At 44.8% G+C, this 57,671-nt stretch carries 45 protein-coding genes, 2 pseudogenes and 1 riboswitch (2 of these 48 running past the window's edge); of the genes and pseudogenes, 15 read left to right on the forward strand and 32 right to left on the reverse strand.

The genetic code is table 11. The features are described from left to right. The 7 genes from NSS67_RS29820 to NSS67_RS29850 all read right to left on the reverse strand — a co-directional run. Positions 1–1,095, reverse strand: partial view of a DUF6449 domain-containing protein gene (locus NSS67_RS29820; protein WP_339317395.1) — the 5' portion only. It extends 933 nt beyond the left edge of the window; 1,095 of the gene's 2,028 nt are visible here — the first part of the coding sequence; the start codon lies at positions 1,093–1,095; the stop codon falls past the left edge of the window. Continuing rightward, the gene (locus NSS67_RS29825) at positions 1,061–1,963 is read right to left on the reverse strand and encodes an ABC transporter ATP-binding protein (protein WP_339317396.1); all 903 of its coding nucleotides are present in this window, start codon (positions 1,961–1,963) and stop codon (positions 1,061–1,063) included. The genes NSS67_RS29820 and NSS67_RS29825 overlap by 35 nt, the downstream gene beginning before the upstream one ends. Then, a complete protein-coding gene (locus NSS67_RS29830; protein ID WP_339317397.1) occupies positions 1,956–2,345 on the reverse strand; it encodes a GntR family transcriptional regulator in 390 nt (129 codons plus the stop codon). The genes NSS67_RS29825 and NSS67_RS29830 overlap by 8 nt, the downstream gene beginning before the upstream one ends. Before the next feature lie 729 nt (positions 2,346–3,074). Next, a complete protein-coding gene (locus NSS67_RS29835) occupies positions 3,075–3,818 on the reverse strand; it encodes an amino acid ABC transporter ATP-binding protein (protein WP_339317398.1) in 744 nt (247 codons plus the stop codon). A gap of 15 nt (positions 3,819–3,833) precedes the next feature. Then, a complete protein-coding gene (locus tag NSS67_RS29840) occupies positions 3,834–4,493 on the reverse strand; it encodes an amino acid ABC transporter permease (protein WP_339317399.1) in 660 nt (219 codons plus the stop codon). A gap of 29 nt (positions 4,494–4,522) precedes the next feature. After that, positions 4,523–5,293 (reverse strand): amino acid ABC transporter substrate-binding protein, encoded by a 771-nt coding sequence (locus NSS67_RS29845; RefSeq protein WP_339317400.1) that lies wholly within the window; start codon positions 5,291–5,293, stop codon positions 4,523–4,525. 221 nt (positions 5,294–5,514) lie between these two features. Beyond that, positions 5,515–6,633, reverse strand: a complete 1,119-nt coding sequence (locus NSS67_RS29850; RefSeq protein WP_339317402.1) for a polysaccharide deacetylase family protein — start codon at positions 6,631–6,633, stop codon at positions 5,515–5,517. A 485-nt stretch (positions 6,634–7,118) separates the two neighbouring features. Between NSS67_RS29850 and qoxA the strand changes: the two genes are divergently transcribed. Genes qoxA through qoxD form a run of 4 tightly spaced genes read left to right on the forward strand, consistent with a single transcriptional unit; the run spans position 7,119 to position 10,984 of the window. Further along, entirely contained in the window at positions 7,119–8,114 is a 996-nt protein-coding gene (gene qoxA, locus NSS67_RS29855) for a cytochrome aa3 quinol oxidase subunit II (protein WP_339317404.1), read from the forward strand. Positions 8,115–8,152: 38 nt separating this feature from the next. Then, positions 8,153–10,096 carry a cytochrome aa3 quinol oxidase subunit I gene (gene qoxB, locus NSS67_RS29860; RefSeq protein WP_339317405.1) on the forward strand — a complete coding sequence of 648 codons (1,944 nt, stop codon included), beginning with the start codon at positions 8,153–8,155 and terminating at the stop codon, positions 10,094–10,096. Then, positions 10,093–10,689 carry a cytochrome aa3 quinol oxidase subunit III gene (gene qoxC, locus NSS67_RS29865; RefSeq protein WP_339317406.1) on the forward strand — a complete coding sequence of 199 codons (597 nt, stop codon included), beginning with the start codon at positions 10,093–10,095 and terminating at the stop codon, positions 10,687–10,689. Before qoxB ends, qoxC begins: the two co-directional genes overlap by 4 nt. A 4-nt stretch (positions 10,690–10,693) precedes the next feature. Next, positions 10,694–10,984, forward strand: a complete 291-nt coding sequence (qoxD, locus tag NSS67_RS29870) for a cytochrome aa3 quinol oxidase subunit IV (protein WP_036680878.1) — start codon at positions 10,694–10,696, stop codon at positions 10,982–10,984. Positions 10,985–11,059: 75 nt separating this feature from the next. Here the strand turns inward: qoxD and NSS67_RS29875 are convergent, their stop codons facing one another. From NSS67_RS29875 to NSS67_RS29915, 9 genes are all read right to left on the reverse strand, one after another. Further along, entirely contained in the window at positions 11,060–12,766 is a 1,707-nt protein-coding gene (locus NSS67_RS29875; RefSeq protein ID WP_339317407.1) for a methyl-accepting chemotaxis protein, read from the reverse strand. Between the two features lie 209 nt (positions 12,767–12,975). Beyond that, positions 12,976–15,555: a DUF4430 domain-containing protein gene (locus NSS67_RS29880; protein WP_339317408.1), complete on the reverse strand. Its 2,580-nt coding sequence runs from the start codon at positions 15,553–15,555 to the stop codon at positions 12,976–12,978. A 175-nt stretch (positions 15,556–15,730) separates the two neighbouring features. Beyond that, a riboswitch (cobalamin riboswitch) is annotated at positions 15,731–15,933 on the reverse strand. A gap of 121 nt (positions 15,934–16,054) precedes the next feature. Continuing rightward, a complete protein-coding gene (locus NSS67_RS29885) occupies positions 16,055–19,045 on the reverse strand; it encodes a glycosyltransferase (protein WP_339317409.1) in 2,991 nt (996 codons plus the stop codon). Further along, the gene (locus NSS67_RS29890) at positions 19,042–20,304 is read right to left on the reverse strand and encodes a hypothetical protein (RefSeq protein ID WP_042124368.1); all 1,263 of its coding nucleotides are present in this window, start codon (positions 20,302–20,304) and stop codon (positions 19,042–19,044) included. Before NSS67_RS29890 ends, NSS67_RS29885 begins: the two co-directional genes overlap by 4 nt. Before the next feature lie 83 nt (positions 20,305–20,387). After that, the gene (locus tag NSS67_RS29895; protein ID WP_339317410.1) at positions 20,388–21,029 is read right to left on the reverse strand and encodes a beta-mannanase; all 642 of its coding nucleotides are present in this window, start codon (positions 21,027–21,029) and stop codon (positions 20,388–20,390) included. Between the two features lie 22 nt (positions 21,030–21,051). Further along, positions 21,052–22,323 carry a VWA domain-containing protein gene (locus tag NSS67_RS29900; RefSeq protein ID WP_339317412.1) on the reverse strand — a complete coding sequence of 424 codons (1,272 nt, stop codon included), beginning with the start codon at positions 22,321–22,323 and terminating at the stop codon, positions 21,052–21,054. A gap of 296 nt (positions 22,324–22,619) precedes the next feature. Further along, a complete protein-coding gene (locus NSS67_RS29905; protein WP_339317413.1) occupies positions 22,620–25,022 on the reverse strand; it encodes a transcription initiation factor TFIID in 2,403 nt (800 codons plus the stop codon). 4 nt (positions 25,023–25,026) lie between these two features. Next, positions 25,027–28,416 carry a tubulin-like doman-containing protein gene (locus NSS67_RS29910; RefSeq protein ID WP_339317414.1) on the reverse strand — a complete coding sequence of 1,130 codons (3,390 nt, stop codon included), beginning with the start codon at positions 28,414–28,416 and terminating at the stop codon, positions 25,027–25,029. A gap of 60 nt (positions 28,417–28,476) precedes the next feature. Next, positions 28,477–30,294 carry a vWA domain-containing protein gene (locus NSS67_RS29915; RefSeq protein ID WP_339317415.1) on the reverse strand — a complete coding sequence of 606 codons (1,818 nt, stop codon included), beginning with the start codon at positions 30,292–30,294 and terminating at the stop codon, positions 28,477–28,479. Positions 30,295–30,499: 205 nt separating this feature from the next. Here NSS67_RS29915 and NSS67_RS29920 point away from each other — a divergent pair, with 205 nt between their 5' ends. From NSS67_RS29920 to NSS67_RS29930, 3 genes are all read left to right on the forward strand, one after another. Beyond that, a complete protein-coding gene (locus tag NSS67_RS29920) occupies positions 30,500–30,652 on the forward strand; it encodes a hypothetical protein (RefSeq protein WP_339317416.1) in 153 nt (50 codons plus the stop codon). Then, positions 30,645–31,571 (forward strand): hypothetical protein, encoded by a 927-nt coding sequence (locus tag NSS67_RS29925; protein WP_339317417.1) that lies wholly within the window; start codon positions 30,645–30,647, stop codon positions 31,569–31,571. Before NSS67_RS29920 ends, NSS67_RS29925 begins: the two co-directional genes overlap by 8 nt. A gap of 237 nt (positions 31,572–31,808) precedes the next feature. Beyond that, positions 31,809–33,587 (forward strand): hypothetical protein, encoded by a 1,779-nt coding sequence (locus tag NSS67_RS29930; RefSeq protein ID WP_339317418.1) that lies wholly within the window; start codon positions 31,809–31,811, stop codon positions 33,585–33,587. 244 nt (positions 33,588–33,831) lie between these two features. Here the strand turns inward: NSS67_RS29930 and NSS67_RS29935 are convergent, their stop codons facing one another. After that, entirely contained in the window at positions 33,832–34,386 is a 555-nt protein-coding gene (locus NSS67_RS29935) for a pyridoxamine 5'-phosphate oxidase family protein (RefSeq protein ID WP_339317419.1), read from the reverse strand. 1,245 nt (positions 34,387–35,631) lie between these two features. Further along, the gene (locus NSS67_RS29940; RefSeq protein ID WP_339317421.1) at positions 35,632–36,117 is read right to left on the reverse strand and encodes a GyrI-like domain-containing protein; all 486 of its coding nucleotides are present in this window, start codon (positions 36,115–36,117) and stop codon (positions 35,632–35,634) included. Positions 36,118–36,270: 153 nt separating this feature from the next. Between NSS67_RS29940 and wrbA the strand changes: the two genes are divergently transcribed. Beyond that, positions 36,271–36,897, forward strand: coding sequence for an NAD(P)H:quinone oxidoreductase type IV (gene wrbA, locus NSS67_RS29945; RefSeq protein ID WP_339317422.1), 627 nt, complete (start codon positions 36,271–36,273; stop codon positions 36,895–36,897). A gap of 90 nt (positions 36,898–36,987) precedes the next feature. Here the strand turns inward: wrbA and NSS67_RS29950 are convergent, their stop codons facing one another. The 4 genes from NSS67_RS29950 to NSS67_RS29965 form a co-directional block, all read right to left on the reverse strand. Next, positions 36,988–37,986 carry a Gfo/Idh/MocA family oxidoreductase gene (locus tag NSS67_RS29950; RefSeq protein ID WP_339317423.1) on the reverse strand — a complete coding sequence of 333 codons (999 nt, stop codon included), beginning with the start codon at positions 37,984–37,986 and terminating at the stop codon, positions 36,988–36,990. Between the two features lie 88 nt (positions 37,987–38,074). After that, positions 38,075–38,401: a nucleoside triphosphate pyrophosphohydrolase gene (locus NSS67_RS29955; RefSeq protein ID WP_339317424.1), complete on the reverse strand. Its 327-nt coding sequence runs from the start codon at positions 38,399–38,401 to the stop codon at positions 38,075–38,077. 46 nt (positions 38,402–38,447) lie between these two features. Further along, positions 38,448–38,870 (reverse strand): 8-oxo-dGTP diphosphatase MutT, encoded by a 423-nt coding sequence (mutT, locus tag NSS67_RS29960; RefSeq protein WP_339317426.1) that lies wholly within the window; start codon positions 38,868–38,870, stop codon positions 38,448–38,450. 132 nt (positions 38,871–39,002) lie between these two features. Continuing rightward, positions 39,003–39,719, reverse strand: a complete 717-nt coding sequence (locus tag NSS67_RS29965) for a YceI family protein (protein ID WP_339317427.1) — start codon at positions 39,717–39,719, stop codon at positions 39,003–39,005. A gap of 157 nt (positions 39,720–39,876) precedes the next feature. Here NSS67_RS29965 and NSS67_RS29970 point away from each other — a divergent pair, with 157 nt between their 5' ends. The 3 genes from NSS67_RS29970 to NSS67_RS29980 all read left to right on the forward strand — a co-directional run bounded on the left by NSS67_RS29970 (position 39,877) and on the right by NSS67_RS29980 (position 42,522). Next, entirely contained in the window at positions 39,877–40,557 is a 681-nt protein-coding gene (locus tag NSS67_RS29970) for a response regulator transcription factor (protein ID WP_339320747.1), read from the forward strand. Continuing rightward, entirely contained in the window at positions 40,545–41,960 is a 1,416-nt protein-coding gene (locus NSS67_RS29975) for a HAMP domain-containing sensor histidine kinase (protein ID WP_339317428.1), read from the forward strand. The genes NSS67_RS29970 and NSS67_RS29975 overlap by 13 nt, the downstream gene beginning before the upstream one ends. A 70-nt stretch (positions 41,961–42,030) precedes the next feature. Beyond that, a complete protein-coding gene (locus tag NSS67_RS29980) occupies positions 42,031–42,522 on the forward strand; it encodes a hypothetical protein (RefSeq protein ID WP_339317429.1) in 492 nt (163 codons plus the stop codon). Between the two features lie 113 nt (positions 42,523–42,635). Here NSS67_RS29980 and NSS67_RS29985 read toward each other — a convergent pair whose 3' ends face one another. From NSS67_RS29985 to tnpA, 3 genes and pseudogenes are all read right to left on the reverse strand, one after another. Continuing rightward, positions 42,636–43,763 (reverse strand): copper amine oxidase N-terminal domain-containing protein, encoded by a 1,128-nt coding sequence (locus NSS67_RS29985; RefSeq protein ID WP_339317431.1) that lies wholly within the window; start codon positions 43,761–43,763, stop codon positions 42,636–42,638. 158 nt (positions 43,764–43,921) lie between these two features. Continuing rightward, a pseudogene (gene tnpB, locus NSS67_RS29990) lies at positions 43,922–45,025 on the reverse strand (IS200/IS605 family element RNA-guided endonuclease TnpB). A gap of 4 nt (positions 45,026–45,029) precedes the next feature. Continuing rightward, positions 45,030–45,269, reverse strand: a pseudogene (gene tnpA / locus NSS67_RS29995) (IS200/IS605 family transposase); the annotation flags it as partial. 283 nt (positions 45,270–45,552) lie between these two features. Here tnpA and NSS67_RS30000 point away from each other — a divergent pair. Continuing rightward, positions 45,553–47,010, forward strand: a complete 1,458-nt coding sequence (locus tag NSS67_RS30000) for an amidase family protein (protein ID WP_339317432.1) — start codon at positions 45,553–45,555, stop codon at positions 47,008–47,010. A 93-nt stretch (positions 47,011–47,103) separates the two neighbouring features. On the opposite strand, the gene NSS67_RS30005 is transcribed toward NSS67_RS30000, so the two are convergent. Beyond that, positions 47,104–47,661, reverse strand: a complete 558-nt coding sequence (locus tag NSS67_RS30005; protein ID WP_339317433.1) for a DUF1273 domain-containing protein — start codon at positions 47,659–47,661, stop codon at positions 47,104–47,106. 289 nt (positions 47,662–47,950) lie between these two features. On the opposite strand from NSS67_RS30005, the gene NSS67_RS30010 reads away from it, so the two are divergent. Next, on the forward strand, positions 47,951–48,628 hold the full coding sequence (locus NSS67_RS30010) for a hypothetical protein (RefSeq protein WP_339317434.1): 678 nt from the start codon (positions 47,951–47,953) through the stop codon (positions 48,626–48,628). Between the two features lie 75 nt (positions 48,629–48,703). Here the strand turns inward: NSS67_RS30010 and NSS67_RS30015 are convergent, their stop codons facing one another. After that, entirely contained in the window at positions 48,704–50,734 is a 2,031-nt protein-coding gene (locus NSS67_RS30015; RefSeq protein WP_339317435.1) for a beta-galactosidase, read from the reverse strand. Between the two features lie 119 nt (positions 50,735–50,853). Here NSS67_RS30015 and NSS67_RS30020 point away from each other — a divergent pair, with 119 nt between their 5' ends. Continuing rightward, positions 50,854–51,687, forward strand: coding sequence for an AraC family transcriptional regulator (locus NSS67_RS30020; RefSeq protein WP_339317436.1), 834 nt, complete (start codon positions 50,854–50,856; stop codon positions 51,685–51,687). 249 nt (positions 51,688–51,936) lie between these two features. Here the strand turns inward: NSS67_RS30020 and NSS67_RS30025 are convergent, their stop codons facing one another. The 5 genes from NSS67_RS30025 to NSS67_RS30045 all read right to left on the reverse strand — a co-directional run bounded on the left by NSS67_RS30025 (position 51,937) and on the right by NSS67_RS30045 (position 57,298). Beyond that, positions 51,937–52,059, reverse strand: coding sequence for a hypothetical protein (locus tag NSS67_RS30025; RefSeq protein WP_339317437.1), 123 nt, complete (start codon positions 52,057–52,059; stop codon positions 51,937–51,939). 38 nt (positions 52,060–52,097) lie between these two features. Further along, on the reverse strand, positions 52,098–54,089 hold the full coding sequence (locus tag NSS67_RS30030; protein ID WP_339317439.1) for a beta-galactosidase: 1,992 nt from the start codon (positions 54,087–54,089) through the stop codon (positions 52,098–52,100). Positions 54,090–54,218: 129 nt separating this feature from the next. Then, positions 54,219–55,520, reverse strand: coding sequence for an ABC transporter substrate-binding protein (locus NSS67_RS30035; protein WP_339317440.1), 1,302 nt, complete (start codon positions 55,518–55,520; stop codon positions 54,219–54,221). 63 nt (positions 55,521–55,583) lie between these two features. Continuing rightward, positions 55,584–56,417, reverse strand: coding sequence for a carbohydrate ABC transporter permease (locus tag NSS67_RS30040; protein WP_339317441.1), 834 nt, complete (start codon positions 56,415–56,417; stop codon positions 55,584–55,586). Then, a complete protein-coding gene (locus tag NSS67_RS30045; protein ID WP_339317442.1) occupies positions 56,417–57,298 on the reverse strand; it encodes a sugar ABC transporter permease in 882 nt (293 codons plus the stop codon). Before NSS67_RS30045 ends, NSS67_RS30040 begins: the two co-directional genes overlap by 1 nt. Positions 57,299–57,461: 163 nt before the next feature. Between NSS67_RS30045 and NSS67_RS30050 the strand changes: the two genes are divergently transcribed. After that, positions 57,462–57,671, forward strand: the start of a protein-coding gene (locus tag NSS67_RS30050; protein WP_339317443.1) for a histidine kinase. Its footprint extends 1,584 nt past the window's final position; only the first 210 of its 1,794 coding nucleotides appear in the window; the start codon lies at positions 57,462–57,464; its stop codon lies beyond the right edge, outside the window.

The following is a 57,671-nucleotide window of genomic DNA, read 5'->3' on the forward strand; positions in this document are numbered from 1 at the left end:
TTCAGAAGGCACTCTATTTTCATACCCGGTTAATCCTGATGCAGGAATATATAAGAGAAGACCTAACAATGCAGTATAAATTGCAAATTCAACAGGCACCTTACGAGTCACAATCTGCCAAGTTTTACGAATGATCATTTCTGCTGCAATATAGCCGACAATCGCTCCAATAGCGTATCCACTAATGACCCATCCTATCTGCTGATGCTTCATTTGCGCGAAATAGTTACCCGCAATAAGCATACAGCAAATCATGATTCCCGCTTTAAAAAGAGGATTAAAATACACGAATGCAATGGCCTGACCTGCTTTTTCCGAATGCCGTTTACGGTATAACAGATAGGATAATCCAATAAACAAAGCAGACAATCCTCCATAAATCCACAATTCTACTGAACTAAAAGGATTACCTGAAATATTCATCATTCGAATAAAAGGAGACCAATTATCTAGATTGTTATGGTACGCGGACAGCTCAGGATAACCATATAAATACATCGATAAATGGCTATCCATTAGAAAGATCCCCACTGACGGAAGGAGGAGAAGAGCATAAATTATGATTCCCTGTAAAACAGATTGACCTGAGCATATTCCAACAAAGACACTGAGACAGAACAGGAACAGCGTAAGGACAGTTACCGCGATACACCAGCTCCAAATTTCATTCCCCTGAAAAATATACAAGTTCCCGCCCCACTGCCTAACCAACGCCACAACTGCAGCTGTCAGCCATACGGGAATCAGAAGCAGAAGCAAACCACTAACTAGATGTGAGGTTAGCAAATGCTCGCGACGAAGAGGCAAGCTATGCCACATATCTGATGGCGATTTCGTTTGCAGGTAATAGAATAAAAATAGGCCCGCAACAACAGGGATGCTTACAATGAATATCATCTGCATTTCACCTGTAACACGGAATAAATGATCAATCTCCTGCGGCACCGCATTAGGATTATTACTCATGAACATCTGCAGCGGAAGCGCAAACAAAAGACCGAGTGCATATATAATTCCGATCCAACCGTGCTGGCGGAAGTTCTGGCGAATGATGCTGCTATTAAAGAAGTATCGGCTGCGCGTCATATCCGGCATCCCCCATTTCATAAATAAAAATTTCCTCTAGCGTCAATGGAAGCAAATCGAATACGTAGGGCTCATACACGTGAAAAGCTGCTGTGATTCGCTCACGATCCCCTTTTACTATGTATAGGTTCACGCTACCCCGTCGCTCTTGATGTAAAACCTGCAGCTTCGCCGATATTGCTGTTTCGTGCCGTTCATCTCGAAAGGCTACTTGAATCTTATGGGTATCTGCCTTAAGATCATCCAAATCCTTCTCGATCAGCATTTTTCCAGCATGCATAATCCCGACATGATCGCATAGGTCCTCAATCTCACGAAGATTATGCGAGGAAATTAGGACTGTTAGCTCGCGTTCAGCTACTTCTTGAAACAGTATGTTTTTGATTTGGCGCCGCATCACCGGATCTAACCCGTCAATCGGCTCATCCATGATAAGCACATCTGGCATACAGCTTAAGCTTAGCCAAAATGATGCCTGCCGCTGCATCCCCTTAGAGAAACGACTAAGCTTACGGCTTCTGTCCAGTTGAAAAACAGTTCCCAAATCCTCAAAGCGCTTCTGATTCCAGCCCGGATAGATCGAGCGATAGAAGGCTGCCATTTGCAGCATGGTGGATTGGGGAAAAAAGTAAGGAGAATCCGGCATAAATATAACCCTCTGCTTCGTCTGCGGATGTTCAAATACCACTTCACCATCCACCTTCACGGTCCCCTGATCTGGAGAGTAAATGCCTACTAAGGTCTTGAGCAGCGTAGTTTTACCCGCGCCATTAGACCCGAGCAGCCCATAAATCGTCCCTTTCCGTACCGTTAAAGAGATATCATCAACAGCCTTCTCCCCTTGAAATAACTTGCTGACTCCTCGAATCTCAATCATTACGCTTCCCCCCTTCTCTTTGCTTCTCCACTTGTTGGAATAACGCACTTATCTCAGTTGCGGTGAACCCAAGGTATACTGCTTCTGCCATCAGTCGTAGTAGCTCATCCCGGATCTCTGCTCTTTTGATCTCATTCTGTTCTTTTTTCATTGGGGCTACAAAACTCCCTTTCCCCTGCAGTGAATAGATATAACCCTCACGTTCCAATTCACGGTATGCCTTCTGAATCGTATTGGGATTCACAGTTAGCTGCTGGGATAACGTCCTTACAGAAGGTAGCTGTTCATCCGTCTGCAAAATACCATGCAGAATCATTTCCTTGACCTTATCGGTCAGCTGCTCATATATCGGCTTCCGACTACGAACATCCAATTCGAACATAATCTGCCTCCTTCCACTATCTTGCATTAAATCCATTATGGTGTGTATTAACTGTACTACTATTATTAATACAGTTTAAACTTTTTGTCAATCAAAAAAGGAGTGTCACAGCAGCCAAACACACGTAATAGCGAAAAAACCTGCAAAAATACATTTCTCTAGGATTAGAAGATCGCTAAAGCACTAATTCCTGCAAATCTGCAGTTACCTTTGCTCCAGAAGTAGCATCCAAACCATTGGCATGGAGATGCCTGCACCTTTGCAGTTATTGAACTTTATAAGATGATATCCATTAAAAAAAGATGCACTTTTGCAGGCTTCCTACGATTTGCTAAGCAATGAGGATCAACATCATCATAATCAAAAAAAGTGTCCCAGCAGCCAAACACACGTAATAGCGAAAAAACCTGCAAAAATACATTTCTCTAGGATTAGAAGATCGCTAAAGCACTAATTCCTGCAAATCTGCAGTTACCTTTGCTCCAGAAGTAGCATCCAAACCATTGGCATGGAGATGCCTGCACCTTTGCAGTTATTGAACTTTATAAGATGATATCTATTAAAAAAAGATGCACTTTTGCAGGCTTCCTACGATTTGCTAAGCAATGAGGATCAACATCATCATAATCAAAAAAAGTGTCCCAGCAGCCATTTTTGGCTTTTAGGACACTCCTATTTTTCTTATAAATAAACTTTTCATTAATCAGCCAGGAACGCTAATGACTCTTCCTACTCTTGGCTCAGAAAAGCCCGAGTTCGCTCCTGCTGTGGATTGTCAAAAATCTGCTCAGGTGTTCCGGATTCGGTAATCTTACCGTTATCCATGAAAATCACACGATCCGCCACATCACGAGCAAAGTTCATCTCATGGGTTACAACAATCATCGTCATATTCTCTTCTGCGAGTTGCCTAATCACACGCAGCACCTCGCCTGTGAGCTCAGGATCAAGCGCTGAGGTAGGCTCGTCGAACAATAAAATATCCGGATTCAGCATTAACGCTCTCGCGATGGCAACCCGCTGCTTCTGTCCACCTGACAGCTTTGAGGGGTACACATCCGCTTTATCCGAAAGTCCTACCTTGGAGAGTAAATCCGTGCTTCTAGCCGTAATCTCCTTCACACTTTCTCGTTTCAACATTCTTGGAGCTAGCTCGAGGTTCCCCCGCACGGTTAGGTGTGGGAATAGGTTAAAGTGTTGGAACACCATTCCCATGGACGCTGTGATCTCACGAATACTTGCTCCACTAGCGTATTTCCCATTCTCCACGAGGGCCTTACCTTGGATAATGATGCTCCCACCCGTAACTTCCTCTAGATGTACTAAACTGCGAAGCATCGTGCTCTTTCCCGACCCGGAAGGCCCGATAACGGCAACTGCTTCACCCGACTGGATATTAAAATTAACCTTCTTCAGCACATCCAAGTTGCCGAAGGATTTCTGTAAATCCCTTACTTCTATCATACTACTCATATTCGGACAGTCCTTCTACTCGAATTTGAAACGTTTCTCCAGTGCTTTGAAGAATAATGTTAATACCAGCGTCATCAATAAATAAATCACTCCCGCCACTACGAAGGGGGTTACTGTAAAATCTCGATTTACTGCTGTTTTGGCATAGTTCAGTAGCTCAGGTACAGCAACGGCGTACAGTAAAGCCGTATCTTTGACCAAAGAGATCGATTCGTTTGCCACAGCTGGCAAAGCTACCCTGAACATTTGAGCTAGAATTACCTTGCGCAGCGTTTGCCATTTACTCAGTCCAAGTACCTTTGCTGCTTCATGCTGCCCTTTATCAATAGAGAGCATGCCCCCACGGAAGATCTCTGCGAAATATGCTCCGTAGTTAAGAATAAATCCAAGACTCGCCGCAACGAAACGGTCCATGACCAGATATTCTCCAATCACCGGAATCTGTGGTAAACCAAAGCAAAAGAACAACAATTGCAATAAAAGAGGCGTTCCCCGCATGACATAGATATAGCTATGCGCAATCCATGCCAAGGGTTTGATTACACTCTTCGCCATCAAAGTGACTAGGAACCCGAGCGGAATCGACACTAAAATAACTATTAGGAACAATAAAACAGTCGTACGTGCACCTTCCAACATCGGCCCAGCAATTTGTATAATATAATCCATATTCATTTCTCCAATAGACTCCTATATGTTACCCTCTATTTCAACACCTTGTTCTCACCAAACCACTTTGTAGAAATTTCTGCAGCCGCACCATCACTGTTCATTTCATCCAGTGCTTTCTGTAGCTCCTCTAACAAACTCTCATTGCCTTTCTTGATTCCGATACCGTATTGCTCAGGTGCAAGCGATTCATCCAAGAGTTTAAAGGTATTAGGCTCTTTTGACATGTAATATCTCGCCACGACTTCATCAATTACTACACCGTCCAGACGCTTAGTCTTCAAGTCAGTGAGCGCCAATACGTTATCCGGGAATTCCGATAGATTAGCGATTTGGTCTTTAATCGGATTTGCATTTAAAGCATCGGCAGCGGAGGACAGACTTTGGAGACCTACCTCTTTACCAGCCAGATCCTTTAGCTTCGAAATCGATGAATCCGCTAATACGACTACTACCTGACTATTCTCAAGATAAGGCTTAGTGAATAATACCTTTTCCTTACGTTCATCCGTGATGGTATAACCATTCCAAATCATATCAATGCGACCGCTATTTAGTTCTGACTCCTTAGCTGACCAGTCAATCGGCTGGAAAGTGATTTCTTTGCCCATTTTCTCAGCAGCAGCTTTGGCATAATCAATATCAAAACCAACGATTTCGTTGTTCTCATCTCTAAAGCCCATCGGAGCGAACTTATCATCGATTCCGATAACCAACTTTCCATCCTTACTTCCAGAAGACGAGCAACCTGATATAGCTACAATTACCATAATCATAAATAATACCAATAATACATTTTTCTTCATCTCTTTTAACCCCCATCGTTGTCACAGCAGTGCGTGCTTTAGTTCGCTAATACGTTATCAGAGTATCATGATAACATGGCAAATAAACTACGTCGATAGATTAACGAGCCCTACTTGTGTCAAATCTACAAAGATTTCAGACAACAAAAAAAAGGCGACAGATCAAATCTGTCGCCTCAACAATATGAATAAGCCTTTATTATTCAATCTTACTATTAGAATTAACGATGATCCTTCCAGAAGTTGTTAGGTGTCATATCTGAAGTAATGATATGGAACTCGTAGCCCTCTTTCTTCAGCGTCTCTAGGATACGCGGAAGAACTTTAAGTGTAGCCTTTTGATCATGCATTAGAATTACTGGAGCACTCTTCTTCAGACTGTGAACCTCTCTCATAACCGTGTTATAGATAGAATTACTATCATTCTTATATCTCCAATCCTCAGAGTCAACGTTCCAATCCCACAGATGATAGCCCTGAGTTAGTAACTTATCTCTAAAAGGTTTTGTTAAATAAGGTTTACTACCATAAGGTGTACGAATCAATGTTGTACTTTGACCGGTAATCTTCTTCAGAATCGCATTATCGTTATTCATTTCTTTCAACGCAGAAGTCGGAGAAGCATAAAATTTATCTTTCACATGTGTCATACCGTGTAAACCAGGCGCATGTCCTTCGTTCACTAAGCGTTTCACTTGGGACGCGTGCTCGTTCATATTAGGTCCTAGCATAAAAAAGGTAGCTTTAGCATTATACTTCGCCAATATATCAAGTAGTTGAGAGGTTGTAGCGGATGGTCCATCATCAAAGCTAAGATATACGGCTTTTCCCTTCTTACCTGTCGTACCTGTAGTTGCATTTGCCTGCAAAGCCTTCTTATGTTGAGTTACAAACGCAGTATCGCTTAACTTAGCACCGGAATTATGAACTCTTAATAATGATTCAGCTGGCTTATACGAAATTGAAAATCCAAGATGAGTGGTCATCTTTACTGGAACCATCGTTCTTCCATTTTCCAGAAAAGTAACCAAGGATATTTTTTTTCCATTAAGAAGAGTAGCTGTTGAACGATCATTCATCAGTCTAATGGATCCGTTGTTCCCCTTAACATTTATCCCATCAGCATGAAGAGTTAGAACCAGATTCGTTTCAAGTGACAAATCACGCAGTGGAACAAAATACGTATCCTTTATCGAAACTGCATTAATGTTAGTTAATTTATCATTCACCCCTAATTTCAGGGATCCTGCGCCCGCAGCATTCACTGAATCTATCTCTCGTACCAAACCAGCACATACGAAAAACACTATAAATAATAGCCAAACTTTCTTTTTAAACATCGTCAAAAATCTCCCATCCTGTGTATTTATCTATAACCTTATCATAGATTAATAGAAAGAAATTTGAGAGATTGTAACTTAATGCAGAATAATTTGTTACCCTTTTGGTTATTTTCAGAAATTTCGACAACAATCATCAAAATATGTGTTTGGGCTAAATCCAGTCATAGCAACAATAATTGGTTAAAATATAGTCCTTTTGCACAAAATAGATGTGTCCAAATTAGCAACTTTAGTAAATTATTGAACAAAGTTTGAACAGAAAAAAATATCCATTAATCAGCACCACTACAGTGATCTTTATCATATCATTAGGAACTTGTAACAAATTGATCACACATATTTAACTTGATCGCCATTATTAAGGTCTATTATGGGTTAGATGGTAAAATAAGTCTTTTGCTTTCTTTCTCATTAGTTCTTACTATATATGAAGGTAATGATTGAGGGTTATTAATAGAAGTATTGAAGGAAGGAGCTTAAGCATGAACAAAAAGGGACCGTTATACGCTTTATTTCTCAGCCTAATTTTACTCTTGCCAGGATGCAGTTCAATCGCTGTTCTAAATCCGAAGGGGCCGGCTGCGAGAACTCTGTCTGACACGATCATCCTCTCCATTGTTGTGATGCTCGGTGTTCTGGCAGTTGTCTACATCTTATATGTCTTCGTACTTTTGAAGTACCGTGCCAAGAAAAGCAACGAAGGTTACATTCCTCCACACGAGGAAGGAAACAAATGGCTCGAGGCCATCTGGATTACCATTCCAATTATTATCGTGGCATTCCTATCGGTGGTTACTGTCAAAACGACAGTAGATGTAGAGAACGTTGCAGCGGATTATAAAGATCAGAAACCGCTTGTAATTTATGCTTCCTCCTCCAACTGGAAATGGCATTTCAGCTATCCTGAGGAAGGTATTGAAACCGTAAACTATGTGAACATCCCAGTTCACCGCGCTGTAGAGTTCAGATTGTACTCTTTCGGTACGATCTCGAGTCTCTGGATCCCACAATTGGGTGGACAAAAGTACGCGATGAGCGATATGTTAACAACCCTTCATCTTTCAGCCGATACTGTAGGCTCTTATGTCGGAAGAAATGCGAACTTTAATGGTAAGGGTTTTGCCCACATGGAGTTTGAGGCACTTGCGATGACGGATGCGGATTATCAGGAATGGGTGAAAGACGTTAAAGAAACGGCAGGCCCACTATCCGAAGAAGAATTCAAGAACCTTCTGGAAATGGAACATGTCGGACGTAAAACATACACCAACACCCACTTATCCTTTAGCCCTCCTCCAGGGGACCATGGCGACCATATGGGTACTAATGGTACAGAAAAGGATACGGATAACGGAAACACAGAACATCAGGACAATAAAGAAATTCATCCCTCTCCTGCACCATCCAGTGAGACGGAATTCGACAGCGTACCTAATCCGGAACTGGATGATGAGAGCGCAACACATGAAGGACATTAGTCCTTGTTAAATGAACAACTTGAAAGGAGCGATTCCTAATGGATTGGGATAAATTTAAGGTCCACGGCGAACCCTTGATATACGGAGCCATGGCAAGTATTGTTCTGGCTACAATCGGGATTATCGTTGGCCTGACCTATTTTAAAAAATGGGGATATTTATGGCGCGAATGGTTAACTACAGTTGACCACAAACGTATTGGGATTATGTATATCCTCGCTGCGCTACTTATGCTTTTCCGCGGCGGCGTTGACGCTATTATGATGAAGCTGCAAACAGCGGCTCCAGACATGAAATTTCTTGACGCACAGCATTACAATGAGGTATTTACAACCCACGGCTTGATTATGATTCTCTTCATGGCTATGCCGTTTATTATCGGTCTGATGAACGTTATCGTTCCGCTGCAAATCGGTGCTAGAGACGTTGCCTTCCCACGTCTGAACGCTGTCAGCTTCTGGCTCTTCTTCTTCGGTGCCATGCTGCTTAACATTTCATTTGTTATTGGGGGATCGCCAGATGCTGGTTGGTCCGCTTACTTCCCACTAGCAAGTCTAGAGTTTAGTCCAACGGTGGGTAACAACTATTATTCACTCGCTCTACAAATATCAGGTATCGGTACACTCATTACAGGCGTTAACTTTATTGTAACGATTCTGAAAATGCGCGCACCAGGCATGAAGCTGATGAAAATGCCAATGTTTACTTGGTCCGTACTGATTACGAACGTAATCATCGTATTCGCTTTCCCAGTGCTTACGGTAGCGCTCGCTTTGATGATGTTCGACCGATTATTCGGATCTCAATTCTTCACGATGGCCAACGGCGGTATGGATATGTTATGGGCCAACCTTTTCTGGGTATGGGGACATCCAGAAGTATATATCGTTGTATTGCCGGCATTTGGTATTTATAGTGAAATTATCGCCACCTTCTCCAAAAAGAATCTGTATGGTTACACATCCATGGTCTTCAGTATGTTGATCATTTCCCTCTTGTCCTTCTTAGTATGGGCTCACCATTTCTATACAATGGGTCAAGGCGCAATGGTAAACAGCTTCTTCTCAATTACAACCATGGCCATTGCGGTACCAACAGGTGTGAAAATATTTAACTGGCTGTTCACCTTACGAAAAGGGCGAATATCATTTACGACACCAATGCTTTATTCGCTTGCCTTTATCCCGATCTTTACGATTGGTGGAGTAACAGGTGTCATGCTGGCTATGGCCAGCGCCGATTACCAGTATCATAATACGATGTTCCTAGTAGCGCATTTCCACTACGTACTCATTCCAGGTGCTGTATTCGCCGTTATCGCAGGTTTCCACTACTGGTTCCCTAAAGTATTCGGCTTCCGCTTGAATGAACGTCTAGGCAAGCACGCTTTCTGGTGGATTGTTATTTCCTTTAACGTATCGTTCTTCCCACTCTTCCTTCTCGGTCTAATGGGTATGACCCGCCGACAATATACTTACTCTGCGGAAACCGGCTTTGGTCCGCTAAGTATGGTCTCGTTCGTAGGGGCGATTGGTCTTGTTGTCGGATTTGTCATTCTGGTTTATAACATTTACTGGAGTACACGTTACGAGCCAAGAGATACCGATGGAGATCCATGGGATGCACGTACACTGGAGTGGGCAACGAAAAGTCCGATTCCAGCTTACAACTTCGCAGTGGTTCCAAACGTAAAAACACGCGATGCCTACTGGTCTGCTAAACAAGATAAAGTACCACTCTTTGAAGATAAGATTACTAAGATTCATATGCCTAGCAATACAGGAAAGCCATTTATTCTAGGTGTTATCTTCTTCATCGCAGGATTCTCACTGGTATTCAGTCTCTGGATTCCAGCTATACTCTCGGGAGTAGGTATCCTCATCGTAATGGCTGCTATGTCCTTCGATCGGGATCACGGATTCTACATCCCAGCAGAAGAAGTTATTGCTACTGAAAAGAAATTGCGGGGTGAGACAGTATGAAAATAGATGCGTCTAAGCCGCTTGAATACTCAACAGAAGAGAATAGTAATAAAATCTTTGGCTTCTGGGTCTTTCTAGGAGCAGAGATTGCACTGTTCGCTACGTTGTTCACTGTTTACTTTGTAATGGTAGACCGATTTGCCAGCGGCCCTAGCGGTCCGGATATTTTTGAAATCGGTCCAGTGATGATCGAAACATTGCTACTCTTGACAAGCTCGTTCACGATTGGTCTTGCAGTTCATGCCATGCGGCATGGCTACCAAAAAGCGATGATGGTCTTCTTCGGACTAACCCTGCTAATGGGTCTCGGCTTCCTTGGTATTGAAATCATGGAGTTTGTCACTTATGTTCACGAAGGAGCTACCCTTCAAACCAGTGGTTTCCTATCTAGTCTCTTTGTACTACTGGGAACACACGGAGCTCACGTAACGTTCGGCTTCCTGTGGGGTGCAGCAATTCTAATCCAGTTGAAGCGTCAAGGTATTACTCCGGCTACGGCCAATAAATCCTTTATCTTCTCGCTGTACTGGCATTTCTTGGACGTTGTCTGGATCTTCATTTTCAGCTTCGTCTATCTGAAAGGACTGATGTAGCATGATGAAGCAATTATTTCCAATTCGCCATGTGATGGGTTTCTTAGCCTCTCTTGTCCTTTCTGTGGCTGCACTTGCTGTAATCTATCTTGATCTATCTAATACTGCTAACATGGCTATCCTGCTAGTTACAGCCCTCATTCAGGCTTCCCTGCAGCTCTTCCTGTTCATGCATATTGGAGAATCAGCAGATACCAAGAAAGAACTTTACATCAATATCGCCTATGCCTTATTCGTTGGCTTAGTTACGATCTTTGGTACGCTCTTCATCTTCGTATGGGGCTGGTACGCTTAATTCCATTCAATAACACTCAAAAGGACGTCTCCAAAGCCTAAATGGCTCTGGGACGTCCTTTTTTTTCATTTCATGCTATAAGCTGAACCTTGCTAAAGTCTTCTGCAGATCTTCCGCCAGCACTGCTAAATATTGAGCTGAGGCGGACATTTCCTCCATAGCAGACAGCTGCTGCTGACTAGCTGCGCTGGTGTCCTGAACACCCACTGCCCCTTTATTGGATATAGCATTGACCTGTTCCATTGCTGCCGCTACACCTTGTGACTCTAAAGAGACATGTGCAACCGCCTCTCTGATCTCTTCCGTCTGCTGGGTAGCCTCTTTAATAGAACTTTGAATCTCATGAAACGCTTGTGATACGAGCTGACTTTGAACTACGCCATTAGAGACTAGCTCAGAACCTAAAGCCATTGATTCTACCGCGCTGTCCGTTTGCTTTTGAATATGCGTAATTATATCTGTTACTTTCAGTGAACTGTTTCGCGTTGCTTCTGCAAGACCTCGTATTTCTCCAGCAACCACAGCAAAGCCACGTCCATGTTCTCCAGCTCTCGCTGCTTCGATAGAAGCATTAAGCGCCAGTAAGTTCGTCTGTGTTGCAATTTCATTAATCGTTGTAATAATCGTATTAATCTCCTGCGACAGTTGTCCAAGGTTACTAACAATCACTTGACTCTGGGTTACGCTGGAGTCGATTTCCTTCATCTGTTCAATGATGTTATCTACGGCGATTACCCCTCGATCCGTTGAACCAGAAGCAACTCCCATAAGGTCGGACATTTCCAAACTGCTACTCTCTACGGCCGAAATATCATTGGTCATAGCTTGTATAGACTGAGAGGTGCGATTAATGCTTTCCGTCTGTTCATCAAAACCAGCTGCAATCTCTCCTGAAGATTCGGCGATCATTTGCGAAGCCAGCGAGGTCTGCTCAGCACTAGCGCTCATCTCTTGCGATGAGGCCGATAACAGTTCTGCACTCTCCGCAATGCCTTGCATCATCTTCCGTAAGCTCTCTAGCATATTGTTAAACGAGCTATTAATTTGGCCAATCTCATCCTTGGCGGTATATGTTGCTATGACGGTTAAATCTCCATTTTCCGCCCGCTTCATTAAGCCTTGCAGTTCCTTAAGAGGTTTCGTAATCAGTCGAATGATTGCAACACTAAGCACGATACAAATAATCCAAGAGAACGATATCAATATTATACTTTTAGTCTTCATGCTCTTAGCGGTAGCGGCGGACTCTGAATTATGTTCTCCAGCTCCCTTTAGCAGCGAATCGTTTATTTCTTTAAGCATATTAATCATTTTCTCTCGAGAATTACTAAACTCACCTTTGAATACTTGATAGGCCTCTTGACTACCTTTGCTATCTGCAATCTGAACAATATTTTCTCTTTGTGCACGATAGTCTGTTAAGGAGGACTCATATTCCTTTATTTTATTCAAAATCGTACTATCATCGTAGTGGACGGTCTTCAGCTTGTTCAAAAGATCATTATTTTCCTGAAATTTCCCTTTAATGCTCTCTGACAGTTCTTTGTTCTTGCTTACATCAGCACTAATCAAGCGCTCCAAGAGAAAAGCTTCGATGGCCCGATTGTTAGTACGCATTTGCCCCACGTAAGAAACAGGCAACAAGTTTTCATTATACGTCTCTGTTGTTTTTTTGGCCATTTTGTCCATGGTGAGAAAGCCGGTCCCCCCCACGATGTTCAACATGATTACAGAAAATACCAAAAGAATCCCAATTTTGAATTTTACTTTCATATTCCTCATCTGCATTCCGCCTTCACATAATCTAACTCACATTCTATTTTTATCGGTTAGTAAGGCTAATTGTTTGATGATTTTAAATAAAATTATGAGTAAAATTGTCGAAAAAAAGTGTATGTTGTCAAATATTACAACGAATGAAACGAAAAACGGACACTAGATCCGCTCATACTCCGAATCGTAGTGCCCGCCTAACGAATAATCAATCCTTCTTATTCACCCGATGAATAGTACCAATATAACGTATCACCGTTCTGTAAAATGTAGCTGTCTGCACTTATACTTGGGTCAGCATCTCTATTCGTCTTAAACTTCCATCCACTGCTTTGACCACCATCAAATTCGGCCAAACCATCTATAGATTTCACGTATTTACTACCAGCGATGCCGGATGATACTACTTTATCGCCCAATTGACTGATCAGTAAGCTAAAGGCCGTTTCGCCTTCTTTTAGAGCTACTGTTGTACTGTTCAGAATCGTTCCCTTCTTGCTATCCCCAATGACTGAAATGGTAGCATTAGCTTTAGCGGGAGTAATATCAGCTGAACCAACGTTTAGTGACTGCGTATAACGCGCTACACTAGGAACGTTAGCTTTACCATACCCGGTAACAATAATCGTATACGTATTCGCTGGGAGCCCTTCGTCAAAAGTAGCTACACCCTTAGCATTTGTGATTACCTTCTTATCGCCGATCGACACCTCCACTCCAGCGGCCGGAGAAGTCACTGGATCGGAAGTAAAGGTAGCGTTATTCCATACCCATTTCTTTTGAGAGACGGTTACTGTAAATGCTTCACCCGGCTTTGGCTGTGATGAGGAGACAATTGCACTATCAACAACCTGTGTGGTTTCTCCGGCATAATATACAAGAACCCGGTCAGATTCCTGTAATTCAAAAGCGTCCATACCCACGCTTGGGTAGATCCACTCCCCACTGCGCCATACCACGAAGCTCCACCAGCCGTCGTAAAGTCCTTGTGTAATTCCATCGATGCCCGATACAAAAGTTCCGTAAGAGGATTTCGTGATATCCACTTTAAAAGCATTAGACAACCCTAATTGCTGCAAAGCTTCAAGAGCATTGGAAGCCTTTATCGTCCCCTCACCGATCATTCCTTGCGGACCTTCAACGGTAAGTGAAGCCGTTACATTCTTCGGAATCACCTTTAGATCTTGCGTATATTTAGCTACCGATGGTGCTTTTCCTTCACGATAGCCTGTTATAGTCAGCTTGTAATCACCTGCGGGCACATTCCCTGAGAACAACGCCTCGCCTTTAGCATTCGTCGTTACGATGCGATTTCCAATTTGGACCTGAACGCCAGCCGCTTTAGTAGTTACAGGGGAGGACGTATTCGTTGCAGCATCCCATTTCCATGTCTTACTAGTCACCACTACGGTAAAAGAATCACCCTCTTTAGGGCTTGATTTAGAAACAGTTACCGAATCAACAAGCTTAGTATCGTCTCCAGCATAGTAAACCAGTACCTGATCTGAATCTTTAAGCGCAAAATCGCTCATTCCAACATCTGGATTGACCCATTGACCATCACGGGATACGACATACATCCATCCATCATAACCGCCATAGCTTCCACCCAGAACGTTTCCAATTCCTGTGACATAAGCACCGGATGGATTTGTGATCGGCAAGTTCTTTTGAAGAGCCAGCTTCTCCAGTGCTTCAAGTGCGTTTCCAGCATATCCATATCCCTGTGCTAATGTACTATTAGGACCTTCTATAGTAACAGGAGCGTAGATTAATGAATTCTGAACGGATGACTTAGAAAAATCATATAGCTTGCTATTACTACCTTTATGGAGCAGATTGTAAGCAACAAGCGCCTGAAGCCCCTGCTCTGTGGATAGAACATTGCTGCTTCCACCACGGCTATGAGCGAAGCTTCCGTCAGCGAGACGGTAGCTTAGTAGGTCAGCGATTAGACTCACTTTATTCTTGGTATATTCTAATCCACTAGGATCTACACCGAAGGATGTGAGACCTAGGATAGCCTGGGCTGTACTTTCAGCACTATCTCCGTAACCGCCATGGGCATCCTGAGCATTGGATAACCAAGCCACGGCTTGTAGTCCTGCTGTATAGGCCTCTGGGCTATTCTTATGCGCCGCTAGAGCGGTCAAAGCTATAGCTGTCATATCAGGCTCACTAGCACCTGTAGTTAAGGCAAAACCACCATCTTGATTTTGCTTGGAGAGAATCTCAGCAACGAGCTTATCCACTGTCCATTTCGCGTTATATGGAATGTTATATTTACCTGAGTCCAGCGCAAGTAAAGCATATACTGGATTATTAAGTGTCTGTCCACTGATTTTGTCATGATTATAGATCTTCTCTATTAAGTTATAGCCAGGAGTTGTTTCGCTTCCAGCAAAATTAGTAGGATCGGCACCTATCGCTCTTACTGCAAGTACGATTCTCGCAGTTTCTGTTACATTCGCGAAATTCCCCTCTGCAGCTTTCACCTTATTCTCAAGAGCTAGTAGGTAGCTTGCTGGCAGTTTATATCCCGCTTGCGCTAGACCTATCGCTTGCCAATCCGACTGCACGCCACCCTTTAAAATAAATTCTGCAGCCGTATAAGTCGCATCCGCGACATTAATCCGCTCAGCATTAGCAGCTGAATCATTAGAGGCTTCCAGTCCGGTGCTAGCACCGGACTCTGCAAAGATTGTTCCTGCCGGAGCAAGAGATGTTCCTAAAATCGAAATGACCATGAATATGGCCAGTCCAAGTACAAAAAACTTGGAGGAGAATATCTTCTTCATTGTTCAACCTCTTTCTATTAAGGAATGGATACTACATAAAATAAGAGCGCACAACATAAAGACCGCCCCTATGAAGGGCGGCCCGGGAAAATAACAAATCGAGGCTGGGGCGCTTGAACCTCTACGACCACAGAGTCTATCTGTATATGTTCCACATTCTTACCCCACGAAGAATAGAAACGCTCACGAAAAAGGCAGGTCTCCTGGCTAATGCTTCATTGCCTCTCTTCACCTTCCCGTCCTAACTGCTGACAGTGGTTTATAGAAGAGACGCTCCACATTTACAGTGGCGGGACCGCGCCGGAATTTTACACCGGACTTCCCTTTTAAGCAGACTCAGGTTTAGTCGGAGTCTGCACCTTTTCCAATATGTATGATCTTGTTTTCATAATCATATCTATTAATACACAGCATGTCTATAGAAAAGCTTTGGTTGAGCAACAAAAAAAGAACAGCAGAACCAAACCTTTTGGTATAGTCCTGCTGATCATGAATTCCTTTATTCAGCTGTTCCTTCCGGACTTGCCGTTGCCGAAGGTTCAGCACTTGAACCAACATCTGGCGTACCGTTTGGAGCGGGATCTACGATCAAAGTAAATCTACCTGCCTTGATCATGCTTTTCTCTACGATTGTCGCTCCCGGCTCCAAGGTAACCTCCACCTGATAGGATGGGTTTACCCCTTCTGTAACAGCTGTCGCTGAAGGCACAACTGTATTGTCCTCAGCATCAGCTGAAGGCGTTGGAGACGGAGATGCATCGACTGCGTTAGTAGCATCTGCATCTTCTACCGTTCCATCAGTAGTGCCTGTGGCCGAATCACCGGACAATTCTCCCTCATCCGACTCATCTGTTGACGGAACTGGACAAGTTCCATTGCTAGCAGCAACCTTAAAGCTCTTATCCACCACATTGGATGAAGTCATTAGACTAATCTCCGCCGGATTAAATTGGACACAATCATCCGCGTTGGCAAAGGTGAACACCAATACGCTGCTCCCTTTATCTCCTTCGACGCTCTGATCCTTCAAATATACTGAAGCCGGAGGAAGTTCACTGCCTGGACTCTGTATAGGTGTCGGCTCAGGGGTTGTCCCAGGCAAGGCCGTCTTCGGATCTTCCGGACGCAGCATACTAAATACGATAATTGCGATAATTACCAGAATGCCAGTGATGGAACCAGAGATCAAGAGTCGAAATCGGCTGCGGCTGATCCAGCGCGCCAGCGGGGAAGCGAGCTGGGAGCGAGCTTCATTGTACACATTTTGTAGAGCAGGACGAGCTGTAGCGACGTAGTTTTTACGGAACTCGCGACTCTTGAATGCCTCGCGGTCACTGCTCTGGAAATACTTTAGAATCGCCCGACGATAACCCGGATGAAGCTTTTTATTCGAAATCGTAAATAATGAATTTCCTTGAGACCACGCAAAGAATCGATAAATAGCATCCTTATCGCTACCAGCTTTATGCTTAACTAACTCCAACAGCGCGTCATAATCCAATGGACCACCTTCGCGCTGACTGGTGTAGTAGAAGGCCAGTGGAAGACGTTCAAATGGCTCCAGCACTCGAGCTTCCTTTAGTAAACGACGACCGAGCAGCTGTACATCGTCCAGCTCCTTCGGAGACAAGCCTGCAAAAATTTCTTCATTCGGCTTCTCTTCACCAAACCAGCGATAAGCAGCGCGGAGTGCATTTTCTTTCTGCTTGCTAATTCTATCTAATGGCGGTTGCCAATCCACAACATTGCCATAACGTAAGAAAACAACCTCAAGTAAGTCCTCTTGCGTCATTTCAGTAAGTGATAGTCGGTTCAGCAAGAATCTGTCAGCAGATGCTGCAAGCTCTAGCAAGAGCGAGAGTACTTTAGAAGAAATACCTGTACCTCTACGTCGATCTTTTTCCGCTTTATCTACAATGCCATGAATTCCCGCCACCGCAGCAACCGGATCAGTCTCCAGTTGCAGCTTCTCCAGCAAATAATCCCTTGCTGCATCCTGAGCAAAAGGCTGCTCTAACGCAGCCGGCAGAAACCGACCCCAATGAAGTACAAAGTTCAGAATGTCCACAGCTTTAGATGCAGCAACTAGTCTTGACTCCATATAAGGCTCTAATAGCTGCTTACGGAAATAAGATTCAGACATCACCCTTTGAAAAAAGGTAGCACTTAGCTCATCATTACTCTCGATGATACCGTAAGCTGCACTGAGTACATCTTTTCGGCCCGCTTCCACGCTATGAAGCATTCCATTAATGAAATAATCCACGATTCTGACTTTGTAATTATGATCCTTGAGCACAAAATATTCCTTAAAGCACTCCATAATCGCAGGCTCTGGAACATTCCTTTGCCGAATTAGATCAAATTCTCGATCGAACCGCTCCAAGAAGATATCGTTCAGTCGGACTCTGGAATGAATAGCCCCCTCAGCTTTAAGGTAAGAGAGCAATCCACTCAGCACCGCGCTCTTATTCTCCGTATATAAATGCTCATTCCCTTGCTCAATCTCATAAAATACGGCTAACTCATTATAGAAAGCGAGCGATAATTTATGCTCAGGGCTTTCCCCACGCAGCATCTGATCGGCAAAACTCACGAAATCGTCGAGATCTCCTGGATTCAGAAGTAACAGCTTCCATACCAGATCAACATACGGCTGGCGGGTCTCGCCAAAATCCACATTCCCCATCCGCCCTGAGACCAAATCGAATGTGAAATCCTTTTCGATGCTGCGATCACCGGGACGGAGCGAACCTTTTTCCACAAAGCTAAGATGTATATATTTACGGCTTTGCGGTTCATTGGCATACGTAATTACGCCTAATCTACGGCGGAATTCATAGGGTAGCACGCTGTACAGAATCTCAGTAAGCTCCACCGCCCGCGCGGACAACTCCGTGATGGGTACATTTAGAGCGATATAGATTTTTTTCTTACCTGCTACAGAGACCATCACTGCTTGCAGCAATGCCTTAAATATCCCTTCATTAATCCCTAACAAGCGTAATCCCGCTATAGGATCAGGGCGACGATCATTTCGTACAACTGGAATAGCAGACAGCTCCGGTAAGGTTCCGCCCAGCTCTCCTTCATAACTTTTTGCGAAGTCAGCATGCAGAAAGTCCCCATAGCTCTGTACAATCTCCTCTGAACGTGAAGCAGGAACTACAAAGTTATGTGCAAAAAACGCGCTGCGCTGGCCCGTGAAATCCGTCGCTTGATAACGACTCTGTCCAATGACCGTGTCGCCATTCTCGGCATGGAACAGGTGCAGCGCTACTGGAAATACAGACTCATCCTTCTCCCCACGCGTGGTCAGCTCTGCTGGAGCATCATAGAGGCAGAAGGGATGAAGTGTTTTTTTGATAAAATTATTGTCCAGACTGTCCGACTTCGCTACCGTATCAAAGCCTTCTGTGGATCGAAACACTCCGCGGCGTTCACGGGTGTACATCTGTTGGGCGATCTTAGACCCTGAGAAAACATTCACGGGCCGTCGCTCCCCTCAATATACTTCAGCTTATGCAGCAGCCAAATAAACGGCTCGTCTACGCGAATCGGGCTTACTACACCCTCAATCTTCTGATTCACAGGATTACTGCCCAGTGCAGATACCGCAAAATAGCCTGTATTCGAGAAATACACATCCATCGTATCTTTAAAAGGTCGGTCCACCTTACCAATAAATCTGCGGATTTCTCCATCGATGTTATGGAACTCATCCATATTCAATGTTTTGCGATGGACATAGTTATTAAACACATTGCTGTTGGATTTGATGTAGTCGCCATCCTCATCCTTCAACGAATGCAGCATATCACTTTTCGCAAGGACGACTGCGGTTGGAATGTCCGTTTTGCTCTTTTCCTGATAGGCGATAAAGTCGCCGAACATCGTCAGTACAACGTCACGCGGCTCGTCATATTGCGAGACCCATTCTCCCGGACGGTCGCCAATGTTAATATGAATCTTCTCACGGATCGAACGAATTTGCAGTGGGTCGACCATAAACAGAATACCGGCAGAGTTCTTTATATGCTGACCATGTAGTCCTAGATAATCCTGATCCACCATGCCCTCACCAGCCACATCGAAGAACACGAGTGTCAGTGGCGGCTTCTCTTCATCTTTAAAGACAAATTGAAAAATAAACGGCTCCTGCATCTTTTCCTTCTGTGTAGAAGCCAGCAGGTCCCCGCGCTCAAAAAGAGGTTCTTCATAAAGAGTACGGAACTTCCGGCTAATCTCTGCATTTAAAGGCATACAAGCGGCATCGAAATGACCTGCTGTCGTATGCTGCAAGGTATGAATCAGTGCGGTCATATACACCGACTTCCCGACTTGGGATGCCCCAATAATCGAAATAATGTTACTAGGAACCTTACCTGCGGTCACAGGTAGCTCGTTATGACAGGACGGACACAGCCGTCTGCGCGTAAGTACTCCGTAACGATCTGTAAGCCCCGTCAACACATGATCGGTATAATGATGATATTCTTCCGGAATATCCGCTGGGTTAATGATCGCTTCTATGTCATCCACCGTATCGAGCCCAAAGCGCTCACGGTATTTATTTAAGGCATCATCCTCGCCCAGCGCGTAATTCTCATCGTCCTCTCGGCTATGCATAGCCCGAAAGACTACGTCCTCCGGAGAGAACTTGGTGAAGCAGTACGGACACACAATATCGTAAAAAAGCGGCCTTGGCTCCGGCTGATTCTTTTTCATAAAACGGCTAAAAAAAGACATCTACTCATCCTCCCAAAAGTTGTATCTGCGTCTCTTGCTATGGACAGCACGGTCCAACACTCGCTTGTACGCGTAGACTGATCTTACTCCGGCACCAACTCGTAATAAAGCCCGTACTTGGGACCGTCGGTGAAAAAAATGCGTACAAAATCATCCTTGCCGACCTCAATCGGTGGGAGTACATTTCGTCCAGGGGCGAAATCCTGTACAAAGGGAAAGAGAATACCATCCTCTTTCCCTGCCGGATGTCCTCCCCGTTTCTTGACATAACAGAGGACATCCCGAGCGACTGGAACTTCTGCCGTAATCGCCATATGCACGGTCTTTTGTTTTCCAAATAAGCCTCTTTTTTGTTGAATGGAATAATAGATTCTGGCTTTGCCTGCACTAACCACCACACGGTTCGCACCGTCTCTCTGCCTCGAGAGCAGCGTCTCTCCGTTCTCAGTAAAGCGGGCAATTATGGTATAGGAGACTAGGCCAATCTCATCTAGTCGATCGCGATATCCATTATTAGATTTGTATTCCTCACGAGTGTAGAGCTTCATCCCGACCGGTGGAATATCTGCTGTTCCACTGGAAGCCTCTTCTGTAGAGGTCTTGTGGATGTACACCGCCTGCACGCCGTCCGGCCAGCGCCATCTCAGCGTACAGAACCGGTCATCCACTTGGGTTGTCACATCCGTTATTAACGGAGCGGAAGCATTAACCTCGGCGTACCTCATCACTGTAAACCCCTTTCAACTACTAGAATCCTTTGCTATTCCGATTTCTCCGGCGGTCTGGAAAGCTCTCTGACGCTGGAGTATGAGCTGTATTATTCCTTCTATTACGGTAAATACGTCCTTCTCCTACCGGAATAACGCCTGTAAATAATGAGATGATAGCAGCCAGTATAAGAACAGCTAGGAGACGAATAAGCCCGTCAGCGAAAGTGTGTCCGCTGAGTCCGAATTCCAGAATAAGCCCTGCGAACAAACCTGAGATTACGCCGCCAATCCCAAAGCTCTTTGCCAAATGACGATTGTCAAACATAATACCAAGACCGAGTCCAAGTGCAGCACCGATTAGCATCAGCGACAAAATACGAACCGCAGCATAGTATGGACTATCTGCCGTAGCATCACTGCGCACCGTAAGCAATGTTCGATCTCCCAAACGATCATAGATTTGCTGGAATACATCGCCTAGAAGGGCCGAGTCTGTCACATCATAATAGTGACCGCCCGTTATTTTCGCAATATCCTGCAGCAGCTGCGTACCCTTTGGATCCTGCATACCTAGACCAATGGTATTTACAGCAATGCCGCGTTCTATATAAGTCTGCAATTCTCGTGAGGTATCGAAATCACTCACTCCATCGGACAGCAAAATAACCATAGCGCCCTGGTTTTTCGTGCCGTTACTATCAATCTCTTTGAGTGCCTCTGAGATCGCACCGCTAATGTTCGTGCCGCCCTCAGTTGGCTTCAGATTATCAATTGCGGTCAGCACCTTCTCGCGATTCTGCGAATCTGAGAGTGGCGTTAACGGTTGGACAACTGCAGCTTCCTGGTTAAATGTGACCACCGCTGCCTGATTGTCATTGTCCATTCTCGTAATTAATGCCTTAGCGGCTGAATAACGGCTGTTATCAGGATCACTCTGCGCCATACTGCCAGAGTCATCGATAGCCATAACTACATTCTTAATCGGCTTCACACCGCCAAAATTCAGCTCATAAACAAACTCCGTGAATGCACCTACCCCTAGCGCAAGTACAATCATTAAAGGCAGCAGCTTCCAGGATAGACCCAAGTATCGCTGCTTCCACGACGCTCCGTTTAAACGTGGCGAGATCATCTCCGCAATCAGACAACCGATGCCGATACCGAGCGCTACTATGGCAAAATAAATGCCTACGAGCAAAATAGAAGGCAGATCGTTATACCAGCTCAGTAGCCACTCGCCAAAAAGAAAGGCAACCCCACCACCGATCAGACTGAAGAAGAGCAGGAGCAGATTGATTTTTCTCTGCATCTTAAAACTTCCTTTCCAAGAGAAACCTGAATTGTACTCCAATGGTTTAAACATTTTCGAGGGTTATGTAGCCCGCTTAACGAGCTCCCGGATGTCATATTGCTCCCCAGAGTGTACTTTGTGCAATAGAATGCATCTGATAGTAGACCCATTTCAATTCTATTGCATGTTATGCATTGAAAATAAGGAGAAATGTCCCTATTCTTGAAATCTTCTTAATTCTAATGTATCAAATACAACAGAATACTAATTCTGAGTAGAATCCAACGTATCTATTGCACGAAGTGCAATCCGCATCAGCGCATCTCAGGAAGCTGCTCTTCACTTAGTCCATGAAGCTGATAGCCATTTTGAGCATAGGTCTCATAATAAACCTTACCATTACGGTAATAGAGCAGATCCTCTAAATGGAAACCACCCATCAGATTCAGCTTCTCCACTCCACTTCTACGCTGTTCATGCACGAAGCCCAAACGGTAAATGCGAGTCGTCTCATCCACACCAAATGCGTAGCGCAGGAATTCAGATCCGCTGTCTCCAAAGAAATATTTTTCCTCATGACGATGCTCTTGTGTGTATTCGAACAGACGAACATTGATCGTCGCACCGTCCTCCAGACTATGGTACAGGCGCTTGAACAGCTCTTCCTTGGATAAAACCTGGCGGTTCTCATATGCAGCCGCAACATTCGCACGTCGCAGAAGCTCTTCCTCGAAAGATAGTGCAAACGGCTCCGCCGTTAAAATTTCCCGCTGACAAATACCGATCAAGCGTTCTGCTACCGCATCTTTACCTTGCTCTAACAGCTTAGAGATACTTCCCATGTATTTTTCACTGAAGAAAATTCCATGCCCACGACGGGTCTCAATATCCTTCATCACTTCTTCTGTGACCACTCGGTAGTATTCCATCACGTTTTGGCCGGTTGTTTCGTTGGTTCGTCCAATGCTGTCCATCACGGTAATACGTAGTTCTTCCTCCAAGGTCTCCATAGCTTTCACACGAGCTATACTCTCCACATGAAGCTGCTCTAACGCTGATTCCAGAGCGCTACACAGCGCGAGCTCACTTTCCATACACAATAGCTCATATCTTTTGCCATATACCGCCGAGAATAAGTAATGAATGAAGTTACGTACCGTGCGTTTGTCAAAAAGCGGCACACGCTGGAAAGGCTGACGTTCCACACTTTCTGCGTAAAGATCCTGAAGTTCCTCCTGCGCGGAGTGAATCGCTGCTCGTAGTCCAGTCATATGCTGACGCAAGCCATGCAGCACACTGCCACCCTCATCACGATCAGCCGTCCATTCCGCTAACTGATAGAATGTCACTGCGGGTGTGGCCGTTTCCTGTGCCGCCAGCGTGGTACGCCATCCACGAAGAGGACTGAAACCTTCTACTCTTCGATTAGATTCGGCTACAAAATTGTTGCGGAAATAAGCTTCGCCCCCGTCACCGAACAACTGTTGTTCAGCTTCACGTAGTGACAGCTGCTTCAGCTCATTATAGGACGGACGTCCGTGGCTCATTAACCCCGACATCTCACTAAGACCGTCTTTCTCCGGGACCAGCTTCGCCGCATGCTCCCGCAGACTGTCAGGATCCAGCCCTAATAGGGACTGACGCTCACGCATAGTCCAAGGACTGCCTTCACGCATATCCGCTGCAAGGCGCCGAAAGGCGTGATACAGCACGGCCAATGCAATTTGAACATTGGGTCTTCTTACGCCAGAAAAGCCTGCGGAGGCATAGCCTTGTCTTCCTGTGCTGCCTCTGATGCCGCTTTTGAAGGTCATATTGTTATAGCCGCCATGTCCGGTTGCCTGATCAGAAGTCGGGCGGACCCGATTCTTGAGCAGACTGATATGGGAGATGATCTCATAGTTGTCATCCATACCGTGCGCCGACATCATGCCGCGCTCATTCTTATCGGAGAGCAGATACACAAGATCAAATAATGCGGATGGACCATGGCCGACTGGAATCGACAGACTATCTTCGGTTACAAGCAGCGGCGCATTAAACGTATAGTCCGTAGCTTGCATTCTGTCCAATTCACGCAGAAAAGCCAGCCCTACCGAGCTGGAATATCCAAAATTATCCCCTTGCTCCCGCTCATTGATTAGAGCGTAGAGATCTGTCTGTACAGACTTAAAGGACTGGCTGAGTATTGCACGTGCCAGCAGTGTAATTTCCGGCAACAACACATTAAGCGGGTCATCGACCCGCGTAATGATAGAAAGGTGGATCACGTCGAAAGACGAGTACAGACGTCCATAATCCGCTATACTGTTGCTCAGCCGCCGGATAACTTTATTCATTTCAGCAAGATATTTTGTATCCTCATGAAACTTGCGGTAAATATCATGACGTACAGTGCGTGGATCAGACCCAGCCATATCCGGCAAGGCCATAGCCATCACCCGGTCTCTTCCTCCCGCATCAGATCCGCTTTTGCTTTTTTCTGTTCCCTCGCTCTTCGCACCTGACGCAGCATGTAATGCCATAACACCGCCGGCGTTATCCCATTTCCGTTCGCAGCTATCCAGCACCGGACCGATGGCCGGAGCAACCTTGTCGCCTACGAACAGAAACAGGGCAGGGTAATGGATGCTGCTGCGTCCATCCCCCTTACTGCGCCTTGCTTCTTCCTGTGCCGCATATTGTTCACCATAAGATAATGCCTGAGTTGTGATCATAGGCCTATTTCAACTTTCTGCGGATACTGCCCAGCTTACTAGTCATGCTCTTATAAAAGCTGTACATTTCATCGCCGCTCTCATACTCTACTCGTTCGTATTCCAAACTGTCGCGTGCTTCCAGGAACGATACATACAGCCCTTCCAGCTTATACAGCAGCGGGGTTACGTCTTCTGCGGCAGTCATTTCACTAGCACGGCGAGCTGCTTTACGCAGTAGAACACTGCGGCTCTTCTCATCGAGCTCCCGGAAATGGCGATACACGGCGTACTCCACGTAGCTGCGTTCTTTCATCAAATTAGCAAACGGCTCCCAAGCGTCCTCTTCTTCATCACGATCATAAACGTAGAGTGCGCCTTTCTTAACAATGCTGTCCGTGTACAAAGCCTCGATGAATTGGTCCATCCACTTATCTTCATCCAGATATTGATGGAGCAGACCTTCAAGCTCCGTTGCCTTGGCAGTCAGTTCAGCATATTTGGCCAGCTCAACACGAACACGAGAAATCAGCTGCGGTGAACGAATGAGATTTTCCTGTGCCATTTCTTTGTTAATGCTGCCGAAAATATCTTTAATGCCTTCGCGCTCAAGACCCTTCTCGCGCAAACTCTTCAGCTCATCAGCCGCCTTCTTCACTTCGCCGAGATTCGGACGTGAAGAATTCAACTGCATATCAAATCCACTCAAAAGAGCATCCATATCAAACGGCTTTGTGAAGACAACAGAATACCTGTTGCTGGTGTTCTCATCTACGCCTTTTTCGATGATGACTCCGCTCGCCAGCGCTTTTGCAAAATCCGCACGCACTCGGGCGTTATATTCACGGACACGAGCATTGACGTACGTATCACCCCATGACTTTTCCGGAATAGGAGAAGGCAGGTACGTCCAGTTATTCTTATCAGTCATCACCAGATGGCGGCCGATCCCTTCTTTATCAAGAATGGTCCGCTCATAGTTCTCTTCAAACACCCGTAGCGGAGTGTATACGAAGAGTGGCACACCATTACGTGTATTTAGCCAGAAAATACGGTTCTTCACTTGGCTTTCCTTGATCGTAAATTGCGATTTGCCAAGCGCATTGTTCTGATAATTACGAATCCCTTTCAGGATACCAGGTGCTTTAACAGGTACTGATACGAAGCCCCATGATGGGAAATGTAAGCTGCCTGAGCTGTTGCTGAGGTGGAAGGTAGGTACGGCCTCTTCATCCAATTTACCAGCAATAATCCGCTCTACGAATTTATCCAGTGGCTCTTCGTGTCCGAATTTCATTACGAGGAAGTCTTCCATCGAACGAGTAATCAGATCACCGAACTTATCGCTAAGGAACTCCGAAATCGAACGAACGATATCAATCTCCTGCTCTTTGACCCAGCGTCCGGAATGCTTCAGCATTTCACGGGTAAAGTCGCGAATCAGGTCGTCGCCGTCCTTCTGATCCATGATTTTGGTGATTGTCGCCGAAATATCTGGCACGTTAACGATGTTCCAATAATAAGTTTTGTTGCCTTTATAATCTGCCTGCTCTTCACCATTGATAAGGATGTCCCCATTCTTGGCAAAAATCGAGCTAAGCGCACTAAGAATCTCTGTAAACACACCGTAAATCCGGCTGTTCTCATCGTTTAAGAGCTCATATAAGTCCTCGTAAAATTGAATCATTTGCTCAGTACGCTCTACATCAGCATGCAGCCAGTACTCATTGATTTTGGCCTCAATATAGGCATTCTTCTTCTTCTCTTTGGATACAAAAGCGCTGCGAGCATCGCTCAGCTTCTCATCTGCACTGTCCTGTGCTGTCTCAATATCGCGTGGCAAACGCAGTAAGCTTTCACGTAAAGCCTCAATATAAGACTGAATCAGCTTCAGAATACAGAAGCCTTTCTCGGTATACAGCAAGCGAGAAACATAGAACGGACCTTGCTCTGGATGCAGGAAGATGCGATCCAGCTCTTCACTGAACCGTCCGACAATTTCGCCAGGAAGCTGTTTCTTCGATTTGATATACTCCTCACGGGCACGAGCTAGGAAGTTCTGCTCCAGCTCTGTATCCATGCTAACAACCTGATTCTTAACTACATTGGCATGGCTCAGGCGTTCGCTATTCTGATAGCCAGGCAGCGGCTCAGGCACACGCGACTCAAACGTTTTAATCATACTGTCGAGATCGATGCCAAGCTTACGTGCGAATTTTTCTACATCCTCTTGACCAGGCGCCTGCTGGAACATTTTTTCCATTTTATCAAACAAGCGGAAAGCCAGATAAGTTGTCATTTCCTCAATCGGAAGCACGGCAGACGAAGCACCGATAATGTTGTACTCATAGTTGGCTGGATAGGCCTTGTTCATCTGCGCAATATTGGTGCGGATATTACTGATATAGTCATGAATGGCGAATTCTTCGCCAGACGCTTTTTCTTCACTCGCCATAAAGTTCGTGATGTTCTCAGCTGTTACGTTCATACAGTAATCATACGCATTCTCTAGCAGCTTACCTTCGGTATTCGTTGCAGAGATCAAATGACATAGATTAAATGGAGCCAACGGTGAATTTACCGTCAAAATATTTCCGTATTGCTGTTGGAATCGCTCGCCACGACTGTCCACATTCATCCAGTAATCCAGCTCTTTAAGCGCCGCATAACCGTTCTTGCGAATATATTCACGCGTATGCTCGCTTAAACTTTTATTAGACAGGTTCACGTCCGGTGTAAAGAGATAACCCAGTGTGTTCACACGGTCAATACCGGCAGATCCATAGTCGCGCTCAATAATACCGCGTACGATATAAGCAATATCGAGGAAAGCCCCACTACCAGTACCGCCCGACAGACCTGTCAAAAGGAAAACCATCAGCTTCTTGTTCGTGCCTACGGATAATGTCTTGATCTTCTTATCAATCGCGCCTACAACCTGATTAATCTTAGTGAAAAGTAACAGACGTCCAGCTTGGCGTACACCAGCAGCACCATTCATACCATCTGTGATACTCAGCTCCGGAGATAGCCAGTCCGTAATATACGAATCAAGAATGCTTCTGTTCTGGAGCAATCCGCCGATTTCAGCATTCGCCAGCAATACAAATTCATTTTGCGGGTCGAGCCCGATCCCTTTGTATTTTTTACCGCGATCCTGTTCATTCGTCTCAAAAGCTAGAAACTCCACATTATCCGGCTTGTCCCGCTTCTTCTTGGATATCGGATCCTCCGGCAGCTTAAAGCGGCGGTTAATCTGATATTTAAGACGCAGCAGGGCATCAATGCCCGTGCCGCCTAGTCCAATAATTAGGATTGGATTATCAATCGTATCTACCCTGATCTTATCACTGACGATCCCGCCGCCTAGTGATACATCCAACTGCTGTATATGCTCTCTTACTACTGGTTTCATATGCTTATCCTCCTAAAAGTTTTGCGGAAGCTGTACTTCAGATCTCTTGCAAAACCACTTCTATACTAAATACTCGAGATAAATCGTCTTATCTACCGTGTTTAGGGATACTGAAATGCGGTCACCACTCTTCAGCTCCAAACCACGTGAGGCATCCGCAGCACGTCCGGATCTCTCCACGGTAACACCTTCTCCACTGCGTAGCAGCAATCGGTCATTCTTAGCTTGTGTGAAAATAATGCTCTCGCTTTCCTTCAGCTCAGGCGCTAATTGCAGCAGCTGATGAAGGGTGAACTTGCCTCTAAATCCAGCAAGTTTTTTATATTGTGGGTAGGTCTTCTCACCCGTATTACCGTCTTTAACCTCAACTACCAGCTGCCCAACAAAGCCACGTGCTGATTTCTTATTCAGCAAATACCACACTGCAGCGGCTATCAATACTAGAAGAATTCCGCCTATGATGTAATACATGGTTTTGGACGGAGCTTCTTTCAGCGGTTCTTCTTTATCAGCCCCTGTCGAAGGACTAGTAGTTGCGGCGCCGCCTGTCTTCGCGCTGATCTTTACAGGAGCACTTTCACGATAGAAACTACTTTCCTCTGCACGAACCTTCAGCTCATAGTCATGGCTTTCTTTTACCTCGAAAGTGCCCTTAAAGACATCCCCAGAGTTATCAAGTTCGATTTCCTGTACATCACCTGTATCAATATCTGTAGCCAGCAATACCGCCTTCATATCTTGATACAAATTACTGAGCGTTACCTGAGTACCATTACTAAACAGGTGGGAAGTAATATCAATTTTATCACCTTTTTTATAAGTTGCTGATGGCAGAGCATCGATCTTAAGCTCCAAATCATAGTTAAAAACTAGATTAATATCAATTTTATCCTTTGGCACACCTTTGACCTGAAGCTTCCAATCTCCTTCCTGAGGTGACAACAGCTTGATCAAGCTATAAGTGGAAGACTTCGACAGCAGAGCACCCTTTGAAGGGATCGCGACAGCATTTCCTGACGGGTCCGTTAGCTTCGCTGTCACAGGCTGTGCAGACATGATCGAGATATTAGCTTCCAAAACACTGCCGTTAGGCACGTTAATGGTTACGTCCTGATAATTGCCGTTTGCAGTAATCGACTGCACCGGTACTACCTTCAGCTTCAGATGACTAGCAAAAATCTCACTGAGTATTTGCGGAAGATCATCTGCGGAGTCTGTTGAGAATGCTTTACCGCCCGTTTCATTAGACAGATCAGCGAGTTTTTGTTTGTTCAGCTTGCCGTCTGCGTTAAGCCCAATCGTATAAATGGGATAGCCATTCTTCTTGGCGACCTCTACGGCGGTATTCAGTTCTTTATCCGACTCGGTTTGCGTCCGGCCTGTTGATTTGTTGAAATCGTTATTGCCATCAGCTAGCATTACAATGATTGGCTCATGATTCGGATCGCTTCCATTCTGGAGCACCTTCACAGCCTCTTCTACACCGACAGCAATGTCGGTATAAGCTCCACGGTCCAGTCCATCAATAAAATCCTTCAAATCCTGTTTATCTGTCTCTGAGTTTATTTCCAGCAGGGCTTTCTCCCGCTGCACCTTGTCGGTATAGGCAACAATACCTACTTTATCACCTTGGGTAGATAGCATATCTATGAACATTTTCATCGCTTCATTCGCGACTTTGTTCTTGTCACTAGTCTTCATGGAGTTGCTGACATCGATAAGAAGCACAGCATCAATATGAGATTGCGCCGACGTTGCCGCATAGGCCTGAACAGCTGCAAAAGGTGAGGCAGCAAGACATAGAGCCAGCAGTAGTGCTGGGAAGATCCGTTGAAATAGAGTCTTAGTTGTTCTGTTACTTTGATATTTACGAAGCATAAATAGGGCTCCTCTTGTGTTATATTAGGCACATATGACAGGTTCAGCACTATCGCTAAAATCTGTAAATAGCATGCCATTATGATATAATTAAACCTTGTAAACTTCAACTTTAGGACCGCCGGACCAAAGTAGCAATGATGCATAGAGTTATCATTCTATGAGCCATCCAGACTGCGCGGCGTCCATGAGAAAGGACTGTTCCATGATTTCATACGTCATTCTTGGGATTACGTTCCTAATTGTCGTAATTCAGATTTCCATCTATGCTGCACACCAGCGTAAACCATTAACTCGTGATGATATTAATGACCGACTACTAGCCGCTTTGAACGGAGGCGATAAAGGCCGTGAATAAGAAAAGACCCGTTACCTTCCGGCCTTTCAAGGCCCCTCGTTACGCATATGACAAGCTGCGCATTTGTCGCCGCTGCGGGCAATACACTGCTCTCGGCGAAGATCGATGCACCAAATGCGGTAGAGCCTCACTTATTACAGTAGAGCAGCAAGCCGCATCCATCGCAGGAAGAAAAATGCATACGCGCCTCCTATTCATCTTACTGCTCACACTAGCCTCCGTCTATTTTGGAAATAGCATAGAGCAGATGATGCTGTGTGGTGCCGGAGGGATTATCCTCGCTGGACTATTGTACTATACGCAGCGAAAAGTACGGCAGAACGAGAATCTTCGTTCTCTTAACGAGCTGCTTGGCCGAGGGATCGTCATCATCAAAGAGGGACTAGAGATCAACCGTCAGGAAGCTGTCTCCGTACTCCGCGAGAATGATGTTCTTGCCTACGAGAAGCTGCGTGAGCTCTCTATCCTGCTTCGCGGCGACCGGATTGCGCGGCAGCGGATCGCCTTATTACATGGGTTTTTACTTCGCAAGGACATGGATTTAGAACTAGAGCAGCTTCTTCTGAAGGATTTCGAGCCACTGCTGGCCGAATATATCGGCGAGATTGCTAAAGTCCGTCCTGATCTGATCAAAGATCGTACACTACGATACGTGAAGATCTATGAAGAAGAAATTCGTCATATGGATAATGGTATGACCATCCTTACAGGAGTTGCCGGAGCAGCAGTAAGAATGAAGCGTTATGCCCTGCTCTACTCCAGTATGATTGGCCGATACGTGCAAGACCTGCCTAAAGACCGCTTTATGCGGTTATCCAAGCTCATTGCTGCAAATCCCCATGAACCGTGGAACGGCCTGGACCTTAGAGTAGCTGACATTCGTGAGGCCAAATATCGCTGGGACCCAGAGGTTCAATAGACCTGAAAGCTTATATTTCAAGAAGAAACGTTCGTTGGCATCATTTATTGATGACAATCGTTTCTCGTAGAAATATAAAGATAAAGGATAGCGTGAAACTTATGCTTTTTTATATTTCAAGAAGAAACGTTCGTTGGCATCTGTTATTGATGACAATCGTTTCTCGTAGAAATATAAAGATAAAGGATAGCGTGAAACTTATGCTTTTTTATATTTAGAAAAAAGAGGCTACTCTATATGACGTTCAAACAATTAATAACCCTGCGAAACTTTATGATCATTCTGTGTATAAGCATGTTAGTACTACTTGGACAGAAGGTTTTTCTTATCGCCGACAAAATTCAAATGACCAAGGAAGCTGACCGTCTCTACGCTGCAGGTGATCTGATCAGTGCAGAGAATCAGTATCGCTTGGCGGCGGCAAACCATTCTATTCTTTATATGGAAGAGAAAGTTGCGGAGCGGCTAGCCGAACTCTCGCCGATCACGGCCATCCGCCAAGGTCTGAGTGCTTTGGTATTATCCGCTGAAGCACAAGCCACGACTAAGGATTTTTCCGGATTTATGAAAAGCTATGATGCTCTCCTCAGCTTAAAAGCTACATATATGAAGCCCGGCGGTCCTTATGAATCCTATTATCGCCAGCTATCGACTGATTCAGGCATTTCTGACAAGTTCACAACCTACTTCCGAGAATTTAAAGAGCAGTTCCTAACTGAACTTGCTCAGAGCCAGAGTGGAAATACGAGTGAAGCGGAAGCTTTCAAATGGAATCTGTTGCAGATTCCCGATGCTTATTATGGAAGCGCCGCTTCCAAGGATGAGCTCTTAGCCTCCAAGTTCAAAAGCCATGATACAGCTAAATTAAATGCCTTAGCAGGAACAGGAAGCTTTACAGGTATGCTCGAAAGCGCCCTTTCCATGATGAATGCTTACAAACAGCATAGTTACGAAGCCCCATGGGTACTTGGGCAGGCAGAAAGTAGCGGAAAGATCTTTCTGAACAAGGATCTAGAGAGTGATAACATCACCGCCTTTACTGGGCATGCTGTAGCCTATCGTAATTTTGCAGGATCGGCAGGTATCACCTCATCCAAAGTACTAACCTTAGTCGATACTAGTAAAGCTAAACTACTGAAAAATGCCAAGCGCATGACCAGTAAAGGTCAATATGCTGATGCTATTCAGCTATACGGTGATCTTGCTCCGCTAGAGGATACTTCTTCAATTATTGCCGCTACAAGACTGGCTTGGAATATTGCTGAACCTGTGCGCCTCCTTCCAGGCGGTGAAGAGCAAGGCAGATATGGGAACATCATCTCCAGCAAGGGACTACATGGCACGAAGGTCATTGTGGCTGGAACGGATAGCAATGGTATTCTCTATTATGCAGCAATGAATAACGACGAAAGTGTCATTACTTTAACTGGAAATAGTTTACCAAAATTCGAGAGCCTGCGCAGTCTTACTTTTAATGATCAGCTTGCTGCGTCTACAGGTTCTGGTGCCCCCGTGGTTTTAGTGGAATCCGAAGTCGAAGGTGGACGCACTCTTTTTACAGCATATGAAATGAAATCGGATGGAATATCACAGTTATTTTCAATGTCTGGCGATAGCTACGAACTGCAATCCGATGATTCGATACTCGTATCTAATGCAGATCTTGGAGACGGTGTCGACGGACAGACGGCACGTTACCGTAAAGTAGATGGCAGCTATCAATTCGCTGAGATTGTTCAGGAGTATGCTGTAATTTCAGCTTCCGATGTAGCGCTCCATCCTTTTGAAAAGGTCTCTTTTCACTGTGAAATCGTAATAGATAACTTCGGTAATACGCTTGCTTACTCGAATGGAGTTTATATTTCACTTCAAGGTGAGGTAGGTTCCGTTACAGGTAACGCATTAGTTAGTGGACAATATCAGAACGGTTATCAGCCTATTGAAACTGACATGGGAGAGCAATATGTGCCTGTGTTTGTGGTGGAATCGGTGGGTAGTATGAGCTTTGGACAGTAGGACTTATGAGATAATGGATAGGCGACTTGGGGGATCGCTTGTCTTGACAAATCTGATCCCCTATTCGACTTGTGGCATGCTTAATCGACTTGAGAACTAGCCTAAGGAAAAGTGAGCTGCCAATAGAAACATGGTGAGAACAAACGCATGGGAAAAGAGATCGGCTATAGTGATATGAAAAAGCAACCCTAAGGTTAGTCGGGCTATTTTATCTGATGCATAAACCTGGGGTCACCATGTCCGCTTAGTTTTTTTGCCCAAGAGGTGTCTTTAGCCCGTCTATACTAGTGCTGTTCTTTTCTTGTCTATATGCTTTCAGGCCTTCTTCACCCTTTTGGATAGACCAACGTTGCAACGTATCTCGCTCACTCTCATAACTCATGAATGGGACCGAAAATCCGCAAGATGTCTGTACTTTATGAACATCAATCAAAATGATCTGTCTAGCTCCAGGCAGAGGTGTAAACATGGGGTACAGTGCTTCCCATTCTAATGATCCAGGCAAGATTACCGTCCCCGTTCCATACAGTCTCAGAATGTTCGGCGGTCCTTCAAACGCACAAAACATAACCGTCACTCTTCCATTTTCCAACAGATGTGCACTCGTCTCATTACCGCTGCCAGTCATGTCTAGATAAGCCACCTGATTAGGTGACAAAATCCGAAAGCAATCATGCCCCTTAGGCGAAAGATTAACATGCCCTTCTTCAGAAAGCGGCGCCGACCCTACGAAAAAAAGGTGCTGCCGAAGAATAAACTCCTCATGTGCAGGTAGTATAGCGGTGAATTGTTTTCCCATTTAGCATTCTCCATTTCGTTTTGGTCTTCTGTGGTGTGGTGTGGTGTGGTTTGTGTTGTTTGTTTTGTGGGGCAGTCCTGCTCCATCAAATACATCCACTTTACCAACTCAACCAGCTACTTCAACTGCTTCAACTACTTCAACTGCTCCACCTACTCAACTGCTTCAACTGCCCCAACTGCTTCAAACAACAGTTACTTCAACTCCATCAAAACTCATCAACTTCACAACTCAACCAGCTACTTCATATACACTCCCCTAGTTCCACTCCCTCCCAAACTATAGTAAAATCGGTCCGGGCGGCATTGGGGTAAATGTAGTGCATTTTTGCTCCTCTTTCTTGCTATTTGGGCTCGTTGAGGTAAATGTAGTGCATTTTTGCTCCTCTTTCTTGCTATTTGGGCTCTTTGAGGTAAATGTAGTGTATTTTTGCTCCTCTTTCTTACTATTTGGGCTCTTTGAGGTAAATGTAGTGTATTTTTGCTCCTCTTTCTTGCTATTTGGGCTCTTTGAGGTAAATGTAGTGCATTTTTGCTCCTCTTTCTTGCTATTTGGGCTCGTTGAGGTAAATGTAGTGCATTTTTGCTCCTCTTTCCTGCTACTTCGGCCAAACGCAGCTAATCTACGGGATTTATACCGTTCATTCCTGCTACTTCGGCCAAACCCAGCTAATCCGCGGGATTTATACCGTTCATTTTCGCTATTTCAGCCAAACCCGGCTAATGTGCGGGATTTATACCGTTCATTCCTGCTACTTCGGCCAAACTCAGCTAATCTGCGGGATTTATACCGTTCATTTGCGCTATTTCAGCCAAACCCGGCTAATGTGCGGGATTTATACCGTTCATTTTTCCACGGACTCACTCGTTAAGCATATGAATTCTAGAGTTTCCCATATGTCTACCCATGTCTACCCGTCGTCCCCCTAAAGTCCATAATCAAAACCAAAGTAAATGCGGGCGCGGCAAAGGTTAACAACACTGGAGAAAAGTCCTTCCTCATTACTTCTTTTGATATATATTCGTTTCAATCATTGAGTAACCCTTCACCCGGGGCATTCTGCTCGTCAGCGAAAAAAGGAACTACCTCTCGGCAGCCCCTAATCCCCGCGAAACATTTCCATTAGCTAAAAAACCCATTCCCCTAAAAATCCACATAAGCAGCTACTAACCAGCAACAAAGCTACAAATCAACAAAGCAACAAAGCAACAAAGCTACAATTCACATAACCGTCGTTCTCCCCATCTATTCAATCGCAATATAAATTTCAACCTGCGTGTTAGCAGGATCAAAGCCCCGCGAATCGTAAAGCTCAAAATCACCTGTATAAGTTCTTACCTCGGTAGATGCCTTAAAATACGTCCAAATTTCCACCCACGCTTGCGCGACTACTTCGAATACCGGACCTTTTTTCGTTGTAAAAACCATGTATTTGCTCTCCGGAACAGCTGCACACACGAGGCCGTTTTCCTCTAAATGTCTCCCCCCAGCAACTTCATGACCAATCACAACGGTATACGCTCCTGACGCATCACTCTCATAATCTGTATACAAAGCATAGATATACTCAGGCTGAACTGTATCCATCTGCCCCGCAATATTACTCTGAAAATAAGTTTCCCACAGCTGCGACAAGCCCCCATCAGGACCCATTTCCACTTCATTAGTCGTGCGTATGCTAACACCTGCCAAGGTCATTTTTGGTTTTTGTACAAAATAAGTACTCATCATTCTCCCTCATTTCCTGTGATTGAGTTCAGTATACATAGGGGAAGTGGACATCTGTCTGTCCAGTTAGAGTAGAATTATCGATTTGGATTATAAATGCATCAATGGGGTAATTAATAGTATGGAACTACACTCGAAGGGAATGACTACAACATCATGCCAAAAATCAAATTAGCCGTCATCTACTACAGCGCCACTGGGACTAACTACCAGCTCGCACAGTGGGCCGCAGAAAGCGCTGAGAAAGCGGGGGCTGAGGTGAAATTACTGAAGGTACAGGAACTAGTTCCCGAGGACAAAATTGCGGCAAATCCGGCCATGAAGGCCCTAGCTGAAAAAACAAAAGATATCCCAGTAGCAACACCCGATGATATCGTGGAGGCGGATGCGATTATTTTCAGTTCTCCAACCCGTTACGGTAACATTGCTTCTCAGATGAAGCAGTTCATCGATACAACCGGAGGGATTTGGGGCAAGGGACTAACTGTAAACAAAGTCGTCAGCGCCATGAGCTCAGCACAGAATCCACATGGTGGTCAGGAAGCTACGATTTTGGCACTATACACATCGATGTATCACTGGGGAGCGATTGTCGCGGCACCTGGTTATACCGATCCAGTCACTTTTGGCGCAGGAGGCAACCCCTACGGAACAAGCGTCAGTGTGGATGGGGACGGTAAAATGATCGAAGAGCAGGATCGTATCCGTGACGCTGTATTTCACCAAGCGAAACGTACTGTTGAAGTGGCCGGCTGGGTCCAAGCAGGTAAAAACGCGCAATAGACCGAACTAGGCGACGCCTATCGTTCGATATAGTAAACCCCTCGGAGCTACCTGTGTAGCATACAAACCGAGGGGTGTTGTTTATTTTATTTATTCTCCAGGATACTTAAGGCCCCACTGCGCACGTATTTGATCCAGCAGATTCAGAATCGCTAACGACTCATCCAATGTCATCACCGGACTCTCTGTAAGCCCCGCCTCAAGACAACGTCCCACTTCCTCTGCTTCAAAACAATATCCGATAGAAGCCCGGTCATCCACAAAAGTCTCTACCTTCTCATCCCCTACATAGAGCGTAGCCGATTTCGGATTCACTAACGTGCCCTCTACAATAATACGGCCCTCTGTTCCAAACACATGCGCTTCCTCCAACATATTAAGACGAATACCGCCGTTTAACGAAGCGGTTTTTCCATTGCCATAATTCAGCAGCATAGAGAAATGCTCGTCCACTCCAGTCTCACCAATATGAACCGTACTGGATATAGATTCAGGATAAGGTCCAAACACCATCGAGGCAAAAGAAACCGGATAAATCCCCACATCCAGCAGCGCTCCCCCGCCCAGCTTCGGATTAAGCAATCTGCCTTCCGGATTCCAGTCCGTGCGAAATCCTAAGTCTGCCTTCACCAAGCGAACTTCACCGATTCTACCCTCGGCAATCCATTCTCTAACCTTCACAATCGCCGGGATGTAGCGGCTCCACATTGCTTCCATCAGGAACAGCTTATGCTCTCTAGCATAAGACACGACTTCTTCCAATTCTCCACTATTCACGGTAAAAGGCTTCTCGCACAAGACAGCTTTTCCTGCACGCAGCGCCAATAATGCATTTTCTTTGTGAAAAGGATGTGGCGTTCCGATATACACTGCATCTACATTCGGGTCATTCACCAATTCTTCATAGGTGGCGTAGGCATGTGGAACCCCATGATCCCGCGCAAATTTATCCGCACTTTCCTGAGAACGCGAACCCACGGCATATGCCACACCATTGCTGGCGTGAGCTAAGTCAGTAACAAACTGATGTGCAATCCACCCTGTACTGAGAATTCCCCATTTTACTTTGTAAGCGTTGTCTTTTCCCATTGTATTGTTCCTCCTCATCCTTCTGTTTCTACTACTTGATTCTATCAGACCATGCTTATTAAAGCATATGAAAATAGGATCTAACCGTCTATTCCTCTTCCACCTCAATCAGAAAAATCCGATCCTTAAACCCACCGCGACGCTTGGTTTTCTCCGCACGAAGCTTCTCCAGCTCTGTGCTATTGCTCCCATGTGTCTCCGCCAGAGCCTGGATCACTTCCAGTATATCGGCAAGCTCTTCAAGCGCTTCTTCATCACTAACTGCCCGAAAATACTCCTCCGACTCTTCTTTCAATTTCTTACGTAGTTCAGTTATGTATTCTTTGGGCTCGAGTATCCTTGTCTTAAAATCTTTCCCTTGAGAGGCTATCAAATTGGGGATTCCGTCACGCACTAGCTTTTCATATACAGGCATTTAAGTTCATCCCTCTTTCTACTATGTATTCTAGCTTCCTTCAGTCTTACTTCGATTTTATCATTAGCCGTTCTACAAAAGGAATATCCGCAGGAGCAAAAGTGAACTGACCCAGTTCATCCGGGAACACCCAATTGAATTCGTCGTGATCAACAAGTTCGATTACGCCTCCTTGATACACAGCTTTCCAAGCAAATAGTCTGATCTGGATACTTCCATAATTGTGCTCGTTCATGCCAAAGCTCTCATAGGGAAGTATCGTAATCCCCATCTCCTCCTGAAGCTCTCTTTGCAGACAATCTGCGATACTCTCGCCTGATTCGATTTTCCCGCCAGGAAATTCCCACAGACCTGCCTGCGACTTCCCTTTCCTCCGCCGAGCAATAAGAATCTGTCCTGCTTCATTATGTATAATTGCGGCTGCCACCTCGATCACAAGAACACCTCCATGATTGCTATCATTCGACATATACTACTATTAAAACATACATTTCATTCCAAACCAAAGAGACTCTCCCACAAGCCATTAGGCCCGGGAAAGTCTCTTCCGTACAGTCTTTTCTATAAATTTCACAGCAGCGTTTTCCTTATGGGAGGACTGCTATTTCGTCAACACAAGCTCTAATCGAACCTCAAGATTGTTCTCCGTATCCAGCACAACGGTGTGCGGATTGCTCATGCCAAAATCAGAAAAGGCCACAGTTGTTGTTCCCGACAGCATCAGCTGCCCCCCACTGTACGCTGCTTGAGACTGGAATGTGACATCCTTTTCCACACCCCTCACTGTAAGCGTACCTTGCATTTCAACCGGCACAGTTGCTCCTTCTGTCCATTCTGCTGGCAGCTCCGAGAATGATTTCACTACAAACGTAGATTGTGGAAATTCCGTAACGGATAGGAAGTCTGTTCCTTTTACATGCTCATCTCTTTGACCATTGCCAGAGTCCAGAGCGCTCATATCCACGGTTCCTTCCCCAGCCATCGAAGTAGAATCTTCTATATTAACATTCCAAGTACCTTGAACTTTGTTATCTACGAAGTTAACTGTTTCTTTGGAGGTTGTTACCGACCAATATACTTTAGAAGTGTCCGCAATCGTCCAGTCACCGTTTAATTGCTCTGCTGTTACTACCACACCTGCTGATGCTTCAGTGTTATTCGTTGTGCCTGCACCAGCTGCCGCTTCTGTTCCTTGCCCTGGAATCACGGACTCGATCTCTACATTATTGCCCAGCCATTTATCCAGCAATGTATAACCTGTGACAACTCCTACGATAATGACTCCGGCCGCGATCAAGGCTATTCTTTTTCTCTTCATCCTGTTCCCTCCAATATTCTAATATTCTAATATTCTGTATATTTTCAAGCTCGTCCCTCATTCTAACAAAGCAATATGTCGGGAAGAAGTCAGAGCAGAACGAGCTATGATGTGTTAAACTTGTCGTAATTTTATAGACTGGAGGCCCACCCACATGATGAGATCCATTCTAATTGTTGAAGATGAGGAAGCTATCTCAAGGGTCCTCAGCGCTTATCTGAAAAAAGCTGGCTTCCATGTCACCCGAGTAGCCGACGGTCGTGCCGCGCTAGAGTCTTTTGCTGTATCCCCTCCTTCATTAGTATTACTCGACATCATGCTGCCAAACATGGACGGCTTTGAACTGCTAAAGCTCATCCGTGAAAAAAGTAGCTGTCCCGTGATTATGCTGACGGCAAGAGATGGGATTGATGATCGACTAGCTGGTCTTGACGGTGGTGCAGATGATTATATGTCTAAACCCTTTATTCCAGAGGAAGTGGTGGCACGCGTGAATGCTGTATTACGCCGTCCCTCACAATGGTCTGATGGCAGCCGCAAACGGCATTATGGCAGTTTATTTATCGACTTTACTGCTCGTACTGTCTTTTTAAACGGGGCTGAGCTGAACCTTAGTCCACGCGACATGTCAGTAATGTTATTTCTGGCTGAAAGACCTAATCAAATATGTACGCGCGAGCAATTAATAGAGCATGTCTGGGAGATGGATTACGAAGGAAGTGACCGTGCAGTCGATTTGTCTATCAAAAGACTTCGCCAAGCATTGTCGCATTGGCCGGTAGATGAGGGGGAAATCCGTACCTTGAGAGGGACAGGATACCAATTATGGACTACTTAAAGAAAAACAACACCCAACGCACGTCCTTCCTCTCCTACTGGACAATTCGTTATCTGCTCATTATCAGTATCGGCCTCCTGCTAACTGCACTAACAACGTTCTGGTGGATGCAACAAGAAGCTATGAGCAACCGGATGCAGACTACCGGATTATTAGCACAGGAGATTGCCGATCGTAGCGTAAATCGTGAAGGAACCATAGAGATCAGCCAGAATCTTGGAAAGCTTATTGAAGACCGAAAACGATTCTTCAAGTTAACCGTAGAAATGTGTGTAATCATTACGGATCAGCAAGGTCAGATGCTGCTCTCTATGCCGCCTCTCACAGAGGACGAAATGAGGCATAAGCTTAATGATAGCTTGGACGACTCGCGTAGTCCGGAGTTCAAAGCTGCAGTTGCTCCAATAGAATCAAATAGCAGAACACTAGGACAGGTGATTGTCCTTCAATCTAAGAAATCGCTGCGGCATATTCCGCAGGAGGAAATCATTTTTTTCTCCATTCTGCTGCTGTTTCTAATCATCTTAAGTTGGCTAACCATCTATCTCTTGTCACGTAAACTGGCAAAGCCTATTCAAAAAGTAGCTGCTGCTGCGGCACAAATCAGCCATGGCCGGTATGATATCGTTCTGGATAAGGATGCCAAAGAACGGGAAATTCATGAGCTAATGATGTCTTTTGAAGAGATGGCGGGCAAATTACAACAATTCGAGCATTCCCGTGCGGTGATGTTAGCCGGAGTATCCCATGAACTAAAGACACCAGTAACCTCCATCAAAGGTCTAATCCATGCCGTTCGTGAAGGGGTCGTCGAAGATGATGAGGCTGAGGAATTTCTAGATATTGCCTTGCAGGAAGCTGGACGATTGCAGCGGATGGTAGCGGATCTTCTGGATTACAACGCATTGACTGCAGGTATCGTTTCTGTCCGTCACGATAGACTGGATGCTGTGCCGCTTTTATCAGAAATCGTATATCAATGGAAGCTGACACAGACCGATGAAGTTGCGGAGCCCGTGCTCCATATGCCGAGTAATCCTTTATTTTTGCGTGGGGACTCGCTTCGTATCCAACAAATTATCGTCAATCTCCTTAATAACAGTGTACAAGCCAAAGCGCCAGACCGAAGGGTGCAGCTTACGGTGGAGTTGCTTGAACAGCAAGGCCATGGCCTAGCCGAAATTCGTGTTCAGGATAATGGGCTTGGCATCTCATCAAATCATAGCGAGCATGTCTTCGAGGCTTTTTTCCGAGGAAGCGATAAGCAGAGCACACTACGTGGTCTAGGACTTGGTCTCACCTTCAGCCGTTTGTTGGCCGAATCTATGATCGGAAGCCTCGTGCTTGAAAAGCACTCAGAGGAAGGCTGCACCTTCGTGCTGTCTCTACCGCTTGATCACTAAAAAATTAGTCTGTGGACCATCGTCATGGTATAATCATGTGCACAATCACACCGAAAACCGGAGGCTGTATATGCTTACTTTTGAACAAAAATTAGCGATTCTCGACTCTTACCCCCAACTGGAACGCAAAAATGTATCCCTTGGGCGCGTGAACTATCACTACGAGGAAAGCCAGCATGATAAGAAAACCGTCGCTTACCACCTGCACCCAAATGGTAATGGGTATGTATTCGCAGGATTATTGCGGGGCTACGAGACAGATGATAAGGGCTTCGTGAACATTCGCGAATACTCGGAAGCCGAACTGCGGAGTCTACTGGATGCCGCTATCACCTCTTTGTCTATTTACATTCCGGAAGCCCCTGTAACCAGCAAAAGAAAGAAAAAGACTGCTGCGTCCGCCGATTCACTCTGGACTAATGATGAGGGGCATACGCTGACCCTGAAGCTAGAGGAAGATTTATGGTATGTCTATGCCGATCTCAATCTGGAAATGGCCTTTGAAACGCTTGAGGAAGCTAAAGAATATTTAGCGGAAGAGGGATTTACTGCGCAGGGGTAACTTTCACTCCTCTCTAAAAAATAAAACGAGGTGTCCTAACAGCCATTGGATATGGCGTTTCGGACACCTCTTTTCAATTGTACGCATGCAAGCTCGATCCAAGAAAATAATCCTTAATATACGGGTTGAGTGTAAACAAAGCTATATATACCCAAGTCAAGCTCTGAAACCACTTCATAATCCAGTTTGAACTCTATAGTCTTATTGATAAGACCACCGACGAAATAACTGCCCTCCACCACTAATCTATTCTCTCCTCCAACAGGAGCTACCAAAATTAGTTGCTCTATACTATTTGCCGGTATTACAAAATTTTGCAGACCACCCGCTTGATCTTGAACATATCTACGAACTGACACGGTGTTACTACCTACTACCGAGAAACCGGAATTGTTGTTCTTCCATTCTTCATAAGCATTTTGTTGAGATTGGTTGGAGCTAACACAAACCTGATTTATTGAAAACTCCGGTAGGTTATATACTTTGCCAGCAATATTATCTATAACCACTTTATTGGTTACTTGCGTACAATTCTCTATATTTTGAATCGGCATGGGGTCTTTTTCTTTAGAGATTGTTCTTATTATCTTTTTATCACCGGATTTAAAATTTATAGAGATCTCTTTATTATCCATGTTAGAGAACTCGATCAAGCTATACAGCTGATTATTTTTGATTCCATAATGTTTTACTCTTATCTCAAACCTATTTCTTTCATCTGTTAGTGTTTTTGAAACTTCTTGGCTTCCTAATGTAATGGTTCTATTTACTGGGGGAACTATCTTTGCTTCAGCAACGGATGATGTAATATGAACTGAATGTGTTCCTTCATCCCATGAGACGTTACTACCCAACACTTCGCTAATAAATCTCAGAGGGACGAGCGTATTATTCTGAAAGCTGATCGCCTTCAAAACTTGCTCATTCTCTTGTCCGTTAACAAATACTTTCCCTTCCTTAACCATATAAAAAACGTGAATATCCCCTCTTACCGCTGAGATCGTCTTTGCAGTATTATTCCATTCAATAACTGCACCTTGAGCTTCAAAAATCGCCCGCATCGGCACATATGTAACCCCCTCTTTTACGATAGGAAGTACATCAAAATGCAATTGCTTACCATCCAAAAAACATTTAATCTCATTGTCTTCAGCAGATGCTTTAATCGAAGCGCAAAAATTAAATGTTAGCATTACAAAGAAAAAAATAATGATTTTCGAAAGATATTTGTTGTTTTTCATATTTCATTAGCTCCCTAATCCCAAAAAATAAATTTACATTTCACACCTTAATATTTAAACCTCTCATCACTAAAGTGACGAGATTCCTAAGTACAGAAGTCTACTGACTTCTAATGGATTAGGCTATCTCCGCAGTTCCTGCGGTTATCCATCTGACGTTATTCAGACAGAAGTCTTAGTCCTTCGTTCAGAATATTTTTGCTGGCATTGTCATCTCTATCGTGTGTAGCATTGCATTCTGGACATACCCATTCGCGCAAGTTGAGGTTCTTAACGTCTTTGTTCTTGTACCCGCAGCTCGAACATCGTTGGCTTGATGCAAACGTCTTACCTACTGCGACGACTTGCTTCTCATACCATTCTGCTTTGTACTCCAGCATCGTTCTGAATTGCGACCAGGATACTTCACTGATCGCTTTCGCTAATTTTCCATATTGGAGCATCTTCTTCACTTGCAAGTCCTCAATTGCAATGATGTCGTGGTTTTTGACAATATGCGTTGAGACCTTATGTAAATAGTCAGCCCTCGCATTGGCCATATACTCGTGTATTTTGGCAACTTTGAGGCGCTGTTTGTTCCAATTAGAACTTCCTTTCGTTCTTCTTGTGAGAATACGCTGCGCCTTGGCAAGCTTCTCTTCCAACGTCCGAAAAAACTTAGGATTTCGGAATACTTCGCCGTTTGAGAGGATCGCAAAGTTTTTTAGACCCATATCGATCCCGACGGATGAATCCGTCTTTGGCAAAGGCTGCACATCTACCTCCGCAAGTATAGACACGAAATACTTACCCGCTGGATTCCGCCTAAGGGTAGCACTCAGAATCCGTCCTTTTATTTCTCTAGACTTAGCGAATGGAACACATCCAAGCTTAGGAAGCTTGATCTTGTGACCGAAAATAGCGATGTTATTGTTTGTAAAATGGGTTTGATACGACTGAAGAGGATTCTTTTTGCTCTTGAATTTAGGGGCATCGTTTTACTTTTGGTAGAATCGGCTGTAAGCATCAGTAAGATGCCTCAGTGCGTTTTGAAGTGCAAACTTATCAGGCTCTTTTAGCCATTCCTTAGTTCGTTTAAGTGCTGTAAGTTCAGCAGAGCATTTCCCATACGACAACCCTTTTCCTGTATCTTTATAGGCTTCATTCCATCTGTTCAGAAAGTGATTGAACACAAACCGACTACAGCCAATCGTTTTATGGATCAGCAGCTGTTGTTCTGCGTTTGGATATATGCGGAACTTGTACGCTTTATGCGTCAGCATGGCTTCACTTCACTTTCTGATTTTGGATGTACTCTCGTATTTGCGATTCCGTATTTTCGCTAACGGTAGCAATGAAGTATGAGGGGTTCCACAGATTGCCTCCCCATAGTTTCTTTTTAAGATCAGGAAATTCTTTGAATAGCAGTCTGGCAGATACACCATTAAGTGCTTTGATCATGCTCGGTATAGAATGTTGTGGAGAGCAGTCAATCAGCAGATGTACGTGGTCTTCATCACTTTCCACTCGACCACGCTTTGCTTCTGACACGTTTTCACCCCTAGATATACAATAACATATGTAGTTGTAATTATGTGATAAAATCATGTCATATTGATAACTTTATCACTTAAATATTTTAACATGTGTCGTACAATTAACGTGTCTATAACACGTCAGGGTTTGCGAAAACTATTCTATCAAATGGTAAATAAAAATGTAAGTCTAAAAAGAACACTACCAACAACACCCAAATTATGGTTAGATGGAGAGGAAGCCACATCCTAAAGGGAAAGAAGCGTGAACGCACATGAGTTTTGAAATCGTAGAGGCTACTATACCGGACATCCAAGCTGCATTAGAATCCGGAGAAATCACGTCAAAGCAACTAGTTCTCATGTATTATGAACGCATTGCTGATCACGACAAAAATGGCCTGACGATTAACTCTGTACTGGAGATCAATCCTGATGCGTTGTTTATCGCAGAATCTCTGGATGTGGAACGTGCGATCAAAGGTCCCCGGGGACCCCTGCATGGCATACCTGTGCTATTGAAGGATAACATCAATACTGGGGACAAAATGCATACTAGTGCGGGTTCGCTGGCTTTGGCGAATTCTTTTGCTGGGGAAGATGCGTATATAGTTACTAAGCTGCGTGAGGCCGGAGCGATCATTATGGGTAAAGCCAATATGACCGAATTCGCCAATTTCATGACGAACGGCATGCCCTCCGGCTATAGCTCCCGCGGTGGGCAAGTTCTTAATCCCTACAATATAACTACACCAACAGGAGGCTCCAGTTCTGGCTCAGCGGTAGCTGTAGCCTGTAACTTCTGTACAGTCTCTGTCGGCACAGAAACCTCGGGATCGATTCTTAACCCCGGTAATTTAGGCTCCATCATCGGCATTAAACCGACTGTTGGACTGCTCAGCCGTTCAGGAATCCTTCCGCTCTCCAATACGCAGGACACCCCTGGCCCTATGGCTAGAACGGTTCGGGATGCCGCACTGCTGCTAAACGCAATGCTGGGCAATGATAATCACGATGCTGCTATGGGAACAAATGCCGGTAAAACCCATGAGGATTACACTGTATTCCTGGACGAGAATGGCTTGCAAGGTGCCCGTATAGGCATCCCGCGTGACTATTATTTCGAGGAGCTAACAGAAGAACAACTTGCACTGTTCAATGCTTCCGTAGATAGAATGAGAGAGCTTGGAGCCACCATCATTGATCCTGCGGATATTAAGACCGCTCGAGAAATTAGTTACTCTTCAGTCGTCCTGAACGAATTCAAAACATCGCTGAACGCATATTTATCCCGGTTGGGCCCAGGTGCACCAATGCGAACATTGAAGGATATCATTGACTTTAACCATGCTCATCCTGTGGAGACTTTAAGATATGGTCAAGCTACGTTAATTAACGCTGAATTTAATTCTTCGGGCACACAATCCGAACCACAATATTTGCAACATCGTGCGACTGACCTGAGGCTGTGCAAGGAAGAAGGGATCGACGCCACCATGAAGGAATATGACCTAGATGCCCTTCTATTCCCCGCTGACTTTGGCGCCAGAATCACCTCGCGCGCTGGATACCCATCCATCGTTGTGCCTTCTGGATATACTTCCGCAGGTGCTCCCTTCGGTGTAACTTTCTCGGCGAGAGCTTATCAAGAGCCTACGCTTATCAAGCTTGCCTATGCGTATGAGCAGCATTACAAGGTTCGAAAAGCGCCTTCACTAAAGAGCTTTATCTGATCACACTTTTTCACTCATAACTAAAAGCCCGTAAACAGTGATTGTCTCATTCACCATTTACGGACTTTTTCATTTTCCAAACTCTACATATACTTACTCATAGTCACGCTGATTCTCTTCATCCGCAATATTCTGAATTTCATCGGAGTGAATTAGAAACAACTCATACTCCCCTTCAGCATGCAGCTTTAGTGCCCTTTCTTTAAAAAACTTCGGACTCCCCTCAGCCGCATCCTCATCATAAAAGAGCAATATTCCGTCGCTTTTGCGGAACAACAGGTCATCTCTGGCCCGAAATTGCCAGCTGCCGTCATAAGGAGCATTACTGACCGCACCGAAGAAGTCCGCCCCCGCAATAATACGTCTATACTCGTTCTGCTTCTCTTCTTTCCACTTCTCTTCCTGTCCAGTATGCGCTGTAATGATCCCAAGCTTTAAGTCCGGATATTGCGTCTTAAGCTCGCTTACCACCTCACATGCCCACAGATCCACACCGTATTGCCCGGGCGTAATCACCCACTCTACACCTTCTTCGATTAGAGGTTTTAAGCGGTTAGCCAGTGCTTTTTTGATATAAGGAATCCCTTGATGTTTATTGTCAAAAATACCGAGCTCATGCGCACGATATCCAGTTACCAGTAAAGTCTTCATGTGCTGCCTCTTTCCTATATGTTGGCTTATCCTTTAAGTTCTATTTAGCTCCTCTACAAGGAGGGGAGATCGTGGTGAGCTATAAAGCTCCATTTAATTGTTCATTATATAACATTTGCATACATCATTTCTTTAGTAAACTTTCAGCTGAGATTAAGCAATCTTTCAGAACCGTCTGTTATATTTCTTCTAAACCATTTTCTAAACTTAGGTTTGTGCCTTCGAAGCTAGTTTTGTACGAAGTAAATCGAAGTAGCAATCCTTACAAAACTTTTAGGAGGAGAAAAAAATGAAAGGATTCATCCCTATTATGATCTCAGGAAGCCTTCTAGCTTCTCTATTATTGGCCGGCTGCAGCTCGAACTCAGAGGAAGAAGCAACAACCACATCAAACAGTCAACCGGATTCTGCTCAGTCTGATAATTCATCAGCACAGCAACCACAAGCTAACGAGAATCAGCAGAATGGCGGCCCTAATATGTCCATGAATTTCGCTAAAATTAAGAGTGTCAGCGATACTACACTTACTGTTTATACCTCCGAAATGCCTACACCACCACAAGGTACTGGAGAGGGCGGCGGGCAGAACGGTCAAGGCGGTACTCCACCGGAAAGACCCGATAGTGATCAAGGTGCAGCAAATGGAACTGCGCCGGAAGGTGGGATGCCTCAGGGTGAAATAGCAGGGGGCGATGGACAAGGCGGTGGACCACAGGGGGGTGGAATGCAGCAGAGCTTCTCCGAAGAAACCACAGACCTTACAATTGATGCGGACACTAAAATTGTAGCCGTTACCTTCGACAAGGGCACGCGTCAAGAAAAGGCAATCACCTTATCTGAGCTGAAAGCTGATGATATTATCCAATATACACTTAAATCGGATTCCACTGTGGCGGAGAGCATTACCTTGAGCAGCGGAAATCCCGGAGCAGCGGTTCCAGACGGCAGCACGAGCAGCAGTAACTAATAAAATTCTGCGCAACAAAAAAAGAGCTCCGGGGACAAGCTGGTTCCCCGGAGCTCCTTTTATATATACAACGATCTAGTTCTTATCCGACAAAATCAATACTCCACGAGCAGGCACAACAGCAGAACCGCTAACCTTATTGCCAGTCAGAAGATCCGTACGCTCAGTAGCACCAATGTCCGCACTCAAATCACCAGTGGTATGGTTCAGCAGGAACAGGTAGGATACACCTTCCTTCACCCGTTGCACGGATTCGATACCTTCCGGTGCAGTTACTAGCGGCTGAATGTTCTTGTCAGCACACAGATTTGCTAAGAATCCTTTCAAGAATTCAGCTTCTGGGCTAGTAGCCACGTAGTAAGCTTTACCTTCGCCAAAGTTATTCACAGTCAAGGCAGGCATTCCTTTATAGAAATCAGATCCGTACTCTGCCAAAACCTCAGCACCTTCGGCATGAATCAGATCGCAGAGCAGATCACATTTGTAAGAACCACTCAAATTGCCCCACGCTTTGTCCATCACAATCTCGTTGCTCATCCCTGGCAGCAGTGCATCTATTTCCTCTGCCCAGATCCCAAGTACGTTCCGTAATTCCCCAGGGTAGCCGCCTACGGTTACGAGGTCGTTCTCATTAACAATACCGCTGAAATAAGTCGTAATGAATGTACCGCCTGCTTTTACAAAAGCTTCAACCTTCTCTGCAAAACCTGGCTTAACCATATACATCACAGGTGCGATTACAATCTCATATTTGAACAGATTCTCTTCTACACCGATCATATCGGCTTCGATATTTTGTTGATAGAGTGCATCATAATATTTATGAATCTCATTCACATAATCCAAAGCAACGGATGGTCCGCTTGAAAGGTTGATAGCCCAGCGGTTTTCCCAGTCATAAATAATCCCTACTTTAGCTGCACTGCGCGCATCCAATAGTTGATCTCCAAGCTGTCCCAGCTCTTTACCTAACTCAGCGCACTCACGGAATACACGCGTATGCTCATGTCCCACATGCTCAATAACGGCTCCATGATACTTCTCGCATGCACCAATCGAACGACGCAGTTGGAAGAACAGAACAGTGTCTGCACCACGCGCTACAGCCTGATAACTCCACAAGCGCATAACCCCTGGACGTTTCAGAGAGTTATACGGCTGCCAGTTCTGCTGGCTAGGCGTTTGCTCCATCAGCATGAACGGCTGTCCATTCTTCAATCCACGCATGAGATCATGCGCCATGGCTGTGAAGCTGACTGGAGTATCTAGTGAAGGATAGTTGTCCCAAGAGATGACGTCCATATGTTTAGCCCACTCAAAATAGTCCAGTTCATCATAAAAGCCCATCAAGTTAGTGGTAACAGGTACGTTAGGACTGTGCTCCTTAATCGCATCACTCTCAATTTTGTAGCATTCCAGCAAGCTATGCGACATAAATCTACGGAAGTCTAATGAAATACCTTGGAAGTTGGTGCGGTTGCCGTCCCATTCTTCGCTCAGCTCACTTGGCAGTACAATTTCTTCCCAATCATAAAATGTATGTCCCCAAAAACGGGTATTCCATGCTTTGTTTAATACATCCAGTGAACCATAACGATCCTTCAGCCAGACCCGGAAAGCCGCTTCTGATAAATCAGAGTAATCATAGTTACTGAATTCATTCGAAATATGCCAAGCTACTAGCGCCGGATGATCCTTATAACGTTCAGCCAGCTTTCCTGCCAGCTTTGCTGCATACTTGCGGTATACCGGACTGTTCGGATTCGAGTTGTGACGTCCACCGAACTTACGTTTTCTGCCCTTCACATCAACACGAGTAACTTCAGGATAACGATGAGCCATCCAAGCTGGGTGCGCTCCAGTACCTGTTGCTAGACATACGTACGTACCATTTTTATATAGTCTATCCATTAATTCATCTAGTGATGAGAAATCATAAGTGTCTTCGGAAGATTGAATCAGCGCCCAGGAAAATACATTAATTGTGGCAACATCAATTCCTGCTAGCTTAAACATCCGCTCATCCTCTGCCCATACAGGCGCATCCCATTGCTCTGGGTTGTAATCTCCACCGTACCAAATCTTAGGCAATTTATCGTTAATCACACTTCGCACATCCTTTATAGTATAATTATATATATATTTTAATCTGTAAACCTCGCGCTTTAAATATAAAATAATCGTCCCGCCATATAATAATATGGAACTAAGAGGAGATGAAATCATTGAAGGGAATCGTGCACCGTAGAATAGTGTTCCCCCATGAGGGTGGACAGCATCTACCTATCACATTGGACAGCATAGGCCACAATCATCAACAAGAAAAAGTATCTCGCTCAGATGGCTACGAAACATATCATTGGCTCCAAACGGCGTCGGGGGAAGGTGTCATCCATTTCGAGAATAAAGCCTTATCACTTCCTGCAGGGAGCGGTATATTACTTCTTCCCTATACTCCGCATCGCTATGAAGCGTCGGCCGCCCACTGGAGCACCTCTTATTTAACGTTCGGAGGTAGTTCTGCTGGGTCTATTTTGGAGACGCTTGGGATGAACATAAATGCTTTTTACCGCTGGGAAAAAGAATCCCCTCTCTCCAAACTACTAAGGGAAATGCTTGATCGCTATGATGCCTCCCAGGACATGTTTGGTCTGGGCGCCTCCACAGATGCTTATCTCTTTCTGCTTACTTTGAGTAAATATGGACAGCTGCATAACAACACGACGATATCCCGCAATGTGGATAAGCTACAGCCTCTGCTGAAATGGATGGATAACCATTATGGTGATCCTGATCTCGGACTTAATGATCTGGCCGATCAACTCGGAGTCTCAGGACGTTATCTCAACAACCTGTTCATACAGACTTTTGGGCTCTCTCCTTATGCCTATTTCGTACGGTTACGTATCCGCAAAAGCAAAGAAATGCTCGTAACCCAGCCGGATCTTACTGTAAAGATCATCTCGCAGAGAGTCGGCTTCCGTGATGTCAGCCATTATGTGGCTACCTTTCGAAAGCAGTCTGGGACTACGCCGGAGCAGTTTAGAAGACTTCACTAACACTCTTCGGAGCAGTGCTAGATCGCATCTGCATAGGGTAATGCTACAAAAGTTGCATATGACTGAGTCTATCGCTGGGTAGAACACATTAGTGTGGGCATGTCCGACAGAGTAATTGCATTTTGTACACTTAAATCAGCCTGTTCAGCAGAAAATATCCATATAAGTGTATTCTGTGCAGTTATTTTCTCAGCATTTGGCTGTGAACGGAGATACTCCACCTAATAGCTGCACAAAATACAACTAAAATCATTTTATATCCCAAGAAATCAAAATAAGTGTAGAAAGTGCAGCTATTCCGCGCCGCAGCAACTGGCCTTCATCCCAGCGTAGATTCGACCGCAGCAACTCGTCTAATTGCACTTCATACATTAGAATGTCCTCATCACCAACGGTTACCTAAAATCCATTCACAGCTCCAGAATCTCTACGCCATACGGCGCAAGCTGCAGCTCTCCTGAACGAATCGAGTGATCCAGCAGACTGCTATACTCCTGTGGCAATGCGACCGTCACCGACTCCCGGCTCAAATTAAGCAAGAATAAAAAGCTTCCATGATCACCTGAACGTACAGAGGCCTGGACTCCATCCGGCAATCCCTCAAAGCTAAACACCCCATGCTGTTTAGCTAGACTCTCCAATAGAACGGACCAGAATCTTTCCTCCATATGAGTACCGAAGTAATAGACCTGCCCTTTTCCGAAGGCATTGACGGTTACAGCTGGCGTTCCACTGTAGAAATCATCACCATACCAAGCAATCGGCCGTGCCACAACAGGTTTTAGGATGTCACACCACTGCGTACATTCATATTGGTTACCCTCAAAATCAACGACCGTATGTGATTCAGCACCAATCGGATCATACTCCAACACTTCAACGCCTGTGCAATTACTAAGCAGCCCTGGCAATGGCTTCATAACTGCGATATTATTGATATTTTTAACGCCACATCGGTTGGTAATAAGCAAGGTCCCGCCAGCATGGGCAAAATCCTCCAGATTACGCACGATCTCCTCATCCAACAAGTATAAATTTGGAGCGATCACTACTTTATATCCATCCAGCGGTTGTCTTAGGTTGATAACATCGCAGCCCATACCGAGCTTCGTCACCGCACGGTGAATCTGCTTAATATTCTCGTAATAATCAAATCCCTCAGCCTGCGGCTGAATATCCAGCGCGGCTTTCTCTTCATGAGAATGGAGTATAGCCACTTCATTCTTTAGCGTTGTTCCAGTCAATTTATCCCCAATTGTATTAACTTCATGGCATAGCTGAGTGAACTCTGCAAATCTGCGTCCTGGAACATTGCTGTGATCAATCAGTCCATGCCAGAATTGTTCTGCCCCTGCGACTGCGCTACGCCAACGGAAATGAACGACGGTATCCGCGCCTCTAGCTATCGTCTGCCACGCATAAGCACGAATCATCCCAGGATACGGCGTTCTCCACATCGGCATCCAGCAACCTGGTGAGCCACTTAGCTGCTCCATGATCCAGAAGTTTTGACGTTTAATGCCACGGGTTACGTCTAGTGAAAGTGCTCCGCTATACGGCGTTGTCGCTTGTTTGGCTGGCGAAGTATTCGGATAATAGTCAAATGCGGCGACATCCAAATCAGCACCGACTGCATACATATCCAAACGCTGCGGATAGCTGTGGAAGTTATGTGTAATAAAATGCTGAGGACAAGCAGATCGCAAAATATCAATCTGCGTCTTCTGGAATGCTACCACTGAATCCCATTGAAACCGCTGATAATCCAGCAGGAAGGATGGATTCTGATGAGGCGACCCGCCCAGTGGAACGGTAAGCTCATTCCAATCGCTATATTCTCCACTCCACACAACTGTTCCCCACTCTGCATTCACTCGATCCAGCGTGTCATATTTGGCTTTTACCCAAGTACGAAACGCTGTATTACAAGCGTCACAATGGCAATCTAGCATGCCGAATTCATTATCAGTCTGCCAACCAATAACGGCCGGATGTTCCCTATAATGCTCAGCAAGACGCTGAGTAATACGGCTTCCATATTCGCGTAGCGATGTACTATTGTAGCAACGGTGTCCACGCACCCCAGGGTGAAAGGTCTCTCCATTCGCAAACACCGGCAGCACATCTGGAAATTTCGCAGTTAACCATCTAGGCGGTGTAGTTGTCGGCGTACCAATCACGACCTGCAGTTCATACTTGTGAAAAAGATCCAGCGCACGGTCTAGCCACCCAAACTGATAATCCCCCTCAGTCGGCTCTAGCCGGCTCCATGCAAACTCGGCGACCCGAACTACCTTGACACCTGTTTCCTTCATTAATCTGATATCCGGTTCCCACATGGATTCTTCCCAATGCTCCGGGTAATAGTCCACACCCATCTGAATAGAATCAAATCGTTTCATCGTCGCGCCCTCCCCTATCTTGATATCCTCCAAATAAAAGGCGCTCCCCGTCTCATAATGATGAGGTATACGGAGAACGCCTTTATTAACCACTAATCCATCTTAATCTTCTTTATGAACGAGCTCTACTTATTTCTTAAGCTTGTCCCAAGCCGCTTGCATGCCAGTCATCCAGCCATTCACATCAACCTTGCCAGCAATCATCTGTTGAATAACACTAGCAAATTCTTGCGTTACACCATCAGGGAATTTAGAGGATTGCAAACCATAAACTTTGTTTTCTTTCACATAGTTCCATACGTCTGCTCCAAGCTGACCGATATCTTCAGGAGTAGCTTCGATTGTGGACAAAGCAGGGATGAATTTCCATTTTTTAACGATGTACTCTTTACCCATATCGGATGTTACCAACCAGTTCAAGAAGGTTTTAGCTTCTTCTTTAGATCCGGAATCTTTGTTGATTACAAGGTTCGCAGGAATACCTACAGTCATTTTATCGTTCTTCTCAGCATCTTCATTGATTGGCATAGGGAACATACCCATGTTCATGCCAGGTGTGATGTTATCAACAAGCGTTTGTGCCCAGTTACCTTCTTGCATCATTCCAATTTCACCGTTAGCAAACATTGCCAAGTGAGTGTTAGCATCTGTAGTCAAAGGATTTTTTTGTCCGTATTTCAAAGTCAAGTTGAGCAGGTTGCTCCAGTCTTCAAATACTTTGTTACCTACGATTGTACCTGTGCCATCGTTCAAGCTTTTAATAAAGCCATCTACATCATCTTGTTGTGCAAAAGCTGTGCTGATGCCTTGGTTACCAAGCAACCACCATTCTTGATAAGCATTACCAAAAGGAATAACGCCAATGGCTTGCAATTTCTTAGCTGCATCTTCTAGCTGTGACAATGTTTTTGGAGTTTCAGTAATGCCTGCTTTTTCGAACAGGTCTTTGTTATATATATAACCAATTCCCTCAAGGTTCATTGGCATACCGTATACTTTTCCATCTTTAGTCATAGGCTCTGCAGCCATAGGAATCAGATCTTTTACCCAAGGTTGGTCAGACAGATCTTCCATCTTGTCTCCCCAAAGCTCCATTTCTGCATATCCACCATTTGAGAAAATGTCAGGAGCGTCGCCGGAAGCAAATTTAGTCTTCAGTGCTGCAGCGTAATCGGCACCACCACCCACGGTTTGGATATCCAGCTTGATGTTAGGATATTCTTTTTCAAACTCAACTTTAAGCTCATTCAGACCTTCAACGATTTCAGTTTTGAATTGAAAAATCTTAACTGTCTTCACTTCACCCTTATCTTTGCCAGCGCTTCCATTTTGTGAGTTACTAGAAGAATTATTGCTACTACCACATGCTGTTAATGCTAAACTCATTGCCATTACTGCTGTCAGTGCAATTGCAGGGTATTTCTTCTTCATTATATTTTCCCCCTTAAGATAGTGGACTACTTTAAAAAAATATTTGGAACGGAGGGCTCGGTGTTAACCTTTCACCGAGCCAGCCGCTATTCCCTCAACAATGTAACGCTGCATAAACAGATAGAAGACGATAATTGGTGCAATCCCGATTACGAGAGCCGGAAGCGCCATATCCCATTGCTTGGTGTATTGACCAAAGAAGGAGAAGGTCGCCAGCGGAATGGTACGAAGCTCTGGTGCCTGAAGAATCAAGGAAGGCAGCAGATAGTCATTCCAAATCCCGAGTGCATTCAGCACGATCGTTGTCATTACCATTGGCTTCAGCAAAGGAAGTACTATGCGGAAGAATACGGTAATTGGATTACATCCATCAACTGTAGCCGCCTCTTCAATTTCAAGAGGAACAGACTTGATAAAACCGTGAAACAGGAAGATTGCCATTGGAACACTGATCCCTAGATTCGTGATAATCAAACCCAGGAAGGAGTTGTTTACTCCAAGTACATTTACGACTTTCAAGATTGGAATCATGATCGTTTGAAACGGAACAACCATTGCGGCTACGAATAACAGTAGCAAAAACTGATTGAATTTCGTATTCGCCCGAACCATACGATAGGAAGCCATCGCACTAAACAGAGAGATTAGAATAACACTGATAACGGTTATGATGACCGAATTTCGGAAAGCTTCACCGAAACGTGCCAATTTCCAAGCACTACTATAGTTCGACCACATAAATGTCTGTGGCCAGCTTGCAGCATCACTCAGAATTTCACCGAAGGATTTCACTGAGTTCGCTAGCAAGAAATAAAATGGAGAGAGGAAGAGAAGGGCAAGAAGGACCATCAACACTTCTATGCCGACATTCCATCTGCTTTTTGACTTAGCGTTCATTAAGCTTCTACCTCCTTGCTCTTCGTAATACGGACCTGAATCAGAGTAATAATCGCTACGATAACGAAGAACAGCAGCGCTTTAGCAGTACCCAGACCGTAACGGTTATTCAGGAAGGCTTCATTGTAAATATTCATTGCAACTGATTCTGTAGATTTGAATGGTCCACCTTTCGTCAAGGAAAGGTTAAGATCGAACATTTTGAAGGACCAAGAAATGGCCAAGAACAAACCGATCGTTACAGCTGGCATAATTAATGGAACTACAATGCTGCGTAACACCTGTAGGCGGGAGGCACCATCAATATCAGCTGCTTCCAACACTTCTTTAGATACGTTACTAAGTGAAGCGATGTAGATAACCATCAAATAACCGGAAGACTGCCAAACGAAAACCATTACAATCGCCCAGAAGCCGGTTGTTGCATCTCCCAGCCAAGGAAGATTAAAGAATGACCAGCCAGTGAGGTCTCCCATAGTTGCAAACCCCTTGATGAAGATAAATTGCCAGATGAACCCGAGCAACAATCCCCCAATAACGTTTGGCATAAAGAAAATGGTCCGAAGCATGTTTCGTGATTTTAAAGGTTTTGTTAACAGATAAGCTAGGAAAAATCCTACCACGTTAGTCAAAATTACACCTAACACAGTAAATCTTACTGTAAACCAAAAGGAAGACCAGAAGTCGGGGTCATTCGTAAATATAGTGGAGAAGTTTTGAAATCCGACCCAACTTACATTACCGGATACACCGTTCCAGTCTGTGAAGGAGTAATACATCCCCATGATGAATGGGATAATCGTTATTAAGGTAAAAAACAAGACTGCCGGACCAACGAAAAAGAACTGTTGACCTAACTGGGACAACTTAGTGCCGCGCATTTATTGTCCCCCCCTTTCTTTTGCTCACTTACTTGTTTATGCTTTATACACATATTATCTGTTTTTTTCAGAGTACCTCACACCTACGGAATTGATCTTTCAGGTGTAAAATATTGATCGGATGTGACAAATTTCGATGAAATGGAACACGATTCGCACAAAAATGATCGTTTTTATCCTACTACCAACGTTAATCTGTATTATGGCTACGATGTTTATAAGCTATCACTTTAGTACCCAATCCTTAAGAACAAGAGCTGTAGATGAGAATACGAATCTCCTCTTTCAGGGCACTAAAAACATCGAAAGCCTGATTCAGGAAATCAATAGACTCTCCCTTATCGTCTATTCAGATTCAGAACTCTACAGATTA

Source organism: Paenibacillus sp. FSL R10-2734 (genome assembly GCF_037963865.1).
Taxonomy (GTDB): domain Bacteria; phylum Bacillota; class Bacilli; order Paenibacillales; family Paenibacillaceae; genus Paenibacillus_AQ.

Excerpts from the sequence above, each read along its gene's own strand:
- NSS67_RS29825 (WP_339317396.1), bottom strand. The coding sequence starts at position 1,963 with ATGATTGAGATTCGAGGAGTCAGCAAGTTATTTCAAGGGGAGAAGGCT.
- NSS67_RS29830 (WP_339317397.1), bottom strand. The coding sequence starts at position 2,345 with ATGTTCGAATTGGATGTTCGTAGTCGGAAGCCGATATATGAGCAGCTG.
- NSS67_RS29835 (WP_339317398.1), bottom strand. The coding sequence starts at position 3,818 with ATGAGTAGTATGATAGAAGTAAGGGATTTACAGAAATCCTTCGGCAAC.
- NSS67_RS29840 (WP_339317399.1), bottom strand. The coding sequence starts at position 4,493 with ATGAATATGGATTATATTATACAAATTGCTGGGCCGATGTTGGAAGGT.
- NSS67_RS29845 (WP_339317400.1), bottom strand. The coding sequence starts at position 5,293 with ATGAAGAAAAATGTATTATTGGTATTATTTATGATTATGGTAATTGTA.
- NSS67_RS29850 (WP_339317402.1), bottom strand. The coding sequence starts at position 6,633 with ATGTTTAAAAAGAAAGTTTGGCTATTATTTATAGTGTTTTTCGTATGT.
- qoxA (WP_339317404.1), top strand. The coding sequence starts at position 7,119 with ATGAACAAAAAGGGACCGTTATACGCTTTATTTCTCAGCCTAATTTTA.
- qoxB (WP_339317405.1), top strand. The coding sequence starts at position 8,153 with ATGGATTGGGATAAATTTAAGGTCCACGGCGAACCCTTGATATACGGA.
- qoxC (WP_339317406.1), top strand. The coding sequence starts at position 10,093 with ATGAAAATAGATGCGTCTAAGCCGCTTGAATACTCAACAGAAGAGAAT.
- qoxD (WP_036680878.1), top strand. The coding sequence starts at position 10,694 with ATGAAGCAATTATTTCCAATTCGCCATGTGATGGGTTTCTTAGCCTCT.
- NSS67_RS29875 (WP_339317407.1), bottom strand. The coding sequence starts at position 12,766 with ATGAGGAATATGAAAGTAAAATTCAAAATTGGGATTCTTTTGGTATTT.
- NSS67_RS29880 (WP_339317408.1), bottom strand. The coding sequence starts at position 15,555 with ATGAAGAAGATATTCTCCTCCAAGTTTTTTGTACTTGGACTGGCCATA.
- NSS67_RS29890 (WP_042124368.1), bottom strand. The coding sequence starts at position 20,304 with ATGTCTTTTTTTAGCCGTTTTATGAAAAAGAATCAGCCGGAGCCAAGG.
- NSS67_RS29895 (WP_339317410.1), bottom strand. The coding sequence starts at position 21,029 with ATGAGGTACGCCGAGGTTAATGCTTCCGCTCCGTTAATAACGGATGTG.
- NSS67_RS29900 (WP_339317412.1), bottom strand. The coding sequence starts at position 22,323 with ATGCAGAGAAAAATCAATCTGCTCCTGCTCTTCTTCAGTCTGATCGGT.
- NSS67_RS29905 (WP_339317413.1), bottom strand. The coding sequence starts at position 25,022 with ATGATCACAACTCAGGCATTATCTTATGGTGAACAATATGCGGCACAG.
- NSS67_RS29910 (WP_339317414.1), bottom strand. The coding sequence starts at position 28,416 with ATGAAACCAGTAGTAAGAGAGCATATACAGCAGTTGGATGTATCACTA.
- NSS67_RS29915 (WP_339317415.1), bottom strand. The coding sequence starts at position 30,294 with ATGCTTCGTAAATATCAAAGTAACAGAACAACTAAGACTCTATTTCAA.
- NSS67_RS29920 (WP_339317416.1), top strand. The coding sequence starts at position 30,500 with ATGATTTCATACGTCATTCTTGGGATTACGTTCCTAATTGTCGTAATT.
- NSS67_RS29930 (WP_339317418.1), top strand. The coding sequence starts at position 31,809 with ATGACGTTCAAACAATTAATAACCCTGCGAAACTTTATGATCATTCTG.
- NSS67_RS29935 (WP_339317419.1), bottom strand. The coding sequence starts at position 34,386 with ATGGGAAAACAATTCACCGCTATACTACCTGCACATGAGGAGTTTATT.
- NSS67_RS29940 (WP_339317421.1), bottom strand. The coding sequence starts at position 36,117 with ATGATGAGTACTTATTTTGTACAAAAACCAAAAATGACCTTGGCAGGT.
- wrbA (WP_339317422.1), top strand. The coding sequence starts at position 36,271 with ATGCCAAAAATCAAATTAGCCGTCATCTACTACAGCGCCACTGGGACT.
- NSS67_RS29950 (WP_339317423.1), bottom strand. The coding sequence starts at position 37,986 with ATGGGAAAAGACAACGCTTACAAAGTAAAATGGGGAATTCTCAGTACA.
- NSS67_RS29955 (WP_339317424.1), bottom strand. The coding sequence starts at position 38,401 with ATGCCTGTATATGAAAAGCTAGTGCGTGACGGAATCCCCAATTTGATA.
- mutT (WP_339317426.1), bottom strand. The coding sequence starts at position 38,870 with ATGTCGAATGATAGCAATCATGGAGGTGTTCTTGTGATCGAGGTGGCA.
- NSS67_RS29965 (WP_339317427.1), bottom strand. The coding sequence starts at position 39,719 with ATGAAGAGAAAAAGAATAGCCTTGATCGCGGCCGGAGTCATTATCGTA.
- NSS67_RS29970 (WP_339320747.1), top strand. The coding sequence starts at position 39,877 with ATGAGATCCATTCTAATTGTTGAAGATGAGGAAGCTATCTCAAGGGTC.
- NSS67_RS29975 (WP_339317428.1), top strand. The coding sequence starts at position 40,545 with ATGGACTACTTAAAGAAAAACAACACCCAACGCACGTCCTTCCTCTCC.
- NSS67_RS29980 (WP_339317429.1), top strand. The coding sequence starts at position 42,031 with ATGCTTACTTTTGAACAAAAATTAGCGATTCTCGACTCTTACCCCCAA.
- NSS67_RS29985 (WP_339317431.1), bottom strand. The coding sequence starts at position 43,763 with ATGAAAAACAACAAATATCTTTCGAAAATCATTATTTTTTTCTTTGTA.
- NSS67_RS30000 (WP_339317432.1), top strand. The coding sequence starts at position 45,553 with ATGAGTTTTGAAATCGTAGAGGCTACTATACCGGACATCCAAGCTGCA.
- NSS67_RS30005 (WP_339317433.1), bottom strand. The coding sequence starts at position 47,661 with ATGAAGACTTTACTGGTAACTGGATATCGTGCGCATGAGCTCGGTATT.
- NSS67_RS30010 (WP_339317434.1), top strand. The coding sequence starts at position 47,951 with ATGAAAGGATTCATCCCTATTATGATCTCAGGAAGCCTTCTAGCTTCT.
- NSS67_RS30025 (WP_339317437.1), bottom strand. The coding sequence starts at position 52,059 with ATGTATGAAGTGCAATTAGACGAGTTGCTGCGGTCGAATCTACGCTGG.
- NSS67_RS30030 (WP_339317439.1), bottom strand. The coding sequence starts at position 54,089 with ATGAAACGATTTGATTCTATTCAGATGGGTGTGGACTATTACCCGGAG.
- NSS67_RS30035 (WP_339317440.1), bottom strand. The coding sequence starts at position 55,520 with ATGAAGAAGAAATACCCTGCAATTGCACTGACAGCAGTAATGGCAATG.
- NSS67_RS30040 (WP_339317441.1), bottom strand. The coding sequence starts at position 56,417 with ATGAACGCTAAGTCAAAAAGCAGATGGAATGTCGGCATAGAAGTGTTG.
- NSS67_RS30045 (WP_339317442.1), bottom strand. The coding sequence starts at position 57,298 with ATGCGCGGCACTAAGTTGTCCCAGTTAGGTCAACAGTTCTTTTTCGTT.